This window comes from Pedobacter sp. MC2016-05, assembly GCF_026239735.1.
GTDB lineage: Bacteria > Bacteroidota > Bacteroidia > Sphingobacteriales > Sphingobacteriaceae > Pedobacter.
This window is the reverse complement of sequence record NZ_JAPIVT010000026.1, coordinates 1-57,671: the sequence shown is the minus strand read 5'-3', so window position 1 is coordinate 57,671 and position 57,671 is coordinate 1. Positions and strand designations below refer to the sequence as shown.

The window sequence follows — 57,671 nt, the reverse complement described above, 5'->3', positions numbered from 1 at the left end:
TAACGGCGAAGGGTGGCTAAAAGATAAGGTAAAATGCAAAATCACAGTAATTAAAAATGCAAATTACAACCATGATATGGAATACGTGTTGCCAGTTAAACCATCCCCTAATTTAAATACTGCGCAATCTATACTGCTATATCCATCTACCTGTTTATTCGAAGGAACATATTTAAACCACGGTCGTGGTACAATGTTTCCATTTACCATTGTTGGTGCACCTTACCTGAAAGGGAAATTCGATTTCAGTTTTACACCAAAAAGTATCAAAGGCATGTCAGAAACGCCATTGTTTCAAGATCAGGTTTGCTACGGTTTGGATTTAAGGAAATATGATACTGCTGAACTCCGCAAAACAAAACAGGTTAATATTTCCTGGTTGATTGAATTATATAATGCGTCGCCGAAGAAAGAAGATTTTTTTAACAACAAGCTGAGTAAAGAAATGGGAACGATTGAAAAACTAGTAGGCGTTGGCGATTTTAGGCAACAAGTAATTGATGGAAAAAGCGAACAAGAAATTAGAGCAAGTTGGGAGCCGGGATTGAGTGCCTACAAAAAAATGAGATTAAAATACTTGCTTTATAAATAATGTGGGAATGAGTGAAGATGGAATGAGTGAGTGAGTGAATGAATGAGCGATTCAGTGAACAGAACCAATAATTGAAACAATACTGCTGAAAACGTTGTTTTAAAAAGAGATAATGGCATTCATCATAGTCTAACACAAAAATCAATTATTTACATTATGAGCGGTCCAAAAGAAGAAAATAATAATCCAGGAAGTAATTATCAGGAAGAAGTACCTAAAGGCAGGGAGCCGGAAGATCATAAAACGGTGAGAAAACCGAATGACAGCTTGCCAAATAAACCGCCAAAAACAGAAAATCCAGCTAAGCAGCGGGAAAATGAAGAACAGCCGGTAAACCCAATTAAAAAGGCACCCAAAGAATAATTTAAATAGATTTATATGAAAGCCAATTTTTTTGAACTTGGCTTTCATTTTAACAACTACTTTACTTTCAAAGAGAAATAGAAAGTCGACCCTTCCCCTTCTTCACTTTCAACCCATATTCTGCCACCTTCATTTTTGACAATTTCTGAAGAGATGTATAGCCCGAGCCCCAAGCCTGGGTAAGTATGTTGAAGATTTCCACCTACGCGGTAAAACTGATCAAAAACCAAATGTTGTAAGTCTCTTGAAATCCCAATTCCGTAATCTCGAACACTCAAAATTACTTCATCATCATACAAATAACTCGCTACAAAAATACTTTCGGCATCATTGGAATATTTAATTGCGTTTGAAAGAAAATTAACAATTACCTGCCCTATTCGCTCCTTATCGGCATAAACTGAAGCGTTGCTATTCACATCTAATTCAATCCGATGCTGTGAGGTAGTATGCTGTATTTCATCGACCATTTCATTTACCAACGCATCAAACTTAAAATCAACGGGGTTGAAGGTCATCTTTCCAGATTGAATTTTAGTAACGTCGAGCAAATCGCCAATCAATCCAGTTAACCTGTTAAGTTGTATGTCCATCTTATGGACCATATTGGCTTTCTTTTCATCGCCTTCTTTGCGAATCATCTTTTCCAACACTTGTGTGTAAGCCTTAATACTGGTTACAGGCGTCTTCAATTCGTGACTGGCAATGCCTAAAAACTCATCTTTCTGTTTTTGAAGCTGAACCAGCTTGGTAACATCAGTAGCGCCATGCAAAATGGCGTAAACTTTTCCTTCGGCATTGCGCAAAGGCTTGTAGGTAAAGTTAAACCACTGCGGCTTCATCTCTCCATCTACAGGCAAAAAAGCCATCTGCTGATCTGCATGGTAAGGTACACCAGTGCGATAGACCTCTTTCAATAAGTTGATAAAAGGTTGGCCTTTAAGTTCTGGAATTGCCTCTTCAAACGGCAAACCAATAATGCTTTTATCTTTGCCCCAAAACTTGAGCATTTCTTCATTTACGATAGATACGATAATATCTTCTGTTTCATAATAAGCTGTGGCCATGGGAGTATCAAGCACCAAATTTTTAAAGCGTCGCTCACTTTCTTCAAAAGCCAGACGAGATTTTACCTGGATGCTTACGTCATTAGCAACCACCATTACCCCTGTTATATTGTTATCTTTATCACGAATGGGATCATAAACAAAGTTGAAATAGCAATCTTCTAGTAAACCATTGAATTCCAGTTTTGCATAAGTTTCATAACCATAATGTGCTACGCCGTTTTGATAAACATCCTGCAATAATTTAGGAAAAGGCTGATTTTTGATTTCAGGTAAGGCATCGATTATTTTTTGCCCCAAGATACTTTTGTCTTTGCCCCAAATTTTAAGAAGCTCATCATTCGCATCTTCAACTACAAAATCATTACCTCGAAGTATCCCAATGGCAACCGGTGCATCGTAAATCATTTGCCTAAAAAGCTCTTCACTTTCTTTACACTTCAACTTAGCGTTTACCAATTCTGTAACATCTGTAGCATTATTTAATATTGCCCAAACTTTACCATTTTCGTCTTTAAAAGGTTTGTAAATAAAATCAAAGTAAAACGTTTGAAGAATACCATTATTAATTAATTCAACTTTATCCTCCTTTGCTTCGTAGGCAATACCGGTTTCAAAAACATTTTTTAATATCTGGATAAATGGCTGACCATTTAATTCAGGCAAAGCAACTTCTAAAGGCATTCCAATTACAGATTCATCTTTTCCCCAAGCTTTCAAAATCGCTTTATTGGCAATCTCGATGATGAGTTGTTCGCCTACGTACAAACCAATAGGCATCGCCGATTCTTCAGTTATGATAGAAAATAAAGAAGCTTTGTCTTGTAAATTTATTCGCATACTGTTAAACAAAAATGATCAATCTACTTACTACCTGTCGCTTTTAAAAAAGATAGAAGCACTTTTTCGTCATGCTCTAAACCTACTTTTCCGATGGCTCTGTGGTTATTCATTTTCTTCAGATACTTTTCAAGTTCATCGTTCTCATAAGCAGTAATCAAAATGGGATACACGTAAGAACTTTTACAAACGGCACGGGTATTGCCCAATTTTTTAGCCACACAATCTAAAACACTAACTACCGTTTTCTTGGTATTAAGTTCCCAGTCTTTATCTGCCGCACATTTAGAAAACTGGCGTAAGGCTTCAAGCGTTCCACCCCAGGTTCTAAAATCCTTTGCAGTAAAATCATTACCTGTTATTTCTTTAATGTAATTGTTGATTTTTCCCGAGTCGATCCCTCTATGCTCCTTACCATTTGTATAATATTGGAATAAGTCCTGTCCGGGAATATCGCGACATTTCTTTACAAGCTTAGCCAGGCTTCTGTCGTTGAGTACCACGTTTTGCTTAACTCCTTTTTTACCAATAAAATCGATATGAATCTTACTTCCATTTATTTTAACATGCTTGTCTCTCAATGTCGTGAGTCCGAAAGAGCCATAAAGTTGCTTATAACTTTCATTGCCAACCCGAATTAAAGTTTTTTGAAGAACATCAACAGAAATTGCAAGCACTTTCCGCTCATCCAATTCTTTCCGTTTTAAATCCTTAGCCAGTTTTTTTCTTGCTTCGGGTAAGGCTTTACCGAACTCATATAATCTAAAATATTTATCATCAGATCGACGGCTTGTCCACTTTGGATGGTATTTATACTGTTTTCTCCCCGCAGCGTCAATTCCCGTAACTTGTAGATAAGCATTTGGCTTGTTGGCTATCCACACTTTTTGCCAGGCTGGCGGAATAACCAAAGATTTGATTCGGTCGAGATGTTTTTCATCCTTTATTTGTTGGCCATCTTTGTCTTCATAATGAAATTTACCGGGTTTACCTTTACGATAAATACCAGGCATGGAATCGGTTACGTAGACCAATCCGCTAGCTTTAACCACATCTTTCCCTTGTACCATTTTAACCTATAAGGATGATTTATTTTTAGTTATTTTGCAAAAAACTTAATGTAAATATTTACGTTGATTTAGAAACACAACACTTTCATATGAAAATAGTTTTTATGGGTACGCCCGATTTTGCAGTGGCTTCGTTGGATGCTTTAGTTAAAGCCGATTTTGATATTGTAGCAGTCATAACTGCTCCTGACAAACCAGCTGGCCGCGGACAAAAACTAAATGAAAGTGCAGTAAAAAAATATGCCGTTGAGCACAACATTCCGGTTTTACAGCCCGAAAAATTAAAAAACCCCGAGTTTTTAGAGCAACTAAAATCATTTGATGCAGATTTACAAGTGGTTGTAGCTTTTAGGATGTTACCCGAGGTGGTGTGGAACATGCCAAAGAAGGGAACTATAAATCTGCATGGCTCGCTTCTGCCACAATATCGGGGGGCTGCTCCAATTAACCACGCTATTATTAATGGGGAAAAGGAAAGCGGAGTAACCACTTTTTTCTTAACCCATGAAATTGATACGGGCGATATTATTCAAAGCTCCACTACCCAAATAGCTGATGATGAAACTGCCGGTGAACTGCATGATAAACTAATGCAGATTGGCGCAGAGCTATTGGTTAAAACGGTTAAAGCGATTAAGGAGGATAATTACCAGGAACAGCCTCAACCACAGAGCGAGGTATTGAAACATGCGCCAAAAATTTTTAAGGAAGATTGCAAAATAGATTGGAATCAGCCTGCACAACAGGTCTATAATCTCGTTCGCGGCCTGAGCCCTTATCCAACAGCATTCACATTTTTAAATGATAAAACCCTAAAAGTCTTTAAAGCGGAACTGGAAAGTAAAGAGCCAGGAATTGCAGCAGGTGGCTTTTTAACGGACGGAAAGACTTACCTGAAATTTGCTGCGAAAGACGGCTTTATCAAACTGATTGATATTCAATATGAAGGTAAAAAACGAATGTTAATTGAAGATTTTCTCCGAGGAATGAGGTTGTAATTCTTATTAGTAATAATTCAATTTTAAAGACTATTCAGCTTATCAATTAAAAACTTCGAAACCTCGTTAAAATAACGTTTCCTGCCGTAGCCCATTACCCATTGAATACCTTGAGCTGCGTTAGTGATGAAAACTTCTTCCGCTTCTTTCAAAATTTCAGGGTTTATTTGGGCCTCAGTCAGAGTTAGATCATTCATTCTACATAACTGCATTACAGCGCTACGCATTACTCCGCTAATACAACCTTCGGTTAAAGCTGGTGTGTAAATCTGATCGTTATAAACAATGAATACATTTGCACTAATGCTTTCGCACAAAAACCCATTCTGATTTAAAATCATGGCTTCATCCAAACGGTTTTGGCTCTTGAAAATTCCCGCCATCACATAAGGCAATGCGTTGGATGTTTTGAAGTTTGACAGCTTGTTTATTGGCTTCGTAATTTCGTCGTAGACATCAATAATTAACCCTTTACTATTCAGTTCGTATCGACTGCTTTGCAGCGGTATGCCTTCCAAAACATATCCAGCCTTATTAATTTCGGGTGTGTAAACTCCAGCTCCCTGACGATAAACAGATAATCGGAACCGAACATTACCATTCCATCTATTCTTTTTAGCTAGATCGGCTGTTTTTTGGCGAAGAAAATAATCGTCCATCAAAGCATGTCCATCCATTTTCAGTGCCTTCATTCCGCCAACTAAACGGTCTGCATGAAAATCTGCAAACTGCAATTTATTGTCAATCATCCGCATGCTTTCAAAAAGCCCATCGCCAAATTTGAAACTTCTGTTAGAAGCTGTCAGGATGGGAACATCAACCGCATGAAATTCATCGTTAAAAAGAAGGTACTGTTGAGACATATTTTATGATACAGCAATATAATTTTCCCATTTATTTAATGCAGCTTTAAAATCGCTAGGTAGAGGTGATTCAAAATGCATATATTCTTTTGTTGTTGGATGAATAAAACCTAAACTTTGTGCATGTAAAGCCTGCCTGGGTAGCAACTCAAAACAGTTGTCTACAAATTGCTTGTATTTATTAAACGTAGTTCCTTTCAAAATCTTATCGCCTCCATACATTGCATCGCTAAATAGCGGATGTCCGATGTGCTGCATGTGAGCTCTAATTTGATGGGTACGACCAGTTTCTAATTCGCAACTGATGAGCGTAACATAGCCTAAACGCTTCAAAACTTTATAATGCGTTACCGACCATTTACCTTTTGCTTCCTCATCGTAAATGTCCATCACCCGTCTGTCTTTCACACTTCTACCGATGTAACCGGTAACCGTTCCATCATTTTCTATATCGCCCCACACTAAGGCAATGTATTTTCTGGTTATGCTGTGATCAAAAAACTGCCTTGCTAAATGCGTAATCGATTTCTCGTTTTTACTGATAAGAAGCAGTCCCGAGGTGTCTTTATCAATTCGATGGACCAGCCCAGGTCTTCCGTCGTTGCCTGGTAGTTGAGGCAATTGTTCAAAATGGAAAGCAAGTGCGTTTACTAAAGTTCCTGTATAATTATTAAAACCAGGATGAACAACCATTCCGGCCACTTTGTTGACGACCAACAAATCGCTATCCTCATAGATAATATCAAGTGGAATATCTTCAGGATAAACTTCAGTGTCGCGAGGAGGATGAGGTAGAACAATCGAAATTTCATCAAAAGGCTTCACCTTATAGCTTGCCTTTATCTGCTTTTGATTAACCAAAACATTGCCCGCATCAATTGCATTTTGAATCCGATTCCGAGAAGCATTCTCTACACGAACCATTAAAAATTTATCAATGCGCAACAAAGACTGCCCTTTGTCTACAATGATTTTTAAATGTTCATATAATTCCTGCTCTTCCGATTCCTGCAATTCTACCTCATTTTCCATGGTGCAAAAATAGGTTTTTGAGCCCAAGATTTTTTACCGTAATTAAGTTTTACTAAAATTAGGTCGGTTGATTTATAAAGTATACAACCACTGCTATAAATAAAAACAAATGTATACCTATTGATGGACAACAAGTTAAATTCATGTTAAGAAATTAATTTATTTGTCAACAAAACAATATTGGCTTATTTTTTGTAGTTGTGATGATCTAATCGATAACAATTATGAAAAATTTTACTCAAAACGTTAAGATTGTGCTTAATTTTTTTCCTTATTTAGTTAGGAAAATATACTTTAAGTAGAGTAAATCTAAAAAAAACGCCAAAAAAAACACTTGCATTCAACAGGTGTTTTTTATTTTTACAGGTGTTTCAAAATATCTACAGTCCGGTCCAAAACTTAAAAATTAATCCATTTAGCAATCTATTTGTTAAACGAGATGATTTAATTGATCCTTACATTTCTGGGAACAAATGGCGTAAACTAAAATATATTTTAGAAAGTACCATTCGGCAGAATAAAAACCACTTGGTTACCTTCGGAGGCGCATATTCTAATCATTTGGTAGCCACTGCAGCGGCAGCAGCCAAATTTGGATTTCAATCTACAGCATTCGTTCGCGGAGAAGAAGTTAAAAACGAAATGCTTTTACTTTGTTCGCTGTATGGGATGCAACTCATTTTTACTGATCGGGAAGGTTACAAGGATAAACCGTTATTGTTCGAAAAAAAATTCGGCCAGGATAATAATGCCTATTTTCTTGATGAAGGTGGCGCATCGACAGAAGCCGTGAAGGGTTGCGCAGAGATTGTTGATGAACTAAGAGAAACTTACGACCACATCTTTGTTGCAGCAGGAACAGGAACGACAGCTGCTGGCCTGTTAAAAGCGATACAAAATAAGAGCCTGAATACTCAACTCCATGTGATACCCGTATTAAAAGGTGGAGAATTTATTCTTGAAGAAATTTCTAAATACACTAAAATCTCCGAAAATCTCAACCTGCATACCACATATCATTTTGGTGGTTATGCCAAAACGCAACCTGAATTAATAGCATTCATTAAAAGCTTTACCGCTCAAACCGGAATATTAATTGATCCAGTTTACACGGCAAAAATGTTTTATTCCATCCTTGATCTTCAGAAGAAAGGTGCAATTAAAGCAACGGATAAAATATTAGCCATTCATACCGGCGGTTTACTGGGAATACTGGGAATGAAAGATAAGTTTTAGTTCATTGTGCGAAGGCAAATGCTTTTGCAGAAAAAGATATTTTTGTATTTCAAAGCACTAAATTTTAGCGGAATCATGCCGTTTCTACCAAAAAAGTTTTCCACATTAAAGAAGTCTAAAACATGTTTTTGTCTATAATCGTACTTTAAACTGTTTAAACCTATTTTTTGCATTGATGGTACAAAAAGTGCTTAAATTTTGATTTTAGGCACATTTAACTAAATTTGATTTACACCAAAACCAAATTTATGTATCAATTAACAGTACCCGCGGATCGCGTTAACGAGTCTCTTAGTAAACACATTTTGGCCGATGGTTTCGACCTGACCTATGATATGGAGAAAAGCCAGGGTGCATATATATATGACTCAAAACACAATAGAACACTACTTGATTTTTTTACCTGCTTTGCGTCAGTGCCACTAGGATATAATCATCCAAAAATGGTTAACGACGAAAGCTTTAAGAAAAACTTGTTGTTGGCTGCCATGGCAAACCCCTCAAATTCTGATGTATACACACAACAATACGCCCAGTTTTTAGAAACTTTTTCAAGGGTTGGCATTCCGGATTATTTGCCCCACGCCTTTTTTATTGCTGGTGGTGCATTGGCCGTAGAAAATGCAATTAAGGTAGCTATGGACTGGAAAGTGCAGAAAAACTTTGCCAAGGGTCATACCGAAGAAAAAGGCTTTAAAGTTTTGCACTTCGAAAGAGCTTTTCATGGAAGGTCTGGCTATACTTTGAGTTTAACAAATACACTACCAGATAAAACGAAATGGTTTGCCAAATTCGACTGGCCCAGGGTTTCTATTCCCGATGTTAAATTTCCCCTTTCAGACAGCAATTTAGATCGTGCTATCCAAACCGAAGAAGATTCTATTGCACAAATTAAAAAAGCCTTCGCTGAAAATAAGGACGATATATGTGCTATTATCATCGAGCCCATTCAATCTGAAGGCGGCGATAATCACTTACGTGAGGAATTTTTAATTCAACTCAAAACACTGGCCGATGAAAATGATGCTTTCTTGATTTTTGATGAGGTTCAAACCGGAGTTGGCTTAACAGGAAAATTTTGGTGTCACCAGCACTTCAGTGAAAAAGCTCAACCAGATATTGTTGCATTTGGGAAAAAAATGCAGGTTTGCGGTATTTTAGTTGGGAACAAGGTAGATCAGATTGAAACAAACGTATTTAAAGTGCCAAGCAGAATCAATTCAACATGGGGAGGAAATTTGGTAGATATGGTTCGCTCATCGCAAATTCTTCAGATAGTTGAAGAAGATAAATTATGCGAGAACTCGGCTCAGGTTGGAGCATACCTTAAGGATAACCTCTCCACGTTTGCCCATAAATTCGATAAAATGAGCAACGTTCGTGGCCGGGGATTACTCTGCTCTTTCGACTTTCCAAATAAAGAAATGCGGAATGATTTTCTTAGCAAAGGACTAGCACAAAACGTTATGTTTTTGGGTTGTGGAGAGAAAACAATTCGCTTCCGCCCAGCACTTTGCATAGAACAAAAACATATTGACGAAGGCCTGACGGTTATGGAAAAAATATTGCCTTTATTGTAGCCATGAGCAGAAAATCACTTATCTATTTGGTTTCAGGAGCGGTTGTAATTTTAGTTTTCCTTATGGTTAAAGATACTTTTAACCAACCTGGAATTGAAGATATGAATGCTGGATTTAAAGAAATAGTGAAATATAGAAATGCAAATAATACTGGCCCCATACAGCGTATTTACGTAGTTACTGTTAAAGATTCCATTTGGAAAGAAATAGAAGATTATGGTAATTTAATGCCACACACCAAATATGGGAATACCAAAGTTTACTTCTTTATGGAAAGCGCAAATGTGCCTCAAACACTGCAGCCAGGAGAAGTAAACTTTGATCCCCAATTTAATAAATCATGCATCGCCTTATACGAGAAAAGTGCAATGAGCCAGGCGGTACTTAATAAGTATCCATTTTAAAATCGTTCTTCCCAGGCAGGTGGGAATTCTAATGCTTTTTCCCTCGGTATGTGCCCTCACAGACAGAAAAATAATAGGTTAATTATCTGGAAATAATCGGTTTGAAACTTTTGGCATTTTCAGCCCGGTTTCCCCTCCTGCCGGTGAAAAACCGGCATCCGTCCACCCGGGTTTATAAATAAAGTTTGATGCTTTTTGGGTAAACAGACCCACCGTTTGAAAAGCAGAACAAAGTTCAATAAACCAGACAGTAGCGGCAGCTCCCGATTTTTCATCGGGACTACAGCGAATGGCGGGACTAAAGGACCTATGAAAGACTGACTTTCATTTCCAAATCAAACACCAAGCAACAAATTCATCGTGCTTATACAAATGCCGAAAACCCGGTAATCGCTCTACCTACAATTAGTGTGTTAATCTCTTTAGTACCTTCATACGAGTAAATGGCTTCTGCGTCGGCCACAAAGCGGGCCACATTATACTCCAATAAAATTCCATTCCCTCCCATTACTTCCCGGGCTTTGCTTACTACGTCACGGGTACGTAAGGAGCAGAAAACCTTCGCTAGCGAGGCATGTTCGTCTTTCAAAAGGCCTTGGTCTTGCAATTGCGAAAGCCGAAAACACAGCGTTTGCATCGCAGTCAAATTCGATAACATTTCTACCAAATGATTCTGGATTAACTGAAACGATGCAATGGGTTTCCCGAATTGTTTTCGGGTTCTGGTATATTCCAGCGCATTTTCGTAAGCACCACGGGCACAGCCAACGGCCTGCCAGGCTACACCTGCTCTTGTCATTTGCAAAACCTTTGCTGTATCTTTAAATGAATTGGCATTTTGTAGGCGATCTACCTCCATCACTTCACAGTTGGTTAACGTAATGATTCCATTTTGAACGATGCGAAGGGCCATTTTGTCCTGCATCTTTTCTACTGCAAAACCCGGATTGTCCTTTTTTACGATAAAGCCTTTTACTTCATTGTCGGCTTCATCACGAGCCCAAATGATTAAAATATCGGCAAAAGTTGCATTACCGATCCACTTCTTTTGTCCGTTTAAAATCCATTTACCGCCCACATTTCTGCAGGTTGTTGTTAAACCACCTGCAGCAGCTGAGCCAACTTCAGGTTCTGTTAAACCAAAGGCGCCTATAATTTTGAACTGCTGCATAAGCGGCAGCCATTTTTGTTTTTGTTCTTCCGAGCCGCATAAATAAATAGAACCCATGGCTAAACCACTTTGAACGCCAAAAAAGGTAGATATCGAAGTATCGATTCTGGCCATTTCCATTGCCAAAATCCCCTCCATCAAATTCGATTTTCCGGGACAGCCATAACCTTGATAAGTTAAGCCACAGATATTAAGCTCAGCGAGTTTAGGGATAATTTCGAAAGGAAATTCTGCCTTATTCCAGTAATGATTTACAATTGGCTTGACTTCTTTCTCTAAAAAAGCCCTCACCTTTAATTGCAAAGCCCTGTCTTCATCCTTCAGAGCTTCATCTCCCAAATGATAAAAATCACCTTCAATTGGTGGCAATTCTTTCTTTTTACCAGAGCTTCCACCCATCATTTTCATCATTCCCGATATTTGCTTATGATCAAGATTTGAAATGGTTTCGACCATTTTAGGCAAGTCAACTTTTTTCGATAAAGCATCTAACTTAGCAAAATCTACGTGTTTAAAGAGATTGTACGCATTTTTAAGTGAAGAGAATATATTCGCCATTATTATTCGTTTTGAGAATAACAAATGAGTGACGGTTTTGTTGGAACTTGCGAGTTAACCACAAACAGAGCAAAGTCTATCCAAAGAAGAGTAGAAAAATGCTTTATAAAAAGTTTGCCTTAGTGTTCTTTGCGAATACTTCCTTTTCTTTGCGGTTAAATAATTTTAGCATTACCTCAAGTCAAATAAATTATCAACGCCTAGTAATTTCCTTGAAGTAAAACCCTCGCCAAAAGTAGCGCCAATGCTTTTACCAAACTCCCTCGACCGACCAATTACAGTTTCAAAAAACTCTGGCGAAGAAATATAAGTTTGTAATCCATCTACATCAGGATTATAGAATTGCGTTTTGAAAGCTTTAATGGATTCAATTTTTTTATCAATGTGATCAGAAATATCAACGATAATATCTGGCTTTAAATAACGATCTTGAATATATTGCAATAGCAATCTTGGTCGGTGAGCCGCCTGGTTTACACCATCTAATTCAGTTTCTATTTTAGGGAGTCCTGATAAAAAAACAGAATCGTACACCAAATCTCCTGCCCTACCATGATCTGGATGACGATCTTCGAGTGCATTGCTTAAAATAATTTCAGGCTGGTACTTTCTGATCATTTTGATCACTTCGAGCCTATGAAACTCATCGTTTTGAAAAAATCCGTCGCGAAGCCAAAGATTTTCGCGTGCGTGCAGTCCTAAAATTTTAGCAGAATCTGCGGCTTCTTCATCTCTGGTTTCTGCGGTTCCACGGGTTCCTAATTCACCACGTGTTAAATCTACAATTCCAACTTTTTTACCTAAGGCAATGTGCTTTAAAATAGTTCCTGAGCAGCAAAGCTCTGCATCATCAGGATGAACGGCTATCACTAAAATATCTAACTTCATTATTTATGATTGGAATTTTCATTCAATAGTTGATGGACTTTCTTTTTGATTTTCGAACTCAAAGGTTTAGTGAATGGAAAATAGAAATCAACCAACTCTCCCTTTCTATTCAAAAGATATTTATGAAAATTCCACCGGGGTTTAGCGTTTAGCTTACCATTCTGCTTCTTCTCACTTAAAAAGAGATAAAGCGGATGTGCATTTGCGCCACGAACCATAATTTTATCGAAAACCGGAAATTTTGCGCCATGATTAACTTCGCAAAAACTGACTATATCTGATCCATCTAGCGGTTCTTGTTTGCCAAAATCATTCGTAGGGAAACCTAAAATCTCGAAGTCAGGATGATCGATTTCGTCCTTCAATTGCTGCAGCTCTTTCAACTGCGGAGTAAAGCCGCACTCAGACGCAGTGTTTACAATCAAAACAACTTTATTTCGATAAGCCGATAAAGGCTGATCTTCACCATTGATCTTTTTAACTTTAAAGGAATAAATATTAGGAATGCTTTTTTGCATTAGATTATTGATAAAATCCAGAAGTACGAATGATCGATTCTATATCTCTATCTTCGTTAGGATTATAGGTGCTTTTTAAATTATGCCCCACTACTCTGGCCACAATCTGATAAGAGAATGCAGCGAACCCACCCTTGGTTTGCTTAACAATATCATAAGTGGTTCGGCCCACTTCCCTGTCAATAAGCTTAGTAAGTATTTGTCCCTGCGTAATGGTTAACTCCTTTATTTCGCGGTTAAACATGTCTTTAATTTCCTTATCACACTGTTTAACCAATTTTTTTTGTTCTCTCTTTTCAGGTGTTCTTGCTATTTCCTCCTCTAATTGCTCATATCTCCGTTTCGCGAATTTAGCATAAGGCATAACTTTTAAAACGTTGTAACGCAAGCGATTATAGGCAGCTTTCTCTGCAGGCGATTTCCAGATTCTGTTTGCGTAAATACTCACATCCAACAGCTGCATCCAGGGAATCATCACACCATTATCATTTGTTGATGCTACACGAATGGTATCTGCTTTTCCCAGTTTTGGAAAAACCGGTTGGACAGGGTCTTGAGCTTTTAGCTTTTCACTAAAAATCATGACAATAAACAGAATGATTAGCCCTTTAAATTTCATAAATTTATACCTTCACAAAGTTAGGTGTTATTTCATATATTAGTCGTTCAACAGAACTAATATAAGTTTTATTAATAGATAAGACGAAAATTTTTACGCAAAAAAAACAAATGAAAACAGAGTTAGTGATTGATTTAGAGGCGGAAAAGCAAGAGATTCTTAAAAGATATAGGGCATTACTGAGGGCAAGCAAATCTACCCTGCAAAAAGGAGATAAAAAAGAGATTCGAAAAGCTTTTGATATGGCATTGGAAAGCCATAAAGACATGCGTCGAAAATCTGGCGAACCTTATATTTATCATCCAATTGCTGTAGCTCAAATTGCTGCAGAAGAAATTGGCTTAGGTACTACCTCAATTGTTTGTGCCCTGCTTCACGATGTGGTGGAAGATACTGACATTACTTTAGAAGACATTGAGCGTGAATTTGGCAAGAAAACTGCGAAAATTATTGATGGATTAACCAAAATTTCAGGCGTTTTCGATACCAATAGTTCTTTACAGGCAGAGAATTTCCGTAAGATGTTGCTTACGCTGGCGGATGATGTTCGGGTAATTCTGATCAAACTTGCAGATCGTTTGCATAACATGCGCACTATGGATTTTATGCCTCGCCATAAGCAACTTAAAATCGCATCGGAAACGATATACCTATATGCTCCACTCGCCCATCGACTAGGTTTATACGCTATAAAATCAGAATTGGAAGATCTTTCGATGAAATATCTTGATCCTGATACCTATAAATTTATTGCAAAAAAACTAAACGAGAAAAAGGCAGAAAGGGCATTATTCATCAAAAAATTTGTTGAGCCGATTGACGAGATCGTTCATGAGCAGGGTTTAGTAGCCGATGTATATGGCCGTCCAAAATCTATTCATTCGATCTGGAATAAGATGAAAAAGAAAAACATTCCTTTCGAGGAAGTTTATGATCTTTTTGCCATTAGGATTATTTTGGATAGCGCTTACGAAAACGAAAAAGCCGATTGCTGGAAAGCTTATTCTATCGTAACCGACCTTTATCGCCCAAACCCCGACCGTTTACGCGACTGGGTTTCTTCGCCAAAAGGAAATGGTTACGAAAGTTTGCATACCACGGTAATGGGGCCTCGTGGGCAATGGGTAGAAGTGCAAATCCGTACGCAACGGATGAATGAAATTGCCGAAAAAGGTTTTGCAGCCCACTGGAAATACAAGGAATCGAGCAATGATAACGGTTTGGATCAATGGATTCAAAAAGTTAGAGAAATGCTTAATAATCCGGAAGCCAATGCTTTGGATTTTCTTGATGATTTTAAAATGAATCTGTTTTCAGATGAGATTTTCATCTTTACACCAAAAGGAGCATTAATTCAATTGCCTTTAGGTGCTACCGCTTTAGATTTTGCCTTCGAAATTCATACCGGCGTGGGCGCTACCTGCATTGGAGCAAAGGTTAACCACAAATTAGTTCCAATTTCTTACAAGCTCCAAAATGGAGATCAGGTAGAGATTATTACTTCCAGTAAGCAGACTCCAAAAGAAGACTGGCTGAATATTGTGGTTACGGCGAAGGCAAAGTCAAAAATTAAATCATCTTTAAAAGAAGAAAAACGCAAAATTGCTGATAATGGCAAGGAGATTTTAGAACGTAAACTTAAATCTTTGAAGATCACTTACAATACTGACAACTTGCAGAAACTGAGCTATTTCTTTAAACTGCCATCAACACAAGAGCTTTTTGTCAATGTGGCTTTAGGGAAAATTGAGCTTAAAGACATTAAGGAGTATCTAAATACGGAGAAAGAAGTAGAGAGCCGTGCGCCAGAACGCCCTGAAAACCTATCTGTTGATGGGATCAAAAATAAAATAAAAGGCGGTGATTCTGATATTCTTTTGATTGGCGAAGATATGCAGCGTATTGATTATACGCTTGCCGCATGCTGTAATCCCATTCCTGGCGATGACGTTTTTGGTTTTATTACGGTTAGTGATGGCATAAAAATCCACAGGACAAATTGCCCTAATGCGGCACAACTGATGGCTAATTACGGCTACCGTGTAGTAAAAGCGAAGTGGAATAAACAGCAAGAATTAACCTTCTTAACAGGGCTGCGTATTGTTGGAATCGATGATGTGGGATTAATCAATAACATCACGAGGGTAATTTCAACAGACTTTAAAGTTAACATGAGATCGATTACGGTTGATACGAACGAAGGGATTTTTGACGGTTCTATTATGATCTTTGTAAATGACACCGAACATTTGGAGAACCTGATTAGGAATTTGTTAAAAGTGAAAGGCGTTACAGGAGTAACCCGGTTTGATGCATAATAAGTCCGAAGTCTAGTTCGCAAATCGAAATGTTTTTTGATTCATGACTGTCGACCAAGGGCTGATACCTTCGGACTTATTACAACATTTCAACAATCTAAAAATTAAACAGTCAAACAATTTAACTACCTTTGAACGGAGTTTAAAAACTATGTCTGAACAAAATACAAATGAGCTCGTTCGCAAGATTTTTGAGGCTTATTTAGAGAACAAAAATCTACGGAAAACACCTGAGCGTTTCGCTATCCTGGAAGAAATATATTCCCGAAATGATCACTTTGATGTTGAAACCCTTTACATCCACATGAAAAACCAGAAGTATCGCGTAAGCCGTGCTACGGTTTATAACACGCTGGAATTATTGGTTTCGTGTGATCTGGTTACCAAACACCAGTTTGGTAAAAACATGGCGCAATTCGAAAAATCTTATGGCTATCGTCAACACGATCACGTGATTTGTATTGAGTGCGGAAAGGTTGTAGAATTTTGCGATCCCCGTATTCACCAAATTCAAACAATGGTGGGTGACCTTTTAAAATTTGACGTAAAACACCACTCTTTAAACCTGTATGGTTTTTGCTCAGATTGCAGCATGGCCAGAAAAGTAAATGAAACTGCCGGAGCGGCAAAGCTTGAAGCAAATTAAATCAATCCACAATAAAACCAGCTTAAATTTTTAATAATGACGCAAGTAGATGTACTTCTCGGCCTACAATGGGGCGACGAAGGAAAGGGAAAAATCGTTGATGTACTCAGTCCAAAATATGATCTTATTGCCCGTTTTCAGGGTGGCCCAAATGCCGGACATACTTTAGAGTTCGATGGTAAAAAATTCGTTTTAAACACTATCCCATCAGGAATTTTCAACGAAAAAACCATGAACCTTATTGGTAATGGAGTAGTTATCGATCCAATCATTTTAAAAAGAGAGCTAGATAATTTAAAAAAAGCTGGTCATGATCCGGTTGCCGAAGGCAAATTGGTGATTGCCCGTAAAGCACACTTAATTTTACCAACCCACCAATTATTGGATGCCGCTAACGAGGCTCGGATGGGTAAGAATAAAATTGGCTCGACATTAAAAGGTATCGGTCCAACTTATATGGATAAAACCGGCCGTAATGGTTTACGCGTTGGTGATACCACACTTCCTGATTTTAAAGAGCGTTATGCCAAGTTGGTAGAAAAACATACTGAAATTCTTTCGCATTATGAAGGTTTCGAATATGATTTGACTGAAAAAGAAGCTTCTTTCTTTGAAGCAATTGAATTCCTGAAAAGTATACCTCATGTAGATAGCGAGCATTTTGTTAATGGCTATCTAAGAGAAGGGAAAGCGGTTTTGGCAGAAGGTGCGCAAGGTACCTTGTTAGATGTTGATTTCGGTTCATATCCGTTCGTAACTTCGAGCAACACTACCACTGCAGGTGCTTGTACAGGTTTAGGCATTGCGCCAAACAAAGTTGGTGCAGTTTATGGTATTTTCAAAGCATATTGTACGCGTGTTGGCGGCGGTCCTTTCCCAACCGAATTAGATAACGAAGTGGGTGAAAACCTTCGTGCTTTAGGTCACGAATTTGGCGCAACTACAGGCCGTGCCCGTCGTTGTGGCTGGATCGATCTTCCTGCATTAAAATATGCAATCATGCTGAACGGTGTTACCGAATTAATTATGATGAAAGCCGATGTATTGGACACTTTCGATACGATTTACGCTTGTACTCATTACGAATATAATGGTGAAACGATCGATTACATGCCTTACGATATCATTTCGATTGAACCAAAACCGGTGTTGAAAGCAATTGAAGGTTGGGCTACAGATGTAACCAAAATTACTTCTGTTGAAGAGATTCCAGCGAAATTGAACGATTACATCGCATTCTTGGAAAAAGAATTAGAAGTGCCAATTAAGTTCCTATCAGTAGGACCAGATAGAGCACAAACTTTAGAATTACGCTAGTAGGCTACTCATCTCGACTGTAACGGAGAGATCGTTTCATTAGCTAACCATAAAAACGTTAAAGCAATCCATTTTGGGTTGCTTTTTTTATTTGGAAAGCTCAGCAACCGCTACTATCAACGTTACTCCCGCCAATGTTTCAAGTCCCGTTTGAAAGCTTAGTTGAAATTGAAAGAATGTGCTTCGGGAGCTTTCCACTTATGTCGGGTTTAGTTACCTTTGCCGCAGCTTGAAAACCTCACAAACCAAATCTGCTTTTAAACAAAAAGCTTTGCATTGGGCAAACCAATTCGAAGTTTGCTGCTTTTTAGATTCAAACCAATATATAGATACTTATTCGGCATACGATTTTATTATCGCTGCTGGTGTTCAAGAAGAGCTGCAACATTCTAGCGAAAATGCTTTTGAAGCATTGAAAATGTTTTATGAAAAAGACAAACAATGGATGTTTGGTTTCTTCAGCTACGACCTTAAAAATGAAATTGAAAATCTTGAATCGAATAACATCGATCACTTAAATTTTCCAGATTTATACTTTTTCATTCCGAAGTATTTGATTGCCTTTAAAGATGGCAAAGCGGATGTTTTAATTGGATCAGATTCATTGTTAGACGAAATCGATAATTTTAATCCACCAGAAAAGGTTATAGAACAGCAGGTAAACATTAACCAAAGAATTAGCCGGAATCAATATATAGAAAGCGTCGAAAAACTCAAAGACCACATTCTTCGTGGCGACATCTACGAAGTCAATTTCTGTCAGGAGTTTTTTGCCGAGAATGCAGAAATTAACCCTGTGGAAACTTTCAGTCTACTAAATAAGATTTCTCCTACTCCATTTGCCGGATATTTCAAAGTTTACAATCAATATATCTTATCAGCTACTCCAGAGCGTTTTCTTTGCAAACGGGGACCGAAGTTAATTTCGCAACCTATTAAAGGTACGGCAAGGAGAAATGAAAACCCAAGTGAAGATGAGAACATCAAAATCCGACTCAGACACGACGTGAAGGAACAGTCAGAAAATGTGATGATTGTAGATTTGGTTCGTCACGATTTGACCAAATCAGCGGTTAAAGGTTCAGTAAAAGTGGAAGAGCTGTTCGGCATCTACAGTTTCCCACAGGTACATCAAATGATTTCGACTATAAGTTGTCAGCTCGATCATGAGGTTCATTTTATCGATGCCATCCGAAATACTTTCCCAATGGGTTCAATGACTGGTGCACCAAAAATTAAAGCCATGCAGTTGATCGAACAATCTGAAGAAACAAAGAGAGGAGTTTACTCAGGCTCATTTGGCTGTATCAGCCCTAATGGAGATTTCGATTTCAATGTAGTGATTAGAAGTATTCTATACAATTCAGCTAATAAATACTTATCATTTCAGGTTGGCGGAGCAATAACTTACCAATGCGATCCAGAAAAAGAATACGAAGAATGTTTACTTAAGGCGAGTGCAATTTTGAAAGTGCTAGGTAGTCATTAGTCATTAGTCATTAGTCATTAGTCATTAGTCATTAGTCATTAGTCATTAGTCATTAGTCATTAGTTAAAAACAGCAGGCCAAATAACTTGTTTTCCGTCCAACAAAAAAGGTGGAAATTTTGCTGAGCAAATCTTTCCACCTTTAACTTTTTACTTTATACTTTATACTTTCTACTCTATTTTTTGTAATACTTCATCGCTTCTGGCAAATCTCTTTGTATTTGTGCAATACGCGATTGATCTGTAGGGTGAGTACTTAAAAATGCTGGTGGTTTTTGCGAACCTGCACTAGCCTGTGCCATTCTTTGCCAGAAACCGATAGCAGTACTAGGGTTATAACCAGCCATTGCCATAAATGATAAACCCATTTTATCGGCTTCTAATTCTTGGTTTCTACCATATTTTAGAATAGTTAGTTGCCCGCCAATACCATAAGCCTGGTTGATATAGTCTGCATATTTCGAATTAGAAGATGCTGCTCCAACTAATGCTCCTCCAACTTGTGCCGCCTGCATTTGCGAAGCCCGCTCTGCCGAATGTTGAGCAATGGCATGTGCAACTTCATGGCCCATTACGGTAGCCAAACCTGCTTCATCTTTCGTTACAGGTAAAATACCGGTATAAACGGCAATTTTTCCCCCTGGCATGCACCAGGCATTTATTTCCTTACTATCAATTAAGTTATATTCCCATTTATAATTTTTAATCTGTTCACCAAACCCGTTCTGGTTCATATATTGAGTTACGGCAGCAGCAATTTTTTGCCCCACACGCTTTACCATAGCGGCGTTGCTGTTGTTAGATGCAACTACTTTAGTTTGAGGATCACTTAATAATTGTTGATATCCTATTGCAGCTTGTTGTTGCAATGAACTATCGTCTACCAAGCTAAGTCTGCTTCTGCCAGTTAACGGAACTGTAGAACACGAATTAAATAATAGAGTACCAGCAACACTTGCTGTTAAAAATAACTTTTTCATAATGAGAATTTAAATGATCAGTAATACTTGTTTTGCAAGCCGAATTAGTAAACAGCAAGACAACAAATATGTTTTGAGTGAATGTGTTTTTGTTAATTAACCAGTTTTTTTCTTAAACAAATACACTTTTGACTCTTTGCCTTTAAGCAATCTCTCGAGATTTTTTTGGTGGGTAACTAAAATCAAAATACATACAACCATTCCATATAACACTTCAGATTTTATAGAAACCTGAAACAAAAAAACGACGCTTAATGGAAATGTAAAACCTGCACAAATGGAGCTTAAGGATACATATTTCGTTAATAATAGCACAACCACAAAAACCAGAACACAAAGCATAGATGCCTCAAAGTTAACTGCCAAAATCATTCCAAAAAGAGTGGCAACGCCTTTTCCCCCACGAAAACCGGCGAAAACAGGGAATAAGTGGCCCATCACTGCGGTTACGCCAAGCGCCAATTGGTAATTTACAAAAACAACTGAATTTTGAGGGCCAGTAACAGACATGCCAATTAGATAAGCTAAATTCGTAGCGGTGTAGCCTTTAGCAATATCAATAATCATTACGGCTATACCAGCTTTCTTACCCAACACCCTGAATGTGTTGGTAGCACCTGCATTTCCACTTCCATATTCCCTTACATCAACGCCATAAAACGCCTGACCGAGCCATACAGCAGTTGGTATTGATCCAAAAAGATAGGCAACTAATAATGCACTGAGAGAATAAACCGTAACCATAGCCTACAATGATACAAAAAATAAGCCTTCCATTTTATAGCAAATCATTTAGTATGCCTTTAAACTAATGTCTAAACTTTTAACAGAATGTGTAAGTGCGCCCATTGATATAAAATCTACACCACAGGCTGCATATTCAGCAACGTTCTCTTCCGTAATTCCACCCGATGCTTCGGTGATAAACCTGCCATCTATGAGTTTTACGGCAGCTCTTAAATGATCGAAGCTAAAATTATCCAACATGATGCGATCAACACCACCAATTGCTAATACTGCAGTTAACTCCTCAATATTCCTCACTTCAATCTCAATTTGTAGCGATTTTTGGTTGTCTTTAAGATATTTTTGAGCGGCTCCAATTGCATTTGAAATACCGCCAGCATAATCCACATGGTTATCTTTAATCAAAATCATGTCGTATAAACCAATTCTATGATTTACACCTCCACCAATCCTTACCGCCCATTTTTCCAGATAGCGCAAACCCGGGGTAGTTTTACGAGTATCTAAAATTTTGGTTTTCGTCCCTTTTAAAAGCGAAACAATGCGATTGGTTTTAGTTGCTATTCCGCTCATTCTTTGCATGCAATTTAATACCAGGCGTTCTGCTATAAGAATGGAATGTGTACTTCCTGATACCGTTAAACCAATATCTCCGAATTTAACACTAGCGCCATCATTGATCAATACATCAACTTTTAAATCGGCATCTACCTCCTTAAAAATTTCTACTGCTAGTTCCATACCCGCTAAAATGCCATCTTCTTTGATAATCAATTTGGCCTTCCCTAAAGTTCCGGCTGGAATAGTTGATAATGAAGTATGATCGCCATCGCCAACATCTTCGATTAATGCATTTTTTATGAACTGATGTATAAGTTGAATATCCAAAATATAGATTTTAAGGGGCAAAAATAAGAATTAATTGTTAGCAGACAATTTACTGACAGATTTAAAACTGACGCTTAACCTATTATTTGGCCATCGAAAATCATCGTTAGCTCTTCATTGGCTATAATTTTGTTGACTCTTGTCTGAAGAAAAAAATTTTGTGATTGCCCTTTCCTCCTCTAAGGGGCATAGGAAGACTAAGAATTGGTTAATCCTTTGCAGGTTCGATTCGCAATTCGGTAATTAAAAAATTACTATTCAATTTCTTCATGGTTACTGAAACTCTAAAAGTCTCTTTTGAAGTGCTTAAAAGAATCACACCGAAACGGTAGTTAGGATTAGTATTAATTTTGTGGAAAATACTTGTTTTTACTGGCGGATGTTTGATGAAAAAATCTCGTAATATTTGTTCTCCCTGTGCTTTTGAGTATACATCTTCATCATCAATAATGATAAGTTCAATAGTTGATGCGAAATTTTTTGCAATTTCTTTAGCGTTACTCGATTTAAAATACGAAGACAAATCATCAATAATATCAGCCTGAAAGGCTTTAGGACTAAATAATGATGATAAACTAATAATTAGTAAAAACAAGCTCCGGATCATTTCTGTATTTTATAATCTCGGTATAGCTAAAATTATGCCATTAGCTTATCAAAAAATGGATTACATCATTTGTATAAGCTTCAATAAAGTTATATTTGCCCTGATATCAAAACACTAAAACATGTTTTAAATGAAAATGTTTTATCAGTGTTCAATTAAATTTTAAAATTAATATGATAACTAATAAAAAACTTGCGCTTATAATTTTAGATGGCTGGGGTTACGGAAGAAAAGATAATTCGGATGCTGCCTATGCTGCCAATACTCCATTTTTCGATTCATTAATTAAAAATTATCCCAATTCAAAACTTGAAGCTTCTGGTGAAGCGGTGGGTTTGCCAGCCGGACAAATGGGAAATTCGGAAGTAGGCCATATGAATTTAGGTGCAGGTAGAGTAGTTTATCAAGAACTAGGAAGAATTAATAAATCCATCGCAGATAGGGAATTACATGTTAACCCGATTTTATTAGCTGCCTTTGATTATGCAAAGCAAAATAATAAAGCTGTGCATTTCATTGGACTGGTTTCAAATGGCGGAGTTCATGCCCATATCGAACACCTAAAAGCATTATGTGATGCCGCAAATGAAGCACATGTCGAAAAAACTTTCGTTCATGCTTTCTTAGACGGAAGGGATACAGACCCAAATTCTGGTTTAGGTTTTATTAGCGATCTTCAAAATCACATCGAAAACACATCGGCTAAATTAGCTACAATAGTTGGTCGCTACTACGCAATGGACCGCGATAATCGTTGGGAACGTGTGAAAAAAGCTTATGATGTAATGGTCAATGGTGTTGGCGAAAGAACACAAGATGCTTTGGCTACGATTAAAAAATCTTATCAGAACGGCGTAACAGATGAGTTTTTGCAACCAGTTGTACTCAGCCAGGATAATGGCGAGCCAGTGGCCACCATTAAGAATGATGATGTGGTAATCTGCTTCAATTTCCGTACAGATAGAGGAAGAGAAATTACAACGGCGCTAACGCAAAAAGATTTTCCGGAGCAACACATGCATAAATTGCCACTGTATTATGTTACGATGACCACCTATGATGAAAGCTTTGAAAAAGTAAACGTAATTTTTACAAAAGGCGATTTGACTAAAACGATCGGTGAGGTCTTAGCCGAAAATAATAAAAATCAAATTCGCATTGCAGAAACTGAAAAATATCCTCACGTAACTTTCTTTTTCTCTGGAGGAAGAGAAGCTGAATTCGCTAATGAGAAACGTATTTTGATCCCTTCTCCAAAAGTAGCTACTTACGATTTACAACCGGAAATGAGTGCTGCAGGAATTACCGAAGCCATTACTGCAGAAATGGAAACAGGTTGGCCAGACTTTATTTGCTTAAACTTTGCCAACCCTGATATGGTAGGCCATACCGGTGTTTTCGATGCCGTAGTTAAAGCTGTTGAAACTGCCGACAAGTGCGCAGAAATAGTAGTGCGCAAAGGAATGGAAAATGGTTACTCTTTTATTTTGTTAGCAGATCATGGAAATTCAGAATATATGGTCAACGGCGACGGTTCTATTAATACTGCCCACACCACCAATCTTGTTCCTTGTATTTTAATTGACAGCGACTATAAAACCATTGCTGATGGTAAATTAGGCGATATTGCTCCTACTGTTTTGAAAATTTTAGGTGTTCCAATTCCTGAAGAAATGACAGGAAATGTGTTGGTGTAATGAATAGAAGAATTTATATCTTACTCCTTGCTGTTGCCTTTGTTTCTTGTAATGAAGATAAAAAATCTACAGCAAATACAAAGTTGCTGTACTTTGATTTGAAAGGATATTTTGAAAAAGAGGCTGTTCGTTTGCAGAAACTTAATCCGGTAGTAAACAAAACAGTATCGGTTAACGGCAAGCAAGAAAGTAAAAAAGTTAAGATAGCAGACTGGAAGAAAGAATTTGCTGTGTTTATTAATGCTGATATTAACAAAGCTTCTTGGAGTGGAAGTTTTGATATTTGGGAGCAAAATCGTGTAGATTATTATACTTCAGATAGTAAGAAAATACCGATCAAGAGGGTTTCTATTAAATGGAACGGTGAGAGAGCAGGTCTAATAGAGGTTATCATCGCCAATAAAAACATCCTTTTTCAATCTAACGATACTTTACGCTATTATCCTGATAGCTTGTACGCAATCAAAAAACAGCAAAAAATAAAGCTGTTGAACACTAAGAGTTATCAAATTATTGGGAAATTGAAATAAAAAAAACAGGCTTTGAAATTTCAAAGCATGTTTTTTTGTCTTTATTTTAATGAAGCAATTTGCGCTTTATCATAGGCAACCCAATCAATAATATCCTTCCGGAGTGGCTGCATAGTTAGCACTTTTTGAAAATCTGCAATTGAATTGTTAAACAGCGCAACACATGCGGTTTTCTCATCTTTCCGTTTTGCCTTATACGATCTAAAAATTGCATAGTCTTTATAAGCTAAAGCACGATTTTGAAACATTTGTGTATCCTCATCGCCATTAATTTCAATGGCCTTGGTAAAATCTTTAATCGCAGCGGTATAAAAATTTTCACGCATGGTGTTTAATGATTCCTTTGGGTCGTTCGCTATATTTAACCTTGCTTTTCCACGATAGTAATATGCAGAAACTTCTGATGGTTTTACTGTAATTAAACGACTGTATGTTTCAATACATTTTTCATATTGGGCATTTTGAAAATAAGAATAGCCTAACATCTGCAAAATTTTAGCATTCTCTGGCGTTTTAGCATCAGCTTTTTCCAGTTGCGTAACGGCAGTTTTATAATCTCCCTTAATCATTGCCTGCATGCTCCGCTCGTAATTGTTTTGTGCAAAACTGCTGGTAGATGATAATATGATTAATCCTAAAATTGCGTGTCTAAAATAGTTCATGTAACGAATAATATGTTTTTGTAATTCTACCGCCAAAAAAGACGAAATTTGTTGCAATATAATCCTATTCTGATAATTTAAAAGTTTTTTAATTTCTGGAAATAAAAAAGTTCTATATTAAACAATAGCTTAAACGTTAAAAACTTCATTATATGATATTCGCCGAAACAATATCTTACTCTGCCTTTTTAACATAAGATTAATGGTATTTCTACTTTGGCACAAGAGTTGGAAATATTAGTTGAATAACATAAATAAACAAAGTGAAGACGATTGACCTGCCAGTTTGTCGTTAGAGGAAAAAGTGATAATGAGTAAAGAAGATATATTTGATTTCCATAATGCCATGCCGATAATAAATGAGGATACAGAGTTTTTTCCCTTAATGTCTCAACAAGACGAGGAGGAAATGAACAACGAGGAAACACCTGAAACCCTGGCGATTTTGCCATTGAGAAATACTGTCTTATTCCCTGGAGTAGTAATTCCAATTACCGTTGGAAGGGACAAATCAATAAAATTAATTAAAGAAGCTTACAAAGGAAACAAGATTATTGGAGTAGTTTCTCAAAAAGATGTTTCGATAGAAGACCCTACTTTTGAGCAACTTAACACCGTTGGTACAGTAGCAAATATCATAAAGTTACTGCAAATGCCTGATGGCAATACCACCGTAATTATCCAGGGTAAGCAGCGTTTTAGCCTAATTGAAGAGGTGCAAAACGAACCTTATATTAAGGCTGTAGTTAAAAAATTCGAAGAGCAAAAACACAAAGCCGATAAGGAGTTTAAAACCTTAATTGCATCTATTCGCGAAATGTCAGCTCAAATTATCCAGCTGTCGCCGAATATACCGAGTGAAGCCAGTATTGCACTTAAAAACATCGAAAGCAATTCATTTTTGATCAATTTCATTTCTTCAAATATGAATGCCGAAATGGCCGATAAGCAAAAAATCCTTGAAATGGACAAATTGCAGGAACGGGCACAGAAAGTAATGGAGCTTTTGATGGTAGAACTACAGATGTTGGAATTGAGAAATCAAATCCAATCCAAAGTCCGTACTGATCTTGATAAGCAACAACGCGATTATTTCTTAAATCAACAGCTAAAAACAATTCAGGAAGAATTAGGTGGAAACTCTGCCGATTTAGAATTTGATGCCCTTCAGGAAAAAGCCAAAAAGAAAAAATGGGGACAACCTGTTGCTGATCATTTTGATAAAGAATTAGATAAACTGGGAAGAATGAATCCGGCAGCGCCAGATTATTCTGTTCAGCTCAATTACCTGGAATTGCTTTTAGATTTACCTTGGAGTGAATTTACCAAAGACAATTTCGATTTAAAACGTGCCCAACGGATTCTAGATAAAGATCATTTTGGTCTGGAAAAAGTGAAGCAACGTATCGTTGAATATTTAGCGGTTTTGAAGCTAAAACGCGATATGAAAGCGCCGATCCTTTGTTTAGTTGGCCCTCCAGGAGTTGGTAAAACATCTTTGGGAAAATCAATTGCCAAGGCATTGGGGCGTAAATATGTTCGTATGGCTCTGGGCGGTATTCGCGATGAAGCTGAAATTCGCGGTCACCGCAAAACTTACATCGGTGCCATGCCAGGGCGTATTATTTCATCAATCAAAAAAGCGGGCGCAGATAATCCTGTGTTTGTTTTGGATGAGATTGATAAGGTTGGAACTGACCATCGTGGCGATCCGTCATCAGCTTTGCTAGAAGTATTGGATCCGGAACAGAACAACGCTTTTTATGACCACTACGTTGAGGTGGATTACGATTTATCAAATATTCTATTCATTGCAACCGCAAACTCACTAAGTACTATACAGCCAGCTTTGCTAGATCGTATGGAGATTATCGAGGTGAATGGCTACACGATTGAAGAAAAAATCGAAATCGCTAAAAAATATTTATTGCCCAAGCAAAAGGAAAATCACGGTTTGCAAAACAAGGATATTAATCTAAAACCGGCCTTGATTGAAAAAGTGATTGAAGATTATACTCGTGAATCTGGCGTACGTGGTTTGGAGAAAAAAATTGGTTCTCTGGTTCGTGGTGTAGCTACCAAGCTTGCAATGGAAGAAGAGTATAATGTTACGCTAACCAATGAAGACGTTGAACGTATTTTAGGCGCACCTATTTACGATAAAGATTTATACGAAGGCAATGAAGTTGCTGGTGTGGTTACAGGCTTGGCCTGGACAAGTGTTGGTGGCGATATTTTATTTATCGAATCGAGCTTGAGCCCGGGCAAAGGCAAGTTAACTTTAACCGGTAATTTAGGCGATGTGATGAAAGAATCAGCCGTGATTGCACTAGCCTATTTACGTGCTCATGCTGCAGAATTTGGCATCGATTACACTTTATTTGACAATTGGGATGTTCACGTTCACGTACCTGCTGGTGCTACTCCAAAAGATGGCCCATCAGCTGGTATTACCATGCTCACTGCTTTAACATCGGCATTTACACAACGAAAGGTTAAGCAACATTTAGCCATGACCGGAGAGATTACCCTACGTGGTAAAGTACTTCCGGTTGGCGGAATTAAAGAGAAAATCCTTGCGGCGAAAAGGGCGAATATCAAAGAAATTATTCTTTGTAAAAGCAACCGTAAAGATATTTTAGAAATTAGGGAAAGCTATATTAAAGACCTTAAATTTCATTACGTAACAGAAATGAGTGAGGTGATTGAATTGGCGTTAACAAAAAACAAAGTTAAAAAGCCATTGGATTTGAGCATTAAAGTAGCTCCAATAGTCAACTAAATTGTAATCTTTTAGCTGATTGATCAATAATCCAATAACTATAAATACATTTATAGCCCCGATAAAGTATCGGGGCTTTTTTATGAAATCACTTTTCACCACCCTACTTCTTGGTTTAATTTCTTTAGGCTGTTTTGCACAATCATTTAAAAATGAGTTTGGTTTTAAAACTGAAAACGATGCTTATTTAGCCACTTTAAATGATCGTTACTATACCAACGGCCTGTTCATCTATTTTCGCAGAGCGATAGATCCTGCTAAGTTTTCTGAAAAAGTGGAGAAGAAAACCTATGAAATTTCAGCCGGACAAAAAATGTATACCCCTTACTGGGGTCAGGTAGCTAAAAAGGAAGATCAAGATAGACCTTTTGCTGGCTATTTGTACGCTGGAGGCGCTTATTCAATCTTTTATAAAAATGAAAGTGTATTGAAAACCAGCATTGAACTAGGTACAGTTGGACCAAACTCTCTAGCTCAAGACGCACAAGAATTCTTGCATAAAACAGTAGGCTTTTATACTCCGGCTGGATGGGAATATCAAATTAAAAATGAATTAGCTATTAATTTAGCTGCCAGCTACAGTAAACTTTTAATTCGATCTAATGACAATGTGGTAGATCTAAGTGGAGCTGGCTATGCCAATCTGGGAACAACTTTTTCTGGCCTGGGTGCTTCAGTTTTATTTAGAGCAGGCAGATTAAACCAGCTATATAACAGTGCTTACCACAATGCAGTAATTGGAAATTCAAAAACTGCAGCTTTAAATAAATCAGAATTTTTCTTCTACTTAAAGCCACAGTTAAATGTAGTTGCTTACGATGCAACCATACAAGGAAGTTTATTTAATGACGATAGTCCTTTAACATTTGGAGTAAAACCAATAGTTTTTGAACAACAATTTGGCGTAAATTATAGTTCAAAAAGATTCACCATTGATTTTAACATCATCTTTAAAACCAAAGAAGTTAAAAGTATAGCTAAAGCACAAAATTATGGCGGCTTAAGTTTATATTATAGATTTGGGAAGACATAATTACTCAAAATTTGGCTTTTTTCTTGATTGTTTTTTATCACCATTTACCGATTTATTTTTTAATCGCTTTTGGATAACTGCCTGTGGAATTTTCGTAGGCTTTCGTTTTTTCTGAATTTGAAGAGATCGTTTAAGCAGATCGATCAATTTAGCAATGGTTTTCTCCTTGTTGAGCAGCTGACTTCGGTCTTCTTGCGAAACAATATGCAATAAGCCATCATTGTCCATTCGGTTTTCAAGTCGCGATTTCAAAAGCACCTTTTCCTCTTCATTAAAAAAAGTGGCATTTTCCAAATCAAAGATTAATTCGACTTTACTGGAAACTTTGTTAACGTTTTGCCCACCCTTGCCCCCACTTCTGGAGGTTTTGAAGGTAACTGACTTTAAAATTTCTTCTCGTGTGGGTAACATCATGCAAAAGTATAAAGAATAGTAATCTAAAAAAAGCAACTAAATTCACCGCTTTTTTTACCTTTGCAACACAATGAAAAAGAACTTGGTTATAGCTATTGATGGCTACTCGTCTTGCGGAAAAAGCACTTTAGCAAAAGCATTGGCTAAAAAATTAGGTTTTATTTATGTAGATAGTGGTGCGATGTATCGGGCGGTAACGCTGTATTTCTTAAGGAATGAGATTGATATTTCTAATGATGAAGCCGTTACTGATGCGCTACAACACATCGAATTAAATTTCCATTCTCGTGATTATGAGTCACACATCACTTTAAACGGAGAAGAAGTTTCCGATGAGATTCGTTTGATGCCTGTTTCTGAAAATGTAAGCGAAGTTTCTGCTCATAAAATTGTTCGCCATGAAATGGTTAAGCAACAACAACGCATGGGCAAATCGAAAAATATTGTAATGGACGGGCGTGACATCGGTACCACTGTTTTTCCAAACGCACCCTTGAAGTTCTTTATGACAGCTGATCCGAAAATTAGAGCAGAGCGCAGGTTTAAAGAATTGGAAAGCAAGGGCAATAACCGAACCACTCTTGAAGAAGTGTTTGAAAACCTCGCTCATCGCGATTATGCGGATACCACACGCAAAGAAAGCCCCCTAGTTAGGGCCGATGACGCTATAATTTTAGACAATACCAATTTAACACAAGAAGAACAATTGGCTTTTGCCCTCGAAAAAGTGGAGCCATTGCTTCCTAATTGATATTAAATTTATTCAGTTGGTTTAAATTTCATATTTTTAGCTGCTAACCATTAAGCTACTATGAAATTAAAACAATATTCTTCTGTACTATTTTTCCTGTTTGCTATCATCTCTTTTAATGCTTCTGCACAAAAGGTGTGGATTAACCTTTTCAATGGCAAAGATTTAAAAGATTGGAACGTTAAAATTGCCAAACACGATTATAAGGATAATTACGCAAATACATTTAGGGTAAAAAATGGCTTAATGACTGTTGGTTATGAAGGCTACAAAGAATTTGACAAACAGTACGGCCACATTTTTTACAAAAAACCATTTTCCTACTACTTGTTAAGGGTTACTTACCGTTTTGTTGGCGATCAAGCCACAGGTGGTGAGGGCTGGGCAACCAGAAACAGCGGCGCCATGCTACATTGTCAGGATCCAGCTACAATGTTAAAAGATCAGGATTTTCCTATTTCTATAGAAGCACAGATTTTAGGTGGTGACGGAGAACATACACGCCACACCAGCAATGTGTGCACACCCGGAACGCTCATAAATTACGATGGCAAATTGTTTACAGGCCATTGCATGGATTCGAAATCAAAAACTTATGCTGGCGATCAATGGGTAACCGCAGATTTTTTAGTGCTTGGCGATTCAGTAGTTAAACATATTATAGCTGGAGAAGTTGTATTGGAATATACAAAACCACAAGTGGGTGGCGGAAGTGTAACTAACTTCGATCCTAAAGTTAAGATAGATGGCACACCATTAAAATCTGGTTACATTTCCCTTCAAAGCGAAAGCCATCCGATTGAATTTAAAACAGTGAAACTTTTCGATTTAGCTCCATACGCTAAAAATCAAGCAAAACTTGATCAAGTAATTGATAAAATTCTTAAGGATTGACAATATTTATCCCCTATTGTTATGAATGATTGAAATGCTATTGCTAACCGTTACTAAATAATCTGATGCTCAAAACTCATTCAATTAAGAAGCTTACTTTTCTACTATTTTTCTTTTGCACAACATTAACATTTGCAAAGAAAGCGTACAAGGTTAATGAAATTCCAGACCCTAAAAATAATGGTGGCGGTTGGGTAAGTAATCCGGATGGAATTCTTACCGCTGATGATGTTGCCAATGTTAACAGCTCAATTTCGCAGTTCGAAAAAGAAACCAATGTTCAAGTTGCGGTTGTAATTGTAAATAATTTCGATACTGATCAGGAAGACTTTGATTTTGCTTATGAGCTTTTTAACACTTGGGGAATCGGGCAAAAAAGCAGTAACAATGGCTTGCTTTTATTTATTGCCAAAGATCGGAGGAAGTATCGTTTTATTACTGGCACAGGAACCGAAGGGGTTCTACCCGATGTAAAACTGAAACACATTGCAGAACAAAACCTAATTCCTGCTTTTAGAGAAAATGATTTCGGAACAGGGATAATCAATACCATCAATGCAATTGGTGTGATCATCCTAAACCCAGACAACAAATCGGAGCTTAATCAATTCTTTACTCAACAAGAAGATAACAACAACCTGGAAAAATTTTGGATACCTATTGTTGTTATAATAGTAGCCTTCTTCGGAGTGTTTAAATTGGTAAACAGACAAACTAAAAAAGCAGGTACCATACAAGCTAAAGGCAACTCTGATCTAGAAAAATCAATTACCAATGGCTGTGCCGTACTTTTCATGTTTGTTTTCATCAGTATTTTTGCACTCGTATTTTTTGATGGGTTTGGTTTATTTTCGAAGATCAAATTATCCCATATACCTTTTATTTTATACGGTGTTTTAGCGATAGGCCTATTTTTCAGGTATCTATATCATATCTCTACATTGAGAAAAACATATTATGATGATAAGAATTTCTTTAACGCGGTAACCGATTTCAATAAAAAGAATTTTTGGATGGTTATTTTTTCTCCGCTGATATTATTTGCATTGATAAATTATCTTTTTAAACGTACAAAAAACATCGATAGATTTAAGCCTGTTCTTGATAGCCAAAAACGAGAAATGACTCGTTTAGATAGAGACATTAACATTGAGGGCAAACCTTTTTTAACTAGTGGACAGCGGGCGGAAGAAATAGCAAAATCTTATGATTACGATATCTGGCAAAGTGCTGATCATAAAGAACACGTGATTAAACAGTGGCCTGCTGAAGAATACAATGCTTCTACAGAATGTCCGAAATGTAGTTTCAGAACGTATAAACTAAATAAAAAAGTTACGGTAACAGCTGCAACATACAGTCATGATGGGCAGGCTAAGCTGATTAATGAATGTAGTTGCTGTAAAAATGTCGAATTTCTAAAATGGATTGTATTGCCAATGTTGGTAGAATCCAAATCTTCTTCCAGCTCGTCATCAGACAGCAGCAGCTCGTCATCTTCATCAAGCAGTTGGGGCGGTGGCAGCAGTAGCGGCGGTGGTTCGGGGGGCAGTTGGTAAACGTATTATGGCAAGATAATGTAAGGCTTATGAAAGTATTTTTTAATTTTGCCTTGGTTAGCACGATGTTTGCTCATTCGAGTTTCCATATTTTTATTAATTGCTATTGCTAAAATCCCAGAAACATGATTAGAATTTTCTTTTTGATAACTGCTCTTTTTTTGACTTCCAACTTTGTTCAGGCCCAAGAAACTTATCGGGTGAAAGCAGACAAATTGCGAGTGAGGGCGAGCAGTGATCCTAAAAGCAAAGTGGTAGCTAACCTACTGCAAAACGAAAGTGTTACTATTTTAGATGCAAGCGATGCAAAATTTTATAAAATAAAAATCAAAAGTGGTGAAGGTTGGGTAAGTAAAGATTTCATCGAAAAAGTTCCTTCCACTACTCCGGCTTCAACGTCTCCGGCAACAACTCCACAAACCACAACGGTGCAAAATAGTTCAGCTGATAGCACAGCCGATGTTATTTATCGCGTAACTACTGATAACTTAAGAGTTAGACAAAAAGCGGATCCAAAAAGTAAAGTAATTGGTTATCTACCCGAAAATGAAAATGTTGCTGTTATTGATTCAGCTGATGCCAGTTATTTCAAAATTAAGGTTACCAATGGCGAAGGCTGGGTAAGTAAAGAATTTTTAGTGAGGGTTTCGCCAGTTAAGGCTCCAATTAAAAAGAACACTACTTCCATCGAAATCCCTTCCATTGATAAGGATTATTCTAATATTATCTTTTTCGTGCTTGTTGCTTTGGTAATGGGCACTATTTTGTATTTCATTTTCAAATATTCCAACCAAAATAAAATTCTGATTGGTATTTCAGCCATTGTAGTTTTGGTAGTGATTTATTTTTGCTTCGTTACTTTTATCCAACCTAAAAAAGTTTCAGGCACATTTATAAGCGATAGCGAAACCCAATATAAAACATTCGATTTCGGTACAAAAGACTCCGTTATTGTTAAAGATACTTATACAGATTCTACCTTCACTACCAAATATGTTATCGAAGGTGATATGATAAAGTTATATGACCAACAAAACATGATTCTCCTGTTAATCAGAGATGAGAACACATTGATTGGAGAAGGATTTACCAGGGGAACCTTTACGAAGAAGTAATTTACTTATGAGTTTCTTTCACAATCTTTTGTTTCTAAACCCGGTAGCAGCGGCAGCCCAACATTTTTCTTCGGGGCTACAGCGAATAACGGGACCTTAGTGAGGGAGAAATGCTGAATGCTCATTTTCAAATCATTATATAAATCATATCAATATTATTCGAATTTTACGATCTAGATGCTGAAATAAATTTAGCATGACGATTGGTAGAATTATAATAACCTAAAAATCAGCAACATTTATTAAAAAAATCTTTTCTATTAATTAAAATATTTTTACCTTTGCTCTCCCTAAATAGGGAAAAAAGGAGACAATTAATTAATGGCTAAAAAACAAGTAGCAGAAAAAGAATTAGCAGCTAAAACAGCTGAACTTCAGGGAGAAGGCGGACGCCTGACTGAAAAAGAAACTATTGAATCAGAAGCTGATTCAGTTTCGATCGAATCGATCAAATCATCATTAGCAACACCAACCGAAGATTTCGATTGGGATGCAGATGAAAAAGTTTTCGGTAATTACAATGATGCAGACCGTAAAAAGTTTGAAGATATGTATGCTGGAACATTCAATCAGATCACTAAAGGTGAAATCATCAGCGGTATCGTTGTTTCAATTAACAACAAAGACGTAGTATTAAACGTTGGTTTTAAATCAGACGGTTTAGTTTCTACTTCAGAATTCCGTGATACACCAGATCTTAAAATCGGCGATTCAGTTGACGTTTTCGTTGAAGCACCAGAAGATGCTAACGGTCAACTGATCCTTTCTCGCAAAAGAGCAAAAACTCAAAGATCTTGGGAAGCTATTAACGAGGCTCTTGAAAATGATAGAATCATCAACGGTTTCGTTAAGAGCCGTACTAAAGGTGGTTTAATTGTTGATATTATGGGCGTTGAAGCTTTCTTACCAGGTTCTCAAATTGATATTAAACCTATCCGCGATTACGATGTTTACGTTGGTAAAACAATGGAATTCAAAGTTGTTAAAATTAACCATGAGTTTAAAAACGTAGTAGTTTCTCATAAAGTGTTAATTGAAGATGATTTAGAATCGCAAAAAGTAGAAATCGTTTCTAAATTAGAAAAAGGACAGGTATTAGAAGGTACTGTTAAAAATATTACTGATTTCGGTGTGTTCATCGATTTAGGTGGTGTTGATGGTTTACTTCACATTACTGATATTTCTTGGGGCCGCATAGAGCATCCAAAAGAAGTATTATCATTAGATGAAAAAATCAACGTGGTTGTTTTAGACTTTGATGATGAGAAAAAACGTATCGCTTTAGGCTTAAAACAATTAACTCCACACCCTTGGGAAAACTTAAGTGCTGACATTCAAGTTGGTTCTAAAGTAAAAGGGAAAATCGTAACTGTTGCAGATTACGGTGCTTTCTTAGAAATCATCCCAGGTGTTGAAGGTTTAATCCACGTTTCTGAAATGAGCTGGTCACAAAACTTAAGAAACCCACAAGAATTCTTAAAAGTTGGTGATGAGATCGAAGCTGAAGTTTTAACTTTAGACAGAGACGAGCGCAAAATGAGCTTAGGTATTAAACAATTATCTAACGATCCATGGCAAGAAGTTGCTGCTAAATTCCCAGTTGGAAGCAAGCACAAAGCAACTGTTAAAAACATGACTAACTTCGGTGTTTTTGTGGAAATCGAAGAAGGTATTGATGGCTTAATCCACATCTCTGATTTATCTTGGTCTAAAAAAGTAAACCACCCTAACGAATTCACTAAAGTTGGTGATGTATTAGACGTTGTTGTTTTAGAACTTGATGTTGATAACCGTAAATTAAGCTTAGGTCACAAACAATTAGAAGAAAACCCTTGGGATACTTTCGAAACGATCTTCACTTTAGATTCGGTTCACCAAGGAACAGTTGTTAAAGTAACTGATAAAGGTGCTGTTATTGCTTTACCATATGGTGTAGAAGGTTTCGTACCAACTAAACACATGGTTAAAGAAGACGGTACTTCGGTTAAAGCAGAAGAAACTAACGATTTCAAAATCATCGAGTTTAACAAAGAAGCTAAACGCATCGTTGTTTCTCACGCTCGTATTTGGGAAGAAGTTAAAGCTGAAGCTGTAGCAGAAGAAAGAAATGCTAAGAAAAAAGAAGCTAAAGCTGCTGTAACTGCAGTTAAGAAAGTTAAAGATTCTGTGGAGAAATCTACTTTAGGAGATTTAGACGTATTGGCTCAATTGAAATCGCAATTAGAAGGCGAAGAAAGCAAAGCTAAAAAAGGCTAGCTCTCTTTAACTCATAAATTCAAAAGCTCTCGATGAAAATCGGGAGTTTTTTTTGTTTCAAGCCTTACTCTATGAAAAGCCTCACCCTATTTAAGTCAGTAGTTTTTGCTATTTAGCGGTAGTCCCTTTCCTGGAAGAGAGGAAAACGGTGGAAAATGGTTTTAACCAATTTTGCTTTCCAATGCTCAGAAATCACTTCCTTTAAGGATAGGGGTAGTAGACAGGAATTCTACTTCTAACTTTAATAGGGTAAGGTTTTTGAAACCGAAAGCAAGTACTATATCGGTAACTCCTGCCCCGCTGTTCGCTTAATCTTTTCCAAACCTATAAGGTCTTTGAGACCTTATAGGTTTAATAAAAAGGATTTCACTCCCATCGGGTTTAGGTAAAACCGGTACTTCGTTATCCCAAACCTTTACTTTCATCCATTTAGAATTATTACTTTTGAAAAAGGAAACCATTCTATTATGAAGAAGATCATCTTTTTGTTTTTATCATTTGCTTTTTGCCACAATCTTTCTGCCCAGGAAGTAAACATCATTCCACAGCCTGTAAGTATTAAAACTGGCTTAAGCACAGAAAAATCAATTACAATAAATGCAAATACACAAATCGTTGTACTTGATTCTGCTATGGTCAATTCTGCAAATTTTCTAAATGATTATCTTCAAAATTATTATAACCTTACGTTAAATATCACCAAAGTCATCCCTACAAAAAATTTTATTAGCTTAATCTTAAACACAAGAATAAGCGACTTCGATGATTCTTATGTTCTAAGTACTACTGCTAATGGGGTTTCTATTGCTGGTACTTCAGAACCTGGCGTTTTTTACGGCATACAGTCATTCATTCAATTGCTACCAACACAGAGCGCCGAAACCTTAACTATACCATTAATCAATATAATTGACCATCCACGTTTCGATTACCGCGGAATGCATTTGGATGTTAGTCGCCATTTTTTTGATGTAGACTTTGTAAAACAATACATCGATTACTTAGCATTGCACAAAATGAATTATTTCCATTGGCACTTGACAGATGACCACGGCTGGAGAATCGAGATTAAAAAGTACTCGAAGCTCACCGAAATTGGTGCCTGGCGAAAAGGCAGCATTATTGGCTTATGGCCAGGAAAAGGTAATGAAAACATTAAATATCAGGTTTTGCCAACAGCAATTAATATCACTCCGAAAGATGCCCTGATCAACACTGATGGAATTAAACATGGTGGCTTTTACACACAAGAACAAATAAAAGACGTAGTTGAATACGCGGCGAAACGCTACATCACTATCATCCCTGAAATCGAAATGCCAGCACACAGTATGGCAGTTCTTGCCGCATACCCCGAATTAGGAACCGAACCGGATAAAAAATATACCGTTGCCGAAACATGGGGAATGATGAATAAATACAATAACGTTTTGCAAGCTTCAGATACAACATTCAAGTTTTTTGAAAATGTGTTAGCAGAGGTAATGGATTTATTCCCATCGCAATACATTCACATTGGTGGCGATGAAGCCTCTAAAGTTTGGTGGAAACAATCTCTTGTTTCTCAACAAATTATGAAAGCAAATATTTTAAAGACGGAAAGTGAATTACAAAGTTACTTCATCCGCAGGATTGAGAAATTTTTAAATAGCAAAGGCAAAACCATCATTGGCTGGAATGAAATTTTGCAAGGTGGCTTAGCACCAAATGCAGTAGTAATGAGTTGGCAAGGTGAAAAAGGCGGCATTGAAGCAGCGAAACAAAACCACAAAGCCATCATGACCCCAGAAAATAAAATGTATTTTAACCATGCGCAGTTTGTTAAAGAAGATAGCTTAACAGCTGGTAAACCTTCACTTTTGGCTGACGTCTACCACTATGAGCCTATTCCTGCAGAACTTGATGCAGAGCAGGCGAAATACATCTGGGGTGGCCAAGGCTGTTTATGGACTGAGTACATTACTAGTCCGGGAAAAGTTCAGTATCAGTTATTTCCCAGATTAGATGCTTTGAGCGAAATCTTATGGAGCCCAAAAGAGAAGAAGAATTACGCTGATTTTAAAAAACGTTTGAAAACACAATTTAAACGATACGATTTGATGGGAATAAAATATTCAAAAAAGTATCTTGAAAATTGATTATCTAACATTACACTCCATAAATAACTGTTTTTAACTTCAATAGAGTTCCTTCTAATAATTATTCCAATCTTTGCCTCAAAATTAAACTATGCGTAAAGTCTTTGCAGTCATTTGCACCTTGATTACTCTATTTGTACTTAAAGAAACGATAAATATTTTCATTACCGATGAGACAGATATTGTTAAACAGCGAAGCATATTTATCGTAATTTCCTTGAGTATTTCAATCCCTATGGTGATTTTAACATTTTGGCTTTGGAAACCTAAAAATAATCAGAAACAGGATTAATCGATAAACTTCTGCCTTAGTTCTGCTGTGGGTAGCCAGCAACTCTCCTGCCTGCCCCACCATTTATAGCGGTTTTTGGCGATAATGTCGTAAAACCAATCACGAATGAATTTTGGAACCAGGATAAACACATAGAGTATTGGCCATAAGCCGTTCAATTTTCTGGCTATCTTTAACGCAGCTGTTGATTTTGTATAAAGCTGACCATCTTCAAGTAGAATAATAGAATTAAGTTGACTTAGATCGACATTTAATTTGGGCAAGAAAGCCTTGGCGTATTCACCCTGCAAAGCGGTAAACTTAAACAGATTTTTCTTGTCACGTTCAATCGCAAACTGGACAGAAGCATTACAGAGGTTACAAACACCATCGAAAAAAATTATCCTCTCCATTCACAAATATAAAAACTTCAGCGCTTATTATATTTCGAATAAACACTTGCAAATGTAATTTAAGGTTAGGGAATTCAAATCACAGCCTATTTACTTGAATAGTAGATCAGTTGTGCTAATAAGATTCCAATTTTCCATATAAAATCAAAATCCAACAAATTAACAATCAAATACTTTAATAATTTGCAGGGGGAACTTTCAATTTTCTGCTTTCAACTTTCTACTTTTTCCCTATATTTGCCCAATCCTTCTTCAATGCAAAAGAAAACAATTCTTGACGGACAAAAAATTCAGATTACAATTAAGAGGCTTTGCCATCAATTAATTGAAAACCATGACGATTTCGCAAATACCGTTTTGATTGGCATCCAGCCGCGCGGGATTTTTCTTGCCGATCGCATTCATCAAGATCTCGAGACCATCTTAAAGAACAAGAAAATTTTAAAGGGAAACCTCGACATCACTTTCTTTAGGGATGATTTTAGGCGCAAAGACGGATTGGTAACTGCAAGTAGCAATTCCATTGATTTCATTATTGAAGGGAAAAAAGTTATCCTTATTGATGATGTTCTTTGGACTGGCAGAACCATTAGAGCTGCGCTTGATGCCTTGCTCGCTTATGGACGCCCGGAGAAAGTAGAACTATTGGTACTTATTGATCGTAGGTTTAGCAGACATTTACCTATCGAACCTGATTATATTGGCCATCAGGTAGATAGCTTAAACTCGCAGCAAGTGAAGGTAACTTGGGCAAGTGAAGGAAGTGAAGATAAAGTGATTTTATTATCCGAAAAACAATAATATAAAAATGGCAGCCGACAAACTATCAACCCGACATCTTTTAGGCATTAAAGATATTAACCGGAATGATATCGAATTGATTTTCGAAACTGCAGATAATTTTAAAGATGTAATTAATAGGCCAATCAAAAAGGTTCCTTCACTTCGTGATATTACCATCGCCAATATTTTCTTTGAAAACTCAACCCGTACCAAACTTTCTTTCGAATTAGCTGAAAAAAGGTTATCAGCAGATGTGGTTAATTTCGCCGCATCGTCTTCATCGGTGAGCAAAGGAGAAACCTTAATTGATACGGTGAACAACATTTTATCCATGAAGGTCGACATGGTGGTAATGCGTCATCCCTATGCAGGAGCAGGTCAGTTTTTGAGCAAACACGTTAAAGCGCAAATTGTAAATGCCGGAGACGGTGCTCACGAACACCCAACCCAAGCTTTACTCGACGCTTTCTCCATCCGCCAGAAATTAGGCGATGTGACTGGAAAGAAAGTGGTTATTGTTGGGGATATTTTGCACTCTCGGGTAGCAATCTCAAATATTCTCTGCCTACAGCGTTTAGGTGCAGAAGTGATGGTTTGCGGACCAACCACGTTAATTCCAAAACACATTCATCAACTTGGAGTGAAAGTTGAACATAACTTAATTAAAGCGCTGAATTGGTGCGATGTAGCAAATATGCTTCGCATTCAATTGGAGCGTCAGGATATTAAATATTTTCCGTCTTTAAGAGAATACGCCATGATGTATGGCCTTAATAAACAGATTCTCGATAACCTCGATAGGGAAATCATTATCATGCACCCAGGTCCGATTAATCGTGGTGTGGAGATTACAAGTGATGTTGCCGACAGCAAGCAATCTATCATTTTAGAGCAGGTAGAAAATGGTGTGGCCGTTAGAATGGCTGTACTTTATTTACTGGCAAGCCAAGGGTAAATTAGTTTACTAGTCATTGGTTCGTTAGCCATTGGTTACTAGCGGGCGACACATTCTGGCAAGTTAAACTTTGACTAATAGTTAACCTATTACCCAATCAATTGCTTAGATAATTTTGGCTCATTTCACCAATGAACTAATGACTATTGAACTACTCAACCACTCTAATTTTCAACATTCAACTTTCTTCTATACCAATTTTGAAAACCCTTCGTTTACTTGTGTTATTAACAGATGTTAATTACTTATGTTGATAAACCATGATACTATTTCTAATTTAGTACCAACCATATTTGAAACCGATGCAGAAAAAATACTTACTAATTCCGCTATTCATGGCAGGAAGTTTTATCACTTATGCGCAAGTTAGTGCAGTGCAAAACCTCAATAAAAACTACCAGACTGGCTTAGAATTATTAGACAAAGAAAAATATACCGCTGCTGCACAGCAGTTTAAACTTGTTGAACAAAAAAGCTATAAACCGTCTACACAAACCGAAAGCAATGCCGAACTATCTCTACTTAAAGAGAATGCAAAGTTTTATGCAGCAGTTTGTGCATTAGAACTAACTAACAGTGATGCAGAAAGTTTATTCCAGGCTTTTATCCGTGATTATCCTTTAAATCCAAATACCAAACTGGCCTATTTTTATGTAGGAAAAACTTATTTTGGTCAAAAAAATTATAAAAAGGCACTAGAATGGTTCGAAAAAACTGATCCGTCTACCCTATCAGCCAAACAACGTAACGAATATCAATTTAAACAGGGTTACGCATATTTTGAGTTGCAAGACTATGAAAAAGCAGAACCACTATTTGAGAAAGTAAAGAAAGAGGAAGGCGATTTCCAAGAAAGTGCAACTTATTATTTTGCTTATATCAACTACCTAAATAAAGAATACAAAACGGCATTAGCTAATTTTGAAAAGCTAAAAGGATCCCCAACCTATGAAGCAAGTTATCCATATTACATCACTTCGATGTATTACCTGGACGAACGCTACGATGATGTAATTAGCTATGCACTAGAATCTATTCAAAAAACCAAACAACAGTTCGAACCTGAAATGTTGAGTTTAGTTGCCGCTTCTTACTTTGCGAAATCGGAATTTAAGAACGCTGAAAAGTATTTTTTAGAGTTTTATGCTAAAGATAAAAGCGAAACCAAAAACAACTTATTCATTTACCAATATGGATATTCGTTGTTCCAGAATAATAAGTATAAAGAATCTGTTGCCATTTTAGAAAAACTAAACAACGATGACATTTATCTCCAAAATGGAATGCATACTTTGGGTAAGGCATTTATCCAATTGGGCAACAAACAAAAAGCGCAAAGTGCATTTTTCAGAGCTTCACGTTTAGATTTTGATAAAACCATTCAAGAAGAAGCCTGGTTAAGTTATGCCAAGTTAAGCTACGAGTTAGATTTCCATCAACAAGCTTTAGAAGCAACACAAGGATTTTTGAAAACTTTTCCAAAATCTCGTAAAATTAACGAAGCCAAAACGCTATTAGGAGAAGTACTTTTAACCACTAAAAACTATCAGGCGGCAGTTGATATTTTGGAACCGATTCCGGATAAAACCCTTGAGGCTAAAGAAGCCTATCAAAAGGTTACTTATTTCCGTGGTTTAGAATTTTATAATGAAAGAGCATTTCCGAATGCCTTATCAATGTTTTTACGTTCTGATAAATTTGCGGAAGACAATGAGATCCACGCTTTAAATACTTATTGGAAAGCCGAAGCCATGTACGAATTGCGGAAATATGGCGAAGCCGTTTCTACGTTCGAAAAGTTTTTGAAAATGCCTGATGCCGATAAAACCGGCGTTTATAATTTTGCCAATTATGCCCTCGCCTATTCTGCATTTGAGGATGAGAAATATGCCAAGGCAGCAACCTATTTCGAGAAATTTCTTCAGGGAAATGATAAAGATCAAAAGACCATTGATGATGCAACTATTCGTTTGGCCGATTCTTATTTCGTAAATAAAACTTACGGAAACGCGATGACCAATTATAACAGAATCATTGACAGGCATACTACATCTGAAGATTACGCCACTTTTCAAAAAGGAATGATCCAGGGTTTGGAAAACCAATACGATGCGAAAATTGCGACCATGCAAACCTTGTTGTCAAAATTCCCCAACTCTAATTACGCAGATGATGCAGGTTTTGAAACAGCTTACACTTATTTTAACAAAGGCGATTTTGATAAGTCAAAATCTGATCTGGTTGCTTTGGTGGCAAAATACCCACGTAGCAGTTATGTCCCAAAAGCATTAGTGACTATTGGATTGGTTCAATACAACCAGGATCAGGATGATGTAGCTTTAGAATCCTTCAAAAAAGTAATCCGCGATTATCCCACGTCTGAAGAGGCTAAACAATCGATGGAATCTATTAAAAACATTTATGTAGATAAAGGTGATGCAAATGGATTTATCCAATATGCCAACACCACTCCACTAGGCAACTATTCAAATAATGAGCAAGACAATATCATATTTGCGGCGGCGAATAACCTTTACTTAAAGGGCGATGCCAACGGCGCTTTCCAGGCGGTCAATGCTTATTTTGATAAATTCCCTAAAGCTAACCACGAAAAAGAAGCGAAATTTATCAGAGCTGAATCTTTAGTTAAACTAGGCCGCCCTGATGAAGCAATACCTGATTATGAATTTATATTAAATGATTGGACAAGCGACTATACCGAAAGATCACTAGTGAGTATTTCTCAATTGTTCCTCAACCAGAAAAAATATAATGAAGCAATTGTTTATTTGAAACGATTAGAAACTACAACAGATTACAAAGCACATTACAGTTTTGCCATCAACAACTTATTAAAAGCATATACAGCTTTAAATATGCCTGATGATATGTTGAAATACGCTAAGCTGACCAACGAATCTGAAAAAGCTTCGGAAGAAGAAAAGAATAGTTCTGGATTGTTTTCTGGTAAAGCTTATATGCTAAAAGGAGATACTACAACGGCGGTTAAAGAATTCAAAAACGTTGTGGCTAAAACCAAGACGGCTGCTGCTGCCGAGGCAAAATACAACCTTGCACTTATCGAATACAACAAAGGCGATTTCAAAACATCAACTAAAACATGTTTTGATATTGTGAACAACATGGCTTCACATGATTATTGGGTAGCTAAAGCCTTTATCTTGTTATCTGACAATTATGTTGCCCTGAAAGACAACTTGCAAGCAAAAAGTACACTTCTAAGTATAATTGATAATTACGAAGGAAAGGATGATATCATTCCGACAGCCAAAGAGAAACTAGAAAAACTAAACCAGAAGAAGTAGAATTATGAAGTCGATTAAATATATATATAGTTTGCTGTTTTTTGCTGCTGCTGGTTTAACAACTGCCCAGGCACAGGAGAAGAAAGCTGAAGAAAAGGCCGTAGTGAGTGAGGAGATTGAAGTTGTTCGCCCTTACAAACCTATTTTGGCTGAAGCCGTTAAACTGAGAAGAAGTCCGAATTTGGATGACGTAAAAACTTATAAAGCGAAATTAAATTACAGCGTAACAGACAAAAAGTTAGAGCTAAACAGTGATATTCAAAAATTACAAGCGCAGCAGCTTGCAGAAGAGAAAGCAAGTATCTTAGTAAATAATTATGTGAAAGGCGCATTTGGTTCACTTTCTACATTATTAGGTGAAGCTTACTTTAATACGGGAAAAGATGAAGGTTTACAGCTTGGCGGTTATTTTAAACATTTTAGCCAGGAAGGTAAAATAAATAAACAAAACAGTAGTCAACAACAATTAAGCATTTTTGGCCGTAGTATTTTAGAGGAAAATACAGTAAGTGGACGTTTAAATTTTGAAAGAAATGGCACCTACTTTTACGGCTTGGATAATGCAAACCCAACCTTAAATCCAAACCCTGAGAAACAAGCTTTGACGCTTTTAGAATTAGAGGGTGAGTTGGTTAAAAACTTCACCGAAGATGAGGACGCATTGAGTTATGCGGTGAAAGCTAATGCTTATTTATGGAATGACCGTTTTAACGCTAAAGAAAGTTATCTTTCATTAAATGGATACCTAAACAAAAGAATCAGTTCATTTAATTTAGGTTTGGCAGCATCTACAGAGTTTGGGAACATCAAAGATGCGCTAACAAGCGTGGGAAATAACTTACTTCGCTTAAATCCATATATCCGTTTGCAGGTTAAAGGAGCAAAAGTTACGGCAGGAATAAATTTCGTTCAGGAATTCGGTGCATTCAGCAGTTCAAGAATTTTCCCAGCAGTAACTGCTGATTTCATCCTCATACCTGATTATCTGCAGGTTTTTGGAGAAGTTAAGGGTGATGTAAACAGAAACTCAATGAAGGGCTTAACAGATGAAAATCCGTGGCTAAATAGCAATATCTTGATTAAAAATACGGTTGAAAAGTTAAGTATTAGTGCGGGTATTAAAGGAACTGGTGGACCAGGCTTTGGCTACAAAGCCCGTTTTTACATGAAGCAGTTTGACGATCTTCCTTTATTCATTAATAACTTCGATAATTTTAACAAGTTTGATGTGATTTATGATTTTGGCAAATCCAAACTGACTGGCTTAGAAGGTGAAATCTCAATACAGGTAAGTGATGCATTAAAGTGGACTGGGAAGTTGAATATTGATGATTGGAAGCCTGCTCAAGAAACTTATTCGTGGTTTAAACCAGGATTAAAGGTTAGCTCAAACTTCGTTTATACTTATAATAAAAAGCTGAGCTTTAATGCAGCTGTGGTAATGCAAGATGATGTAAAAGCGAAAGTTAATGTTCAACAACCGGTAAATCCACTACAGTATTTGGTGCCAAACACCAGCATCGAACGGATAGAAACAGTTAAAGGATTTGTAGATTTGGGCATCGGCGCAGATTATCGCATCAACAACAAATTTTCTGTTTTTGCAAAAGCCAATAACCTGTTAAATTCTAAATATAACCGCTTTTTATATTATCAGGTTAACGGGTTAAATGTTTTCGGCGGACTAACCTATTCATTTTAAATACATTAAATTAATTATTGCGTAGGTTTAGAAAAAACGCTTAATTTTACCGGAATGGATATCTTATCATACCTTTTGGAACTTTTGCAACAGCGCAAAGAAGTTGGCATTACCGGCTTGGGCACCTTCTATAAAAAGAAGTTTCCAGGCAGGTACGATAAGGAAAAACAATCGTTTTTGCCACCCAGTTATGCCCTGGCGTTTACGTCTGATGTAGAAAATGATGACGCCCTAACCAATTTTATTGCTTCTGAAAGAAATATTTCTGTCGAAAGTTCATCTTATTACATTTCACAGTTTATAGATGAAGTGAACCAAAAACTAGAAGTGGAACATGAGGCTGATCTTCAAAATTTGGGTCGATTATATTTCACTGAGCACGAAGGCTTGAGCTTCGATGCGGCTAAAAATATAAACTACGGATCAGAATTTTATGGTCTACCCGCATTGCCTGAAATCATTTCAGATCAGCAGCAAACAGATGCCACTGACAAAGATGATGAGGTATATGATGAAATAGCTGAAGCACCAAACGCACCTATTCAGCCTAAAGAAACAGCGCATATACATCCTATTATTGAAAATGTAAAATTGGATGAAGTAGAAGATGATTTGCGCAATACTTTAAAACACACTACAAAATCAGGCGAAGAAGTTACTGATGCGCCAGATTTTATAAAAGAACAACATACTGAACATCCAAACAGATTTGGCCATACTCCGGAAGATGAGGAGGCAGTAAGGGCTTTGACACACGAGGAAATCGAGGTGCCAGAAAGTATTGTTCAACAACATGAAGAACATCCAAACCGTTTCGGGCACACGCCAGAAAGCGAAGCGGAAAAAACTTATATTAATCTGGAAGATGAAACTCCAGAAGATGAACCTGTAATTGCAGCGCCTGAGTTTATTAAAGAGCAACATGCCGAGCATCCAAACCGATTTGGCCACGATCCGATTGTTCAAGAAACCTTCGAGGAAGAAAAAAGACCTATTTGGCCAAAAATACTCCTCATCATTCTGGGAATTCTTTTGATTGGAGTGATCATTTATTTTATCAAACCAGATTTGTTTAAGCAGCAGGCTGCGTTACAAACTACCACACCTGCAGTTTTGCCAGATTCTCCAAAAACAGAAATAGATACTGCAAAGGCAAAACAAGATTCGATAGCTAAAACAGATAGTACTTTAAAAGCGAATCAAATTGCTACGCCAAAAGTTGATTCTGCAAGGCTGAAAAAAGTTAGTCCAACTCCATCTAATGCTCCTTTGGGTACAGAGAAATCAATGTTTCATGTAATAGCAGTTTCTTACGAAACAGAAGCAGCAGCATTAAGATACATTGAAAAAGTAAAAAAAATTGGTCTGAATGCGACTATTGCAAAAATGGAAGGCAGGAGAAAAAAGGTGAGTATTGCAAGTTTCCCCACTAAAGAAGAGGCAGAAAAGCAAAAAGAAATTCTACAAAAACGATTAAAAGGAACAGGATTTTACGTTAAAGAAATAAAAAACAACACACAACCATAATGATAACTTTATTAATTCAAGACACCACACAAGCACTTCAAGATACAGCGAATGCAGTTAACCAGGCACTAACTCAACCAGAGCCAGAATTACATTTCATTGATCTGCTTTTTAAAGGTGGATGGGTGATGCTACCTTTGGCATTATTAGCCTTTTTAGCCTTAATCATATTCGTTGAACGTTATTTAACCATCAAAAAGGCCACGAAAGATGAGTCGAATTTGATGGGACAAATCAGATCATATATTCAATCTGGAAATTTAGATGGAGCAATGTCACTGTTAAGAAATAACAACTCCCCTCTTAGTCGCATGTTGCAAAAAGGCTTAAAACGCATTGGCCGCCCCATTAAAGAAATTGAAGGTGCTATTGAAAATGTTGGTAAACTAGAGGTTGCTAAACTGGAGAAAAATATCAGTATTCTAGGTATTGTTGCAGGTATCGCTCCAATGTTGGGTTTCGTAGGTACCATCGTTGGGGTAATTACAATTTTCCATCAGGTATCCATTAAAGGTGCTATTGAAATTGGGACTATTTCTGGTGGTTTATATACCAAAATGATCACTTCAGCAACAGGTTTAATCATTGGTATTATCGCATACGTACTTTACCATATTCTAAATATCATGGTAGAAAAAATCATCCTAAAAATGGAAACGGATGCAATTGACTTTATTGATTTATTAGAAGAGCCAGGTAAATAATGAACTTACGTAAAAGAACAAAAGGGTCAGTAGAAGTACACACTTCAGCGTTGAACGATATTATGTTCTTCCTGATGCTGTTCTTCTTATTGGCATCTGCAGTGGTTAATCCAACTGTAGTAAAACTGTTGTTGCCGCAATCGTCAAGCGGGCAGCAATCTACTGCTAAAAAAGCAGTTACAGTTACTATAGACGAAAATTTAAAATATTCCGTTGATAAGAAACCAGTGACAATGGAGCAATTGGAGCCAACTTTAGCCGCTTACCAAAAACTGGCTCCAGATATGACCATCCTTTTGTATGTATCTCGTAATGTTACTTATCAAGATGGTTTTGTTGTTAATGATATCGCAAATAAGTTAAAATTGAAGCTTGTTGTGGCTGTTGAGCCGAAAAAATAATGGATTACAAAGCACAAAATATAAATAACGAAGAAAACAATTATCCGAAGGCGATTGCCATTTCGAGCGGGATAATGGGCTTTTTATTATTGATTAGTTTTTTTATTGTAATCAATTCTTTTCAACCGCCTGAAGATTTAGGCATGGGTGGTATGGTGGTTAACTATGGTACCTCTGCCGAGGGGATGGGCGATGACTATACCAGCATAGAGGAGCCTTCTGCAGATCCAAATGCAAATGGAAAAGCACCTGATAAGGTAACCCCCGAAGAAAAAGTTACTCCTACAACAACTACAGAAAATTCTGACAAGGAAGTTCAGACTCAGAATACGGAAGATGCGATTGCGGTAAATACAAAACCTACAAAAGCCACAAATACCGCACCGACCACCGTTACGGAAGATAAACCTTCGAAACCTGTAATCAATCAAAATGCACTTTATAAGGGCAAAAAAAATACCGGCCAGGGTCAGGGAGATGGAACGGGCAGTACAGCTGGTAACCAGGGATCGGTTAACGGTGATCCCTTAGCACCGAATTATGGTGAAGGAGGATCTGGTTATGGAAATAAGCCCATTGAGCTTCGACGTTTTTCTAACCTGGTAATTCCGAAAGATGATGGACAAGTTAGAGGGCGAATTGCCATTAGAATATATTTTAATAAATCTGGAAGAATTACTGATGCCAGGCAAGAACTGAAAGGCTCTACTATAACTGATAGAGAATTGGTTGAGAAATGTGTTCAAGCGGTAAAAAACTCTTCTTTAACAAGCTCTGGGGTGGGTGGAGATAACCAAACCGGAGTGGTAGTTTTCAACTTTAAGGTTAACTAAAACATCTATTATTATAATTCAGCATCTGAGGTGAATTACCAGCAAACGCTTGACTATTTATATCGCAAACTCCCAATGTTTACACGTGTGGGGGCTTCTGCTTTTAAAAAAGACCTCACTAATACCATTATATTCTGTAATGCTCTTGATAATCCCCAGGATAAATTCAATAGTATACATGTTGCCGGTACAAATGGAAAAGGTTCCACCTCGCATATGCTTGCGGCAATTTTACAAGCCGAAGGTTATAAAACTGGTCTGTATACTTCTCCTCATTTAAAAGACTTTCGCGAGCGTATCCGCATTAACGGAGAAATGATTAGTAAAACGGAAGTGGTTTCCTTCGTAAAAAATCAACAAAAGTTGATAAACGAAGTAGAACCATCTTTTTTCGAAGTCACTGTTGCACTGGCTTTTGATCATTTTGCAAAACATAAAGTAGATATTGCGGTTATTGAAGTTGGTTTGGGGGGCAGGCTAGACTCAACCAACATCATTCAACCCGAACTTTCGGTTATTACCAACATCAGCATGGACCACACCAATATGCTGGGCAATACCATAGAAGAAATTGCTGGAGAAAAAGCTGGCATCATTAAAAAGAATACACCGGTAATTATCGGTGAAACGCAAGCTAAGTCGGCTTCGGTTTTCCAAAAGAAAGCAAAAGAAATGAATGCATCAATTGTTTTCGCCGATGCACAAATAAAAGTTAAGGATTTTAAGATCGTTAACACGAAATTATCGTTAAATATTGATCAAAATCATCAGATCAGATTTAAGAATTTGATAACAGATTTAACGGGCACTTATCAACAAAAGAATATTTTAACTGTTTTAAAAGCCGTTGAAATTCTGAATGTGTTATCTACTTTCAGGGTATCAGATAAGAGTATTTATAATGGATTAAAGCAAGTTAAGAAATTAACCGCATTACAGGGCCGTTGGCAAACTCTATCTAAAAATCCATTGGTTATTTGCGATACCGGCCACAACGAAGCTGGAATTGCTGAAGTGATAAAGAACATTAACCAAACATTATTCGAAAATTTACATATTGTTTTCGGCATGGTAAAAGACAAGGATATTTCAAAGGTACTATCCATGATGCCAAAAAATGCAACCTATTACTTTTGCAAACCGGATCTGGAAAGAGCGATGAATGCTGCTGAACTTAAAGCGCAGGCACTAACTTATTCACTAATTGGAAATAATTATCCATCGGTTGTTCTGGCTAAGGAAACAGCTGTCAAAAATGCTAAAAAAAACGATTTGGTTTTTATTGGCGGTAGCACATTCGTTGTTGCCGAAGCGTTATAAAATCTTTACATAATCTTCAAAATTTCTTCATTTGAAAAGTGTTACTTTAGTCTTTTAACTAAAAACAGAATGAAGAAAATTTCTTATTTACTTATTTCCCTATCTATTTTTTCCATTACATCCGCAAATGCTCAGGCAAAAAAAGCCACGCCCAATACAGCTAAAGCTTTCCCAAGCGAAGTTGCTCGCCCAAAATTAGTGGTGGGTTTAGTTGTCGATCAAATGAGATGGGATTATTTATATCGCTTTTATAATCGCTATTCAAATGGCGGATTTAAGAGACTAATAAACGAAGGTTTTTCGGTTGAAAATACGCTGATTCCATACACGCCAACTTACACAGCTGTTGGTCATACCACCATTTACACTGGTTCAGTTCCAGCAGTTCATGGCATTATCGGTAATGATTGGTACGATTCAGAAACTAAGAAAAACGTGTATTGTACAGAAGATTCTACAGTTGTAACCGTTGGAAGCAACCCTTCTTCTGAAGGTAACATGTCACCTAAAAACATGCTTACCACAACCATAACTGATGAATTAAGATTAGCAACAAACTTTAAAGGAAAAGTTATAGGGATTTCTTTAAAAGATAGAGGTTCAATCCTACCAGCTGGTCATGCAGCAAATGCAGCTTATTGGTATCAGGGAAGCACTGGCAACTGGATTACAAGCAGTTATTATATGAAGGAGGTTCCGATGTGGATTGCTGACTATAATAAAATGAAGCTTGCAAATAAGTTCTATGCAAAAAATTGGGAAACACTATATCCAATTAACACCTACACAAACAGCACAGCTGATGAAAAAGCTTACGAAGGCAAAAACAATGTGTTTCCTCATCTCTTAACACAAAACATCGATAAAAACTTTGATGCTATTAGAAGTACGCCATACGGTAACACCATCACGTTAGACCTAGCAAAACTTGCAATTTTATCAGAAGATCTGGGACAAGATAATATTACTGATTTTCTTGCAGTAAGCTGTTCTTCAACAGATTATGTCGGTCATGCTTACGGACCAAATTCTGTGGAGCTTGAAGATACCTATTTACGTTTAGACAAAGATTTTGAAGATTTCTTCAATTATTTAGATAAAAAAGTGGGTAAAGGAAATTATACCCTATTTTTAAGTGCCGATCATGCGGTTGCACATGTTCCTGCCTTTATGAAAGAAAATAAACTGCCGGCAGGTATTGTAAGTGATAGAGATATTGTTTTTAAATTGAATGCTTTTTTAAATGAAAAATTCAAGGTTAACAATGTGGTTTTAAAATCAATGAATAATCAAATTCATTTCGATCACGATAAAACTGATAACGGAAATGTAAGTTTCGATGTGATTAAAGCTGCTTCAATCGAATTCCTGAAAAGATTAGAGGGATTTGCAAACGTAGTTGATGTGTCGAGAGTTTCCCTAGCAACGCTACCTGAAGTTCAAAAAAGAATGATCACAAATGGCTATAATGCTCGCAGAAGTGGCGATTTATACTATATTTTAAATCCAAACTGGTTTAATGGCAGCAGCACAGGTACTACTCACGGCAATTGGAACCCTTATGATGCGCATATTCCATTAGTGTTTATGGGCTGGGGAATTAAACCTGGGGCAACGAATAAAACACATTACATGACAGATATAGCACCGACCTTAGCTGCGTTGCTACATATCCAAATGCCAAATGGCACCGTAGGTGAACCCATCACAGAAATTACCAATAAATAAACAACGAAGCCAACTAGATTTAGTTGGCTTCGTTGTTTATAAAGAGTATCAATACCATTATAAAAGCACCAAATTGCAAGGATTTGCTACATTTGTTCATCCAAATATAGTCTCAATAAGCATTGCAGAATTTCATTTTGTGAGATCTTAAATCCTATAGTATGCAACAAGTAGAAATATACAAGCCAAAAAATAAAATTCGTTTTGTCACTGCCGCTTCCCTTTTTGATGGTCATGATGCAACCATAAATATTATGCGTCGAATTTTGCAATCATCCGGAGCTGAAGTAATTCATCTTGGTCATAATCGCTCTGTTGATGAAGTGGTAAATTGTGCTATTCAAGAGGACGTTCAGGGAATTGCAATGACATCGTATCAAGGCGGGCATATCGAATATTTTAAATATATGTATGATTTGTTGCAGGAACGTGGATCTGGTCATATCAAGATATTTGCAGGCGGAGGTGGGGTAATCTTACCAACAGAAATCGAAGAACTGCAATCCTATGGAATCTCCAAAATCTATTCACCCGACGATGGAAGAAAGATGGGATTGCAGGGAATGATCAATGATATGTTGATCAAAACGGACTTTGTAACCAAGGCAGAAATCACAGATGAACTAACAACAATTCCGAATAAAGAAATCACGGCAATTGCTGGAGCAATAACAGTAGCCGAAAATGATCCCGAAGGGGCTCAGGAATTTGTTAACGAGTTAAAAAAATTATCGCTAAACAACAATGCTCCTATTCTCGGTATAACGGGAACGGGTGGTGCTGGAAAATCTTCGCTGGTAGATGAATTGGTGCGCAGGTTTTTGGTTGAAGTGCCTGAGAAAACCCTTGCCATTATTTCTGTCGATCCCTCGAAAAGGAAAACTGGTGGTGCCCTTCTTGGAGATCGTATCCGCATGAATGCAATCAATAATCCGAGAGTTTATATGAGGTCGCTTGCAACTCGACAAGCAAACCTTGCATTATCAAAAAATGTACAGGAAAGTATAGACATTTGCAGAGCTGCTGGTTACGACCTTATTATTGTAGAGACTTCTGGAATTGGCCAGTCTGATACGGAAATTACCGAACACTGTGATGTTTCTCTATATGTGATGACACCTGAATTTGGTGCAGCTACACAGCTCGAAAAAATCGACATGCTCGATTTTGCTGACCTCGTGGCTATCAATAAATTCGATAAGCGTGGCGCTTTAGATGCACTTCGCGATGTAAGAAAACAATATAAGCGCAATCACAACATTTTTGATGCGAAGGATGAAGAGATTCCCGTTTACGGAACCATGGCTTCGCAATTCAACGACCCTGGGATGAACAATCTATTTGTGGCATTGATGGACAAAATCAGAGTCAAAACAGGTACAGATTTCAAGGCAAAAATGGAACTCACTTCAGATCAGTCGGAGAAAATCTACATCATTCCACCTGATAGGATCCGCTATTTGGCTGAAATAGCAGAAGCAAGCCAAATGTATAATGAGTGGGTTGATAAACAGGTTGGTACAGCGAGAAAGATGTATCAGCTTAAAGGCGTAATCGATTTGGCTGGTGAAAATGAGTCTTTAGGACTGGGCAGCGGTTTAGCAAATGCTTACTCTTTTTTTGAAGAACAGTTAAACGGTGATTGTAAACGCTTATTGCGCCAATGGCCCGATACAAAACGAGCTTATAAAGAAGAGTATTTTATTTATAAAGTTCGTGATAAAGAAATTAGGCAACCGTTATTTTACGAGTCACTATCTAAATTACAAATCCCAAAGGTTTCACTTCCGCGTTATGAAGATTGGGGGGATGTGTTAAGATGGTTGTTAACAGAAAATCTTCCGGGAGAATTTCCTTATGCGGCAGGCGTATTTCCGCTTAAACGTGAAGGCGAAGACCCGACAAGAATGTTCGCCGGCGAGGGTGGCCCCGAACGGACCAACAAACGTTTTCACTATGTATCACTTGGACAACCAGCTCATCGCCTGTCTACAGCATTCGATTCCGTAACTTTATATGGTGAAGACCCTCACATTCGGCCAGATATTTATGGTAAAATTGGTAACTCAGGCGTAAGTATCGCAACCATAGATGATGCTAAAAAACTGTATTCAGGTTTCGACCTTTGTGCACCTTCTACATCGGTTTCGATGACAATCAATGGCCCAGCGCCCATGTTGTTAGGATTTTTCATGAACGCTGCGATAGATCAGCAATGTGAAAAATACATTATTGAAAACGGTTTGGAAGCTCAAATAGAACAAAAAATCCAGGAGATTTATAAAAATCGGAATGCGGAAAGACCGATGTATAACAGCGACTTACCAACGGGTAACAATGGTCTTGGCTTAATGCTACTCGGTGTAACGGGTGATGAAGTATTGCCAGCAGACGTTTATTCAAAAATTAAGGCAAAGGCCATCAGCTCAGTCCGTGGAACTGTACAGGCAGATATCCTTAAAGAAGACCAGGCTCAAAACACTTGCATATTTTCTACCGAGTTTGCTTTGAGGATGATGGGCGACATCCAAAAATATTTTATCGATGAAAAGGTAAGGAATTTTTATTCCGTGTCAATTTCAGGTTATCATATTGCCGAGGCTGGAGCAAATCCAATTTCACAACTTGCTTTCACCTTAAGTAATGGTTTTACATTTGTTGAATATTATTTGAGTAGAGGCATGCATATCGATGAATTTGCGCCGAACTTATCTTTCTTTTTCTCTAATGGAATCGATCCGGAGTATGCGGTGATTGGTAGGGTAGCCAGACGAGTCTGGGCAAAAGCCATTAAAAACAAATATAAAGGAAACGATCGTTCACAGAAACTGAAATACCATATTCAAACATCAGGCAGATCATTACACGCACAGGAGATTGATTTTAATGATATCAGAACTACTCTGCAAGCACTCTATGCGATTTACGATAACTGCAATTCGCTCCACACTAATGCTTATGATGAAGCCATCACTACCCCTACCGAAGAATCGGTACGCCGAGCGATGGCAATCCAACTCATCATCAACCGAGAACTGGGCTTGGCAAAAAATGAAAACCCATTGCAGGGCGCTTTTATTATTGAAGAATTAACCGATCTGGTAGAAGATGCCGTGCTTCAGGAATTTAAGAGAATAAATGATCGTGGCGGCGTTTTAGGAGCCATGGAAACCATGTATCAACGTGGTAAAATCCAGGAAGAAAGCTTGTACTATGAAACCTTGAAACACACTGGAGAGTTTCCAATAGTTGGGGTAAATACTTTCTTAAATAAAAATGGTTCTCCTACTATTGTTCCTGGCGAAGTAATTAGAGCTACTGAAGAAGAAAAGCAGTATCAAATTTCGGCACTTCAAAAATTTCAGGATCGAAACGAGAATAAATCTTCGTCGCTGCTTAGACAGTTACAAAAATCAGCAATTTCAGGAGAGAATATTTTTGAGCAGCTGATGGAAGTATGTAAGGTTTGTTCGCTAGGTCAAATTAGCAATGCCCTTTATGAAGTAGGCGGCCAATACCGCAGAAACATGTAAAACAAAAAAGGGTTCTTCTTTAGGAAGAACCCTTTTAAAAATATATTTATATCATTTAGCCTGCAATCCAGGTAAACTTATAATCCATAGTTGGATTTTTCATACGCTCAGCAACACGTAACAAACGAGAAGGTAGAGCCATAATATAATCACGAGCCTTTTCACCCGCATCATTTAAATCACGCATCCCCTCTATTTTCCAATCTTCAATCAGCGATTGCATGATTTCAACGTAATCAACAGCCGTATAAACACCTAAACGTTGTGCCGCATCAGTAAAATGACCGAAGGTTTGTCCAATTTTTAAACCAACCTCACGTAAAAAGTGAGCGGGCATTACAATCTTCTTACGCATCATGTCTTCAAAGGCAATCATAGCTTCATTCGGATCAACCTCAAAAATACGATTCATGAAGTCTTTATAAGCCTTAGCATGTCTCGCCTCGTCAGAGGCAATGGTTCCACACATTTTAGATAGCAAAGTATCGCCATCTTTTTTAGCCAAAGATGCCACACGTCTATGTGAAATATTAGTAGCCAACTCCTGAAAAGAAGTATAAATAAAATTACGATAAGGGTCATGTCCTGTACCGATATCAAAACCATCTGCAATCAGATATTGAGTAGAAATCTCCATCTGGCGCATATCCACCCTGCCCGACAAATACAAATACTTATTTAACAAGTCACCATGACGATTTTCTTCAGCGGTCCAGTGTCTGTTCCATTTCATCCATCCGCCATCTTCTTTCATACTTGGCCCCTGAACCATGGCTAACCACGATTCATAGGTAGGTAAAGCTTCTTCGGTGATGGTATCACCAACTAAAACTGCTACTAAATCGTAAGATAAATCTTTGGCATTCTCCCTTAAAATCCTTATGTCCTGATAAAAGTTTTCACTCGTAGAATCAGGAAGAAAATCTGATGGTTGCCAATTGGTGTCAATTGGTTTAAGATAGGTTTCCATCATATCAAGCATATATTTTTCAATATGCACCATTACTTCCCTTCTTTTATCTGCAAAAAAACTCATTATACGTGTTTATATATTGTTGTGTCAAAGATAACCAAATATTATGGCAAACTACAGGTTAATAACACATTTACAACGATTCAGTTTCAAAATCATTGGAAAAAGGTGTCTATAAGTTGTTTTTGGAAAAGAACAGGGCAGTTTCATTTGTTCTTCATCCCCACTGTTCCTTCAATCTTTTTGTTTTAGGGTATATTGGCTTTGAGCGGTAGCGGTATAAAGAGGATTTTCGCACCATTAGGTTTATCAAACTTAGGGTGGGTGTTTCATCTGTCGGGCCTGATTTCCCGCAGGTATTCAAATTAGTCCACCCAGCTATATCACCTATATGCCCTCCTATGGCTCAACAACTCCAGGCAGACCTGTGATTATGTAGCCATTAAACCAATAAAACGATAGTAGCATTCTTTAAAGACAGTTGCTCTCTGTTCCTTATTCATTATTCTTTTCTCCCCATGGATTACAGAAACGGTTATAAACGAGGAAACCCCATCAGCTGTTGCTGATGGGGTTCTCGT

At 37.3% G+C, this 57,671-nt stretch carries 47 protein-coding genes (1 of these 47 running past the window's edge); 31 read left to right on the top strand and 16 right to left on the bottom strand.

Annotated features, from left to right (window positions below; all coding sequences use genetic code 11):
• Both OQZ33_RS22240 and OQZ33_RS22235 read left to right on the top strand, forming a co-directional pair.
• Positions 1-592, top strand: partial view of a DUF1343 domain-containing protein gene (locus tag OQZ33_RS22240; RefSeq protein ID WP_265801698.1) — the final stretch only. 680 nt of this gene lie to the left of the window's left edge; only the last 592 of its 1,272 coding nucleotides appear in the window; the start codon falls outside the window, past its left edge; its stop codon occupies positions 590-592.
• A gap of 156 nt (positions 593-748) precedes the next feature.
• Complete coding sequence (locus OQZ33_RS22235; RefSeq protein ID WP_265801696.1) at positions 749-955, top strand: hypothetical protein; 207 nt, start codon at positions 749-751, stop codon at positions 953-955.
• Positions 956-1,011: 56 nt separating this feature from the next.
• On the opposite strand, the gene OQZ33_RS22230 is transcribed toward OQZ33_RS22235, so the two are convergent.
• Positions 1,012-2,862, bottom strand: coding sequence for an ATP-binding protein (locus OQZ33_RS22230; RefSeq protein WP_265801694.1), 1,851 nt, complete (start codon positions 2,860-2,862; stop codon positions 1,012-1,014).
• 23 nt (positions 2,863-2,885) lie between these two features.
• Positions 2,886-3,932 (bottom strand): DNA topoisomerase IB, encoded by a 1,047-nt coding sequence (locus OQZ33_RS22225; protein WP_265801692.1) that lies wholly within the window; start codon positions 3,930-3,932, stop codon positions 2,886-2,888.
• A gap of 89 nt (positions 3,933-4,021) precedes the next feature.
• On the opposite strand from OQZ33_RS22225, the gene fmt reads away from it, so the two are divergent.
• Positions 4,022-4,930, top strand: a complete 909-nt coding sequence (fmt, locus tag OQZ33_RS22220; protein ID WP_265801691.1) for a methionyl-tRNA formyltransferase — start codon at positions 4,022-4,024, stop codon at positions 4,928-4,930.
• A gap of 23 nt (positions 4,931-4,953) precedes the next feature.
• Here the strand turns inward: fmt and OQZ33_RS22215 are convergent, their stop codons facing one another.
• Positions 4,954-5,793 carry an aminotransferase class IV gene (locus OQZ33_RS22215; RefSeq protein ID WP_265801689.1) on the bottom strand — a complete coding sequence of 280 codons (840 nt, stop codon included), beginning with the start codon at positions 5,791-5,793 and terminating at the stop codon, positions 4,954-4,956.
• A 3-nt stretch (positions 5,794-5,796) separates the two neighbouring features.
• A complete protein-coding gene (locus OQZ33_RS22210) occupies positions 5,797-6,825 on the bottom strand; it encodes an RluA family pseudouridine synthase (RefSeq protein WP_056851406.1) in 1,029 nt (342 codons plus the stop codon).
• Positions 6,826-7,191: 366 nt separating this feature from the next.
• Here OQZ33_RS22210 and OQZ33_RS22205 point away from each other — a divergent pair, with 366 nt between their 5' ends.
• From OQZ33_RS22205 to OQZ33_RS22195, 3 genes are all read left to right on the top strand, one after another.
• Positions 7,192-8,061, top strand: coding sequence for a 1-aminocyclopropane-1-carboxylate deaminase/D-cysteine desulfhydrase (locus OQZ33_RS22205; protein WP_265801687.1), 870 nt, complete (start codon positions 7,192-7,194; stop codon positions 8,059-8,061).
• A 248-nt stretch (positions 8,062-8,309) separates the two neighbouring features.
• Positions 8,310-9,641 carry an L-lysine 6-transaminase gene (gene lat, locus OQZ33_RS22200; protein ID WP_265801685.1) on the top strand — a complete coding sequence of 444 codons (1,332 nt, stop codon included), beginning with the start codon at positions 8,310-8,312 and terminating at the stop codon, positions 9,639-9,641.
• A 2-nt stretch (positions 9,642-9,643) separates the two neighbouring features.
• Positions 9,644-10,045, top strand: a complete 402-nt coding sequence (locus OQZ33_RS22195) for a hypothetical protein (protein WP_265801684.1) — start codon at positions 9,644-9,646, stop codon at positions 10,043-10,045.
• A gap of 364 nt (positions 10,046-10,409) precedes the next feature.
• On the opposite strand, the gene OQZ33_RS22190 is transcribed toward OQZ33_RS22195, so the two are convergent.
• From OQZ33_RS22190 to OQZ33_RS22175, 4 genes are all read right to left on the bottom strand, one after another.
• The gene (locus tag OQZ33_RS22190) at positions 10,410-11,774 is read right to left on the bottom strand and encodes an acyl-CoA dehydrogenase family protein (protein ID WP_265801683.1); all 1,365 of its coding nucleotides are present in this window, start codon (positions 11,772-11,774) and stop codon (positions 10,410-10,412) included.
• A 171-nt stretch (positions 11,775-11,945) separates the two neighbouring features.
• Entirely contained in the window at positions 11,946-12,662 is a 717-nt protein-coding gene (bshB1, locus tag OQZ33_RS22185; RefSeq protein ID WP_265801682.1) for a bacillithiol biosynthesis deacetylase BshB1, read from the bottom strand.
• Entirely contained in the window at positions 12,662-13,180 is a 519-nt protein-coding gene (locus tag OQZ33_RS22180) for a glutathione peroxidase (RefSeq protein ID WP_265801680.1), read from the bottom strand. Before OQZ33_RS22180 ends, bshB1 begins: the two co-directional genes overlap by 1 nt.
• A 4-nt stretch (positions 13,181-13,184) precedes the next feature.
• Positions 13,185-13,799: a DUF4294 domain-containing protein gene (locus OQZ33_RS22175; RefSeq protein WP_056851413.1), complete on the bottom strand. Its 615-nt coding sequence runs from the start codon at positions 13,797-13,799 to the stop codon at positions 13,185-13,187.
• A gap of 110 nt (positions 13,800-13,909) precedes the next feature.
• Here OQZ33_RS22175 and OQZ33_RS22170 point away from each other — a divergent pair, with 110 nt between their 5' ends.
• The 4 genes from OQZ33_RS22170 to OQZ33_RS22155 all read left to right on the top strand — a co-directional run bounded on the left by OQZ33_RS22170 (position 13,910) and on the right by OQZ33_RS22155 (position 19,569).
• Positions 13,910-16,117 (top strand): RelA/SpoT family protein, encoded by a 2,208-nt coding sequence (locus tag OQZ33_RS22170; protein ID WP_056851414.1) that lies wholly within the window; start codon positions 13,910-13,912, stop codon positions 16,115-16,117.
• Positions 16,118-16,268: 151 nt separating this feature from the next.
• On the top strand, positions 16,269-16,763 hold the full coding sequence (locus tag OQZ33_RS22165) for a Fur family transcriptional regulator (RefSeq protein WP_056851415.1): 495 nt from the start codon (positions 16,269-16,271) through the stop codon (positions 16,761-16,763).
• Positions 16,764-16,799: 36 nt separating this feature from the next.
• Entirely contained in the window at positions 16,800-18,080 is a 1,281-nt protein-coding gene (locus OQZ33_RS22160) for an adenylosuccinate synthase (protein WP_265801677.1), read from the top strand.
• Between the two features lie 229 nt (positions 18,081-18,309).
• Positions 18,310-19,569, top strand: coding sequence for an anthranilate synthase component I family protein (locus tag OQZ33_RS22155; RefSeq protein ID WP_265801676.1), 1,260 nt, complete (start codon positions 18,310-18,312; stop codon positions 19,567-19,569).
• Positions 19,570-19,744: 175 nt separating this feature from the next.
• On the opposite strand, the gene OQZ33_RS22150 is transcribed toward OQZ33_RS22155, so the two are convergent.
• The 4 genes from OQZ33_RS22150 to OQZ33_RS22135 all read right to left on the bottom strand — a co-directional run bounded on the left by OQZ33_RS22150 (position 19,745) and on the right by OQZ33_RS22135 (position 22,778).
• Positions 19,745-20,548 carry a M48 family metallopeptidase gene (locus OQZ33_RS22150; protein ID WP_265801675.1) on the bottom strand — a complete coding sequence of 268 codons (804 nt, stop codon included), beginning with the start codon at positions 20,546-20,548 and terminating at the stop codon, positions 19,745-19,747.
• A gap of 96 nt (positions 20,549-20,644) precedes the next feature.
• Positions 20,645-21,292 carry a glycerol-3-phosphate 1-O-acyltransferase PlsY gene (gene plsY / locus OQZ33_RS22145; protein WP_265801673.1) on the bottom strand — a complete coding sequence of 216 codons (648 nt, stop codon included), beginning with the start codon at positions 21,290-21,292 and terminating at the stop codon, positions 20,645-20,647.
• 48 nt (positions 21,293-21,340) lie between these two features.
• Entirely contained in the window at positions 21,341-22,183 is an 843-nt protein-coding gene (nadC, locus tag OQZ33_RS22140; protein ID WP_265801672.1) for a carboxylating nicotinate-nucleotide diphosphorylase, read from the bottom strand.
• 208 nt (positions 22,184-22,391) lie between these two features.
• Positions 22,392-22,778, bottom strand: coding sequence for a DUF4783 domain-containing protein (locus OQZ33_RS22135; RefSeq protein WP_265801670.1), 387 nt, complete (start codon positions 22,776-22,778; stop codon positions 22,392-22,394).
• Between the two features lie 185 nt (positions 22,779-22,963).
• On the opposite strand from OQZ33_RS22135, the gene gpmI reads away from it, so the two are divergent.
• Both gpmI and OQZ33_RS22125 read left to right on the top strand, forming a co-directional pair.
• The gene (gene gpmI / locus OQZ33_RS22130) at positions 22,964-24,487 is read left to right on the top strand and encodes a 2,3-bisphosphoglycerate-independent phosphoglycerate mutase (RefSeq protein ID WP_265801669.1); all 1,524 of its coding nucleotides are present in this window, start codon (positions 22,964-22,966) and stop codon (positions 24,485-24,487) included.
• A complete protein-coding gene (locus tag OQZ33_RS22125) occupies positions 24,487-25,017 on the top strand; it encodes a hypothetical protein (protein ID WP_265801667.1) in 531 nt (176 codons plus the stop codon). The genes gpmI and OQZ33_RS22125 overlap by 1 nt, the downstream gene beginning before the upstream one ends.
• 41 nt (positions 25,018-25,058) lie before the next feature.
• On the opposite strand, the gene OQZ33_RS22120 is transcribed toward OQZ33_RS22125, so the two are convergent.
• Positions 25,059-25,679 (bottom strand): tetratricopeptide repeat protein, encoded by a 621-nt coding sequence (locus tag OQZ33_RS22120; RefSeq protein ID WP_265801665.1) that lies wholly within the window; start codon positions 25,677-25,679, stop codon positions 25,059-25,061.
• Positions 25,680-25,989: 310 nt separating this feature from the next.
• On the opposite strand from OQZ33_RS22120, the gene lon reads away from it, so the two are divergent.
• Together lon and OQZ33_RS22110 are read left to right on the top strand one after the other, a co-directional pair.
• Positions 25,990-28,461 carry an endopeptidase La gene (lon, locus tag OQZ33_RS22115; RefSeq protein ID WP_265801664.1) on the top strand — a complete coding sequence of 824 codons (2,472 nt, stop codon included), beginning with the start codon at positions 25,990-25,992 and terminating at the stop codon, positions 28,459-28,461.
• 82 nt (positions 28,462-28,543) lie between these two features.
• Entirely contained in the window at positions 28,544-29,494 is a 951-nt protein-coding gene (locus tag OQZ33_RS22110) for a lipid A deacylase LpxR family protein (RefSeq protein WP_265801663.1), read from the top strand.
• Here the strand turns inward: OQZ33_RS22110 and arfB are convergent, their stop codons facing one another.
• Positions 29,495-29,908, bottom strand: coding sequence for an alternative ribosome rescue aminoacyl-tRNA hydrolase ArfB (arfB, locus tag OQZ33_RS22105; RefSeq protein WP_265801662.1), 414 nt, complete (start codon positions 29,906-29,908; stop codon positions 29,495-29,497).
• A gap of 70 nt (positions 29,909-29,978) precedes the next feature.
• On the opposite strand from arfB, the gene cmk reads away from it, so the two are divergent.
• The 6 genes from cmk (at position 29,979) to OQZ33_RS22075 (ending at position 38,621) form a co-directional block, all read left to right on the top strand.
• Entirely contained in the window at positions 29,979-30,659 is a 681-nt protein-coding gene (gene cmk, locus OQZ33_RS22100) for a (d)CMP kinase (protein ID WP_265801661.1), read from the top strand.
• 60 nt (positions 30,660-30,719) lie between these two features.
• Positions 30,720-31,553 (top strand): 3-keto-disaccharide hydrolase, encoded by an 834-nt coding sequence (locus OQZ33_RS22095; RefSeq protein WP_265801660.1) that lies wholly within the window; start codon positions 30,720-30,722, stop codon positions 31,551-31,553.
• Positions 31,554-31,618: 65 nt separating this feature from the next.
• Entirely contained in the window at positions 31,619-33,112 is a 1,494-nt protein-coding gene (locus OQZ33_RS22090) for a TPM domain-containing protein (RefSeq protein ID WP_265801658.1), read from the top strand.
• Between the two features lie 125 nt (positions 33,113-33,237).
• Entirely contained in the window at positions 33,238-34,227 is a 990-nt protein-coding gene (locus tag OQZ33_RS22085) for an SH3 domain-containing protein (RefSeq protein WP_265801657.1), read from the top strand.
• Between the two features lie 321 nt (positions 34,228-34,548).
• On the top strand, positions 34,549-36,483 hold the full coding sequence (gene rpsA, locus OQZ33_RS22080) for a 30S ribosomal protein S1 (RefSeq protein ID WP_056851431.1): 1,935 nt from the start codon (positions 34,549-34,551) through the stop codon (positions 36,481-36,483).
• A 467-nt stretch (positions 36,484-36,950) separates the two neighbouring features.
• Positions 36,951-38,621: a beta-N-acetylhexosaminidase gene (locus OQZ33_RS22075; RefSeq protein ID WP_265801655.1), complete on the top strand. Its 1,671-nt coding sequence runs from the start codon at positions 36,951-36,953 to the stop codon at positions 38,619-38,621.
• A 288-nt stretch (positions 38,622-38,909) separates the two neighbouring features.
• Here OQZ33_RS22075 and OQZ33_RS22070 read toward each other — a convergent pair whose 3' ends face one another.
• Positions 38,910-39,305, bottom strand: coding sequence for a thiol-disulfide oxidoreductase DCC family protein (locus OQZ33_RS22070; RefSeq protein WP_265801654.1), 396 nt, complete (start codon positions 39,303-39,305; stop codon positions 38,910-38,912).
• A gap of 255 nt (positions 39,306-39,560) precedes the next feature.
• Here OQZ33_RS22070 and pyrR point away from each other — a divergent pair, with 255 nt between their 5' ends.
• From pyrR to OQZ33_RS22015, 11 genes are all read left to right on the top strand, one after another.
• Positions 39,561-40,106 carry a bifunctional pyr operon transcriptional regulator/uracil phosphoribosyltransferase PyrR gene (gene pyrR, locus OQZ33_RS22065; RefSeq protein ID WP_265801652.1) on the top strand — a complete coding sequence of 182 codons (546 nt, stop codon included), beginning with the start codon at positions 39,561-39,563 and terminating at the stop codon, positions 40,104-40,106.
• Positions 40,107-40,113: 7 nt separating this feature from the next.
• Positions 40,114-41,043 carry an aspartate carbamoyltransferase catalytic subunit gene (locus tag OQZ33_RS22060; protein WP_265801651.1) on the top strand — a complete coding sequence of 310 codons (930 nt, stop codon included), beginning with the start codon at positions 40,114-40,116 and terminating at the stop codon, positions 41,041-41,043.
• A 302-nt stretch (positions 41,044-41,345) separates the two neighbouring features.
• Complete coding sequence (locus OQZ33_RS22055; RefSeq protein ID WP_265801650.1) at positions 41,346-44,369, top strand: tetratricopeptide repeat protein; 3,024 nt, start codon at positions 41,346-41,348, stop codon at positions 44,367-44,369.
• Positions 44,370-44,373: 4 nt separating this feature from the next.
• Positions 44,374-46,071 carry a hypothetical protein gene (locus tag OQZ33_RS22050; RefSeq protein ID WP_265801649.1) on the top strand — a complete coding sequence of 566 codons (1,698 nt, stop codon included), beginning with the start codon at positions 44,374-44,376 and terminating at the stop codon, positions 46,069-46,071.
• Positions 46,072-46,125: 54 nt separating this feature from the next.
• A complete protein-coding gene (locus tag OQZ33_RS22045; RefSeq protein ID WP_265801648.1) occupies positions 46,126-47,598 on the top strand; it encodes an SPOR domain-containing protein in 1,473 nt (490 codons plus the stop codon).
• Positions 47,598-48,302, top strand: a complete 705-nt coding sequence (locus OQZ33_RS22040) for a MotA/TolQ/ExbB proton channel family protein (RefSeq protein ID WP_056851440.1) — start codon at positions 47,598-47,600, stop codon at positions 48,300-48,302. The genes OQZ33_RS22045 and OQZ33_RS22040 overlap by 1 nt, the downstream gene beginning before the upstream one ends.
• Positions 48,302-48,703, top strand: coding sequence for an ExbD/TolR family protein (locus tag OQZ33_RS22035; RefSeq protein WP_056851441.1), 402 nt, complete (start codon positions 48,302-48,304; stop codon positions 48,701-48,703). Before OQZ33_RS22040 ends, OQZ33_RS22035 begins: the two co-directional genes overlap by 1 nt.
• Positions 48,703-49,536 carry an energy transducer TonB gene (locus tag OQZ33_RS22030; RefSeq protein ID WP_265801647.1) on the top strand — a complete coding sequence of 278 codons (834 nt, stop codon included), beginning with the start codon at positions 48,703-48,705 and terminating at the stop codon, positions 49,534-49,536. Before OQZ33_RS22035 ends, OQZ33_RS22030 begins: the two co-directional genes overlap by 1 nt.
• Positions 49,537-49,611: 75 nt before the next feature.
• On the top strand, positions 49,612-50,856 hold the full coding sequence (locus OQZ33_RS22025) for a bifunctional folylpolyglutamate synthase/dihydrofolate synthase (RefSeq protein WP_265801646.1): 1,245 nt from the start codon (positions 49,612-49,614) through the stop codon (positions 50,854-50,856).
• A 69-nt stretch (positions 50,857-50,925) separates the two neighbouring features.
• A complete protein-coding gene (gene pafA, locus OQZ33_RS22020; RefSeq protein WP_265801645.1) occupies positions 50,926-52,584 on the top strand; it encodes an alkaline phosphatase PafA in 1,659 nt (552 codons plus the stop codon).
• A gap of 161 nt (positions 52,585-52,745) precedes the next feature.
• Entirely contained in the window at positions 52,746-56,117 is a 3,372-nt protein-coding gene (locus OQZ33_RS22015) for a methylmalonyl-CoA mutase family protein (RefSeq protein ID WP_265801644.1), read from the top strand.
• Positions 56,118-56,172: 55 nt separating this feature from the next.
• Here OQZ33_RS22015 and OQZ33_RS22010 read toward each other — a convergent pair whose 3' ends face one another.
• A complete protein-coding gene (locus OQZ33_RS22010; RefSeq protein WP_056851446.1) occupies positions 56,173-57,153 on the bottom strand; it encodes an acyl-ACP desaturase in 981 nt (326 codons plus the stop codon).
• Between the last annotated feature and the right edge of the window lie 518 nt (positions 57,154-57,671).

Coding starts and splice junctions, on each gene's coding strand:
- OQZ33_RS22235 (WP_265801696.1), top strand. CDS start 749: ATGAGCGGTCCAAAAGAAGAAAATAATAATCCAGGAAGTAATTATCAG.
- OQZ33_RS22195 (WP_265801684.1), top strand. CDS start 9,644: ATGAGCAGAAAATCACTTATCTATTTGGTTTCAGGAGCGGTTGTAATT.
- OQZ33_RS22160 (WP_265801677.1), top strand. CDS start 16,800: ATGACGCAAGTAGATGTACTTCTCGGCCTACAATGGGGCGACGAAGGA.
- lat (WP_265801685.1), top strand. CDS start 8,310: ATGTATCAATTAACAGTACCCGCGGATCGCGTTAACGAGTCTCTTAGT.
- OQZ33_RS22045 (WP_265801648.1), top strand. CDS start 46,126: ATGGATATCTTATCATACCTTTTGGAACTTTTGCAACAGCGCAAAGAA.
- lon (WP_265801664.1), top strand. CDS start 25,990: ATGAGTAAAGAAGATATATTTGATTTCCATAATGCCATGCCGATAATA.
- OQZ33_RS22085 (WP_265801657.1), top strand. CDS start 33,238: ATGATTAGAATTTTCTTTTTGATAACTGCTCTTTTTTTGACTTCCAAC.
- OQZ33_RS22150 (WP_265801675.1), bottom strand. CDS start 20,548: ATGAAAAAGTTATTTTTAACAGCAAGTGTTGCTGGTACTCTATTATTT.
- OQZ33_RS22225 (WP_265801692.1), bottom strand. CDS start 3,932: ATGGTACAAGGGAAAGATGTGGTTAAAGCTAGCGGATTGGTCTACGTA.
- OQZ33_RS22230 (WP_265801694.1), bottom strand. CDS start 2,862: ATGCGAATAAATTTACAAGACAAAGCTTCTTTATTTTCTATCATAACT.
- OQZ33_RS22075 (WP_265801655.1), top strand. CDS start 36,951: ATGAAGAAGATCATCTTTTTGTTTTTATCATTTGCTTTTTGCCACAAT.
- OQZ33_RS22030 (WP_265801647.1), top strand. CDS start 48,703: ATGGATTACAAAGCACAAAATATAAATAACGAAGAAAACAATTATCCG.
- OQZ33_RS22175 (WP_056851413.1), bottom strand. CDS start 13,799: ATGAAATTTAAAGGGCTAATCATTCTGTTTATTGTCATGATTTTTAGT.
- arfB (WP_265801662.1), bottom strand. CDS start 29,908: ATGATGTTACCCACACGAGAAGAAATTTTAAAGTCAGTTACCTTCAAA.
- OQZ33_RS22035 (WP_056851441.1), top strand. CDS start 48,302: ATGAACTTACGTAAAAGAACAAAAGGGTCAGTAGAAGTACACACTTCA.
- fmt (WP_265801691.1), top strand. CDS start 4,022: ATGAAAATAGTTTTTATGGGTACGCCCGATTTTGCAGTGGCTTCGTTG.
- pyrR (WP_265801652.1), top strand. CDS start 39,561: ATGCAAAAGAAAACAATTCTTGACGGACAAAAAATTCAGATTACAATT.
- plsY (WP_265801673.1), bottom strand. CDS start 21,292: ATGGTTACGGTTTATTCTCTCAGTGCATTATTAGTTGCCTATCTTTTT.
- OQZ33_RS22165 (WP_056851415.1), top strand. CDS start 16,269: ATGTCTGAACAAAATACAAATGAGCTCGTTCGCAAGATTTTTGAGGCT.
- OQZ33_RS22095 (WP_265801660.1), top strand. CDS start 30,720: ATGAAATTAAAACAATATTCTTCTGTACTATTTTTCCTGTTTGCTATC.
- rpsA (WP_056851431.1), top strand. CDS start 34,549: ATGGCTAAAAAACAAGTAGCAGAAAAAGAATTAGCAGCTAAAACAGCT.
- OQZ33_RS22050 (WP_265801649.1), top strand. CDS start 44,374: ATGAAGTCGATTAAATATATATATAGTTTGCTGTTTTTTGCTGCTGCT.
- OQZ33_RS22125 (WP_265801667.1), top strand. CDS start 24,487: ATGAATAGAAGAATTTATATCTTACTCCTTGCTGTTGCCTTTGTTTCT.
- cmk (WP_265801661.1), top strand. CDS start 29,979: ATGAAAAAGAACTTGGTTATAGCTATTGATGGCTACTCGTCTTGCGGA.
- OQZ33_RS22110 (WP_265801663.1), top strand. CDS start 28,544: ATGAAATCACTTTTCACCACCCTACTTCTTGGTTTAATTTCTTTAGGC.
- OQZ33_RS22060 (WP_265801651.1), top strand. CDS start 40,114: ATGGCAGCCGACAAACTATCAACCCGACATCTTTTAGGCATTAAAGAT.
- OQZ33_RS22180 (WP_265801680.1), bottom strand. CDS start 13,180: ATGCAAAAAAGCATTCCTAATATTTATTCCTTTAAAGTTAAAAAGATC.
- OQZ33_RS22215 (WP_265801689.1), bottom strand. CDS start 5,793: ATGTCTCAACAGTACCTTCTTTTTAACGATGAATTTCATGCGGTTGAT.
- OQZ33_RS22040 (WP_056851440.1), top strand. CDS start 47,598: ATGATAACTTTATTAATTCAAGACACCACACAAGCACTTCAAGATACA.
- OQZ33_RS22120 (WP_265801665.1), bottom strand. CDS start 25,679: ATGAACTATTTTAGACACGCAATTTTAGGATTAATCATATTATCATCT.
- OQZ33_RS22090 (WP_265801658.1), top strand. CDS start 31,619: ATGCTCAAAACTCATTCAATTAAGAAGCTTACTTTTCTACTATTTTTC.
- pafA (WP_265801645.1), top strand. CDS start 50,926: ATGAAGAAAATTTCTTATTTACTTATTTCCCTATCTATTTTTTCCATT.
- bshB1 (WP_265801682.1), bottom strand. CDS start 12,662: ATGAAGTTAGATATTTTAGTGATAGCCGTTCATCCTGATGATGCAGAG.
- OQZ33_RS22015 (WP_265801644.1), top strand. CDS start 52,746: ATGCAACAAGTAGAAATATACAAGCCAAAAAATAAAATTCGTTTTGTC.
- OQZ33_RS22190 (WP_265801683.1), bottom strand. CDS start 11,774: ATGGCGAATATATTCTCTTCACTTAAAAATGCGTACAATCTCTTTAAA.
- OQZ33_RS22170 (WP_056851414.1), top strand. CDS start 13,910: ATGAAAACAGAGTTAGTGATTGATTTAGAGGCGGAAAAGCAAGAGATT.
- OQZ33_RS22025 (WP_265801646.1), top strand. CDS start 49,612: ATGTTTACACGTGTGGGGGCTTCTGCTTTTAAAAAAGACCTCACTAAT.
- OQZ33_RS22010 (WP_056851446.1), bottom strand. CDS start 57,153: ATGAGTTTTTTTGCAGATAAAAGAAGGGAAGTAATGGTGCATATTGAA.
- OQZ33_RS22210 (WP_056851406.1), bottom strand. CDS start 6,825: ATGGAAAATGAGGTAGAATTGCAGGAATCGGAAGAGCAGGAATTATAT.
- OQZ33_RS22070 (WP_265801654.1), bottom strand. CDS start 39,305: ATGGAGAGGATAATTTTTTTCGATGGTGTTTGTAACCTCTGTAATGCT.
- OQZ33_RS22055 (WP_265801650.1), top strand. CDS start 41,346: ATGCAGAAAAAATACTTACTAATTCCGCTATTCATGGCAGGAAGTTTT.
- gpmI (WP_265801669.1), top strand. CDS start 22,964: ATGATAACTAATAAAAAACTTGCGCTTATAATTTTAGATGGCTGGGGT.